The sequence below is a fragment of the Bacillus sp. AF23 genome (assembly GCF_020861455.1).
In the GTDB taxonomy this organism is placed as follows: Bacteria; Bacillota; Bacilli; order Bacillales; family Bacillaceae; genus Bacillus; species Bacillus halotolerans.
On record NZ_JAJHVY010000010.1, the window covers coordinates 1 to 57,671 of the forward strand.

Genomic DNA, 57,671 nt, shown 5'->3' on the forward strand with positions numbered 1-57,671 from the left:
ATTGGCTGTATAAAAGGTGTTTTGATCCCTGTCTCAAAAACGGGGGTCAGTCCCACTGATGACTGTTTTTTTGTTATTCTTCCCGCAGCTCTTTTCCCATGCCTTTTAAAAACTGAAGGCCGAAGCCGACTGCTCTGTTAATATCAGGGTCGTTCATCGCTTTTAAGAGATCGAGAATGCCGACTTTCTTGTCTTCTTTTAAAAAGCTTTGCGCCTGTTCGGTTCCCGCCATTACGCTTTCTAAAAGCTTGCCTGTAAACGCAGGATCAGCCTTTGTCAAAGCGCCTCCAGCCGCCATCATCGTGTTGATGAGGTTTGTGACAGGCTCGCGAGATACCTGGCCAAGCGCAATTTTGGCGATGTCTTCTTTCGCTCTCAGCATGCTTGCTGCTGCATCAAAGATGCCAAGCTCATTAAGTTCACTCATTAACGTCATCGTTTTCGCGACGGCATCCTCATTTTCCGTCAGCAGCTCCTTCAGCTCCTCGATTTTCTCAAGCTTGATTTGCTCCGCTGTTTTTGTTTCTTTTTTGATCGTTGTAATCGGAGTGGCCATTTTCATTTCCCCCTTTCATTTAATCAGTCAAATGGACATAACCCGGACGGTTCCATTTTCTTTCTGCCTCGACGCCGTTTTGCGGATTCCGTTTCTTATTACGCGGATTTGTTTTAGGAAGCGGTGCGCTTTCGCAGCCTCCAAGCACCTCCATGCGAACCTTCGTCTGTTTGTAAGCAGGCGTGTTCGTGCGTTTATCAGCCGCAGGCCCTGTCAGGAAGTTAATCGCTGAATCCTTGTCTGTCGAGTTCATCGGCAGGTAGAGTTCATTTTTTCGCACACGGTCAGTAATGAGCGCATTTAATTTAACAGCTCCGAACGGAGAAACGAGGCGAACCAGTGAACCGTCACAAATGCCGCGCTCCTGTGCAAGCTCCGGCGATACTTCGACGAATACATTCGGCACTTTGGATTGAATGCCTTTCGATTTATTTGTCATATTTCCTTCATGGAAATGCTCAAGCATCCGGCCGTTATTGATGTGAAGATCATATTCTTCAGGGAAAGCGGCAGGTTCAGTCCAATCAGACAGTGCAAAACGGGCTTTCTTGTCTGGGAAATTAAATCCGTCTTCATACAGAAGCGGCGTGCTTTCACCTGTGAAGCTGCCCCATAGGAAGGTGTTCCAGCCTTCAAGCACCTCATAGCTGGCTTTTCCAAACAGAGGAGAAAGACTCGCCATTTCAGAGAAAATGTCGCTTGGATGGCTGTAGTTCCAGCCGGCTCCTAAGCGGTTTGCCACCTCTTGAATAATCCACCAGTCCGGTTTCGCGTCTCCAAGTGTCGGAAGCGCTTGATACAATCGCTGCACACGGCGCTCTGTATTGGTAAACGTTCCATCTTTCTCAAGAGATGGAGTGGCAGGCAAGACGACATCGGCATATTGAGCCGTTCTCGACAGGAAAATGTCCTGAACCACGAAGAAATCAAGGCTTGATAAAATATCATGCACATGGTTCGCATTCGAATCAACCAGTGCCATATCTTCACCAACAAGGTACATGGCCTTCATCTTGCCTTCTTCAATGGAATGAAGCATTTGTATATTGTCTAAACCTGGTTTTCCTTCAATCTCCACACCATAAGCCTTTTCAAATTTGGCGCGTGCTTCGTCATCTGTAATATGCTGATATCCCGGAAGCCAGCCTGGCAATGTCCCCATGTCGCAAGCGCCTTGAACGTTATTGTGGCCGCGCAGTGGATAAGCGCCGGCACCCGGACGGCGGTAGTTGCCTGTTGCCAGAAGCAGGTTCGAAATCGCTGCTGACGTATCAGAGCCGCCCGTGTTTTGAGTAACACCCATTCCCCAAAGAACACAAGTGCCGTCAGCGTCACGAATCATTTCGGCAATTCGAATGATGTTTTCTTTTGAGAGGCCTGTGATGCGTTCTGCATAATCAAGCGTATAGGTTTTAAGTGTTTCTTTATAGTCTTCAAAGTAGTTCACGTTCTCATCAATAAACGCTTGATCATGCCAGCCTTGGTCGATCATATATTTTGTAACGGCCATCAGCCAAACCTGGTCTGTGCCTTGTTTAGGGCTAATGAACAGATCTGACCGCTCAGCCATCTCATTTTTCCGCAGGTCGGCAACGATCAATTTTTGTCCATGGAGCTTGTGTGCACGTTTGACCCGTGTTGCAAGCACTGGATGTCCTTCAGCCGGATTGGCGCCGACGATGATGACGAGTCCGGCCTTGGCAATATCTTTAATCGTGCCGGCGTCACCGCCCATGCCGACCGTACGGAACAACCCGTCTGTAGCAGGAGACTGACAGTAGCGAGAGCAGTTATCGACGTTATTTGTTTCAAATACCTGACGCGCTAATTTTTGGATGACATAGTTTTCTTCATTCGTAATTTTAGAAGAAGAAATGAATCCGACAGAGCCTTTGCCGTATGTCTCTTTAATTTCACCTAATCTGCTTGCGACTAGATCGAGGGCTTCTTCCCAAGATGATTCAACAAAAGCCCCGTTTTTACGGATTAAAGGCTTTGTGATCCGCTCTTCAGAATTAACGAAATCCCAGCCGAATTTCCCTTTGACGCATGTAGAAATCGCGTTAACCGGAGCATCGGAAACAGGCTGGATCTTTAAGATATCCCGGCCTTTTGTCCATACTTCAAAGGAACAGCCGACGCCGCAGAACGTACATACCGTTTTGGTTTTTTTCGTTCTCGTTTCACGCATTGCCGCTTCGACTTCAGAAATGGCAAAAATGCTGCCGTACCCAGGTTCAACGTTTTTCACGAGGTCAATCATAGGCTCCATGACATCCTCTTTGATGCCTGTCATAAAGCCAGCCTGCCCGAGCATTGATTTTTCCATCAGTGCATTACACGGACAAACCGTGACACATTGGCCGCAGCTGACACAAGAAGATTCGTTGATTGAAACTCCTTCATCCCAAATAACCCGCGGACGTTCGCGTTCCCAGTCGATAGAGAGTGTTTCATTGACTTGAAGGTTCTGACACACCTCAACACACTGGCCGCAGGCGATGCATTGGTTTGGATCATATCGGTAAAACGGGTGAGACATATCAACCGCACAAGACGGATCTTCTTTTGGCGTATAAGGGTATTTTTGATGCTCGATTCCCATCATTTCTGCTGTATTATGCAGTGTACAGTTCCCATTGTTATTATCGCAAACCGTGCAATACAGCAAATGATTTTCAAGAAGGCGGTCCATTGCTTCGGTTTGTGCCTCTTTCACCCGATTTCCCGAAAGATCAATTGACATTCCGTTTTCAGCGACCGTAGAGCATGAACGAACCAGCTTGCCGTCTGCCTCTACAATGCATGTATCGCATGTTTGAATCGGATCAACCTCTGGGACGTGGCAGATTTGCGGATACTCAATCCCATTTTCATTTAAAATATCTAAAATTGTGGCCCCTGCTCGTGCTTGAATTTCTGTTCCGTCAACGCGGACACTGATCGACTTATCGTCCATCATATTCATATTCCCCTCCATCTTTCTTTCAAGAAGTCAAAAAAGCCATGTATAGATACACCTGTCTTTCATTCACAGAAGGTGTAAACACACATGGCGGAATAGTTCACTAGCAAGTCTTACTAACAGACCAATCCTTGATTTTTATAAACCGATAGACTCATAACAAGATCCTATTACAAATCCATCAACACTGCTTTTATTATAAAGTGATATTTATTATAATACAATATGACAGGGAAATTTTAACCAAGTGAAATGTCCTGAGGGGAACCGGGAACGGCCTTTTTTTTAAGGCAAAATCGGAAGGGGTAATCAGCATGTCAAAGAAAATTCATGAGTTTAATGATATTATTCGAAAACTTCGCAAGGAATTGTTCGGCAAAGGACCTGAACGGATTCACACGGTATTTGTAGATAATATGGCTGTGTCGACGCTCTACGGCAACCTGAGCGCGAGCGAGCAGTTTATCGCCCGCACGCCTGAGGGAAGAGAAATGGTGCATGCGGCCCGGACAAGCCTGATTCAAGACCTTTACTCTAAAAAAACGCCGGAAGGAATGGAGGAGCTGATCGGGGCTAAGCTTGTTCATTTGTTTTCTGATATCAAAATTGAAGAAAATATCGCCGTATCTGTTTTTGTCTTTGACCGAAAAATTGACGACCAAAAAGAAGTCCTTTTTAACTAGCATATTTGCCATTGACACAAAATTGCCACATTTGATATGATGTTTTTACTACAGTTATAGAAGGACAAAAGCAATGGAATGTATGCACGAACTGTATATATTCTCTATCAATATCTTAATTCTGCTTGATGTTGTTGTATGGGTATGCACACAAGTTAGGCAGCATTCAAACACCTGATTGATACAGGTTATTTGAGTGCTGCCTTTTTTGATGCTTTTCTTTTATAACTGTAAAAATGGAGAAACAATGGAGGCGTATGTAGTATGGGTTTTCGGAAACCGGATGAAATAGCAGAAGCAGCAATTGAAGCAGGGATGAAAAAGGTAAAGCTTCCGCTGCTGTCTCTCTTGGTGCTGGGTTTTTTAGGCGGTGCTTTTATCGCACTCGGTTATTTGCTTGATATCAGAGTGATCGGCGATCTTCCGAAAGAATGGGGAAGCCTGTCCAGTTTTATCGGGGCTGCGGTATTTCCTGTAGGACTGATACTTGTGGTTCTTGCAGGGGCTGAACTGATTACAGGAAATATGATGTCAATGGCAATGGCGTTATTTTCGAGAAAAATATCACTAAAGGAATTGGCGGTTAATTGGGTGATCGTTACCATTATGAATCTGATCGGCGCTTTGTTTGTTGCTTACTTTTTCGGACATCTTGTCGGCTTAACCGAAACGGGGCCATATTTGGAAAAGACGATCGCCGTCGCGCAAGGCAAGCTTGATATGAGCTTTGGCAAGGTGCTCGTTTCCGGCATCGGCTGTAACTGGCTGGTGTGTCTTGCAGTTTGGCTTTCCTTCGGTGCTCAAGATGGCGCAGGGAAAATTGTTGGCATATGGTTCCCTGTCATGGCCTTTGTGGCAATCGGATTTCAGCACGTTGTCGCCAACATGTTTGTGATTCCGGCTGCCATTTTTGCAGGCTCGTTTACGTGGGGGCAGTTTATCGGAAACCTCATTCCGGCTTTTATCGGCAATGTTATTGGAGGAGCAGTGTTTGTCGGATTCATCTATTTTATCGCATATCATAAGAAAGACCGCTCCAGAAAAGAAATGAAACAGGTATCATAAACAAGGGACAAAGACAGTCGATGAATCACACAATTTACGTCCATTTTTAGAAAAAGATGTTTACAAAATGGAATTTGGTGGATATACTTACAAAGTAAGAAAAAAAGCAAAGGAGGCTGAATCAAAATGACAATGCGACAACGACGCAGACCAGTTAGTGGCTCAAGCAATGTACAAGGAATTTATAATGGTTTATTCAGCCTGTGGAAGAGTCCGTGTCCTTCCTTAACCGATGCTTATCGCACGCATTAAATTCGGAATCGTCGGACATACGCAACTCCCCGCAGGCAGTAGAGACATGGGTGTCTTCTTTTGTCTGCGGTTTTTATGTGCCCGCGGCAGGGAGATGCCGCGGGTTATTTCGCTTGGAGCGGACTTTGAAAGGGGGTGAGCGATATGACGATTAACCTATTCTTTTTGACATTAACGATTAACAAGCGGTTTAAAAGCCCGGAAGAGTTCGAACAAGAACAGCAGATCGAGCAGATTTATGATGAAATGAAAGAATCTCAGCTGAAACATCTTTATTTGACAAACTGGCGCTAAAAAAAGGAAACAAAATACAGAAGGGAGAGATGACAAATGTTTAAAATGGAACTATTGATGCATTATACGATGGAGAAGGACCAAGTGTAGCGAATGAAGCTGTCAAGGAAATGCCGCCCTGCATATCATAAAAAAAGCAGCACTTTATGTAAGGGCAGGTGATGGCATGATGAACTTTCAACAAAAAAGGCTGCCGTCGATAGGTCATGGTTATGCATCCATGCCGCATTCCTTCAAACACGGCTATGGTAATCCATTCCGTCAGCAGAGGCTGGCGGCGATGCAGCAGCAAAGGCTGTATATGTTCCCATATCATTGGCATTAAAAAGCGGGCGGAAAACATTTTGTTTTCTGCCTTTTTTTGCGGGAAAAAATGAAAATGTTCAGTTCTGTTGAAACATTTCTAAACACATTGCCGTCTAGTTGATATCTTCATTCTGTATAAGAAATGAAGCGATGTTTATTTTTTCAATATAATAAATAAGCACAGGAAACCAAAAGCAGGTGTTTAAAATGCTAGAAAACAAACTTTATAAACGAGCGAACCTATTGAAATTATTTTCTGGGAAATATAAGCAAACTAAAATCATTGAGCATATGATGATTGATTCTATAGACATACAAGAAAATGACAGAATTTTAGAAATTGGAACCGGAAACGGCTCTGTCTTTAAGACAATAACGGGAAAACTTGAAAAGGGAAGCATAAAAAGCATCGACTCTTCTAAGCGAAAAGTAAGACAGGTATCTCGTGCAATCCAAAAGCAAAAGAAAACAGATCAAGGGGGCATTTTCCATGGTCATCCGGAAAGGATCCCCTTTGAAGACCGTACCTTCAATAAAGTATTTTCTTTACATACGGTTCAGGCTTGTACTGATGTCAGGCTCGCATTAAGAGAGATTTATCGAGTGCTTCAAATTGACGGCCGATTTTACATCAGTATTGATAATAATGCAGAAAGAAACGAGAAAAAATATATTCAATTGCTGCAAGATCAGCATTTTAGAGACATTTCTGTCATCAGACGCGATTCGTGCCTTTGTATTGTCGCTGTTAAATAAAAAATTTCTCGGGAAATATATCCAGACTTCTGACATTCAGGGATTTGGGTATATTTTCTTAATTTTATATTTTTTGCATAGCATTTATATTAAAAAAAGTTTTTTTCATATAAACTATAAACATAAGAATGGGTAAGAGGTGATTCGAGACAGAGTGGATATCATTTATGAACAAACGGAATGAATGTTCATTCCTAAATGAATCGGAGGTTTTAAGTTTACATGGCATCCGCACTTATCAGTAAATACGATTTGATCATGAAGGCATCGCTCTCGCTTTTTACGGAAAGAGGATTTGATGCCACCACCATCCCAATGATAGCAAAAAGAGCGGAAGTGGGTACAGGCACGATTTATCGCTACTTTGACAGCAAAGAAACACTCGTCAATGTTTTGTTTCAAGAAAGTATTCAGCGCTTTTCAGAAAAGGTAAAGCGAAATTATTCTGAAATGCCTGTCAGAGAGGGCTTTCGCCACATATTTTGCTGTCTCGTTCAATTTACCAAGGAGAGCGACTACGCGCTTTTTTTCCTTGAAACGAAAAAGGATGCTCACTATTTAAATGAAACAAGCAAAAAAATGATAGAAAACCTGACTCAAATGCTTGACGATTTTTTTAACAAGGGAAAAACAGAAGGAGTGATCCGCTCCTTGCCCTCCAATGTATTAATTGCGATTGTATTAGGCGCATTTCTCAAGTTGTATCAGCTTGTGCAACAAGGTGATATAGAGATGAATGCTGATTTGATTTCTGAATTGGAGCAATGCTGCTGGGACGCGATTAAACTTCATTCATTGACTTCAGAAGAATAAAGAAAGGAAGATGTTTATGAAACAGGCAAGTGCAATACCTCAGCCGAAAACATACGGACCTTTAAAAAACCTCCCGCATTTGGAAAAGGAACAGCTTTCCCAATCCTTATGGCGGATTGCTGATGAGTTAGGGCCGATTTTCCGTTTCGATTTTCCTGGTGTATCCGGCGTTTTCGTATCAGGCCATGAACTCGTTGCTGAAGTGTGTGACGAGAGCCGATTTGACAAAAACCTTGGAAAAGGCTTGCTGAAAGTGCGTGAGTTCGGAGGAGACGGGTTGTTTACTAGCTGGACGCACGAGCCGAATTGGCAGAAAGCCCATCGTATTCTGCTGCCGAGCTTCAGTCAAAAAGCAATGAAAGGCTATCATTCTATGATGCTGGATATCGCGACACAGCTGATTCAAAAATGGAGCCGGCTGAATCCGAATGAAGAAATTGACGTGGCGGACGATATGACCCGCCTGACGCTTGATACCATCGGGTTATGCGGATTTAACTACCGGTTTAACAGCTTTTACCGTGATACGCAGCATCCGTTTATCACCAGCATGCTCCGGGCTTTAAAAGAGGGAATGAACCAAACAAAAAGACTGGGCCTGCAGGATAAGATGATGGTCAAAACGAGACAGCAGTTCCAAAAGGATATCGAAGTGATGAATTCGCTGGTTGACAGAATTATAGCAGAGCGAAAAGCAAACCCGGACCAAAACATTAAGGATCTGTTATCCCTCATGCTTTATGCGAAAGATCCTGTAACGGGTGAGACACTGGATGATGAAAACATCAGATATCAAATCATCACGTTTTTAATCGCAGGCCATGAAACAACGAGCGGCTTGCTTTCCTTTGCGATTTACTGTCTGCTTAAACATCCGGAAAAACTTAAAAAAGCTCAAGAGGAAGCCGATCGCGTGTTAACGGAAGACACGCCTGAATATAAACACATTCAGCAGCTGAAATATGTTCGGATGGTTCTCAATGAAACGCTTAGGCTGTATCCGACAGCGCCCGCTTTTTCTCTTTATGCCAAGGAGGATACAGTTTTAGGCGGCGAATACCCTATCAGTAAAGGACAGCCCGTCTCCGTCTTGATTCCAAAACTTCACAGAGATCAAAACGCTTGGGGTGAAGATGCAGAAGATTTTCGTCCGGAACGGTTTGAGAACCCTGAAAATATTCCTCACCATGCGTATAAACCGTTTGGAAACGGCCAGCGCGCGTGTATCGGGATGCAGTTTGCGCTTCAAGAAGCGACAATGGTTCTCGGACTTGTATTAAAGCACTTTGAATTGATGAATCACACTGGTTACGAGCTCAAAATCAAAGAGGCATTAACAATTAAACCGGATGATTTTAAAATTACAGTGAAACCAAGGAAAATGGTCCAAATGAATGTTCAGAAAAAAGAACAGACTGGCACCGCGCACGAAACGAAAGAAAACGAGACAAAACCTAAACAAGGCACACCTTTACTCGTTCTTTACGGTTCAAATCTCGGCACCGCAGAAGGCATGGCAGGTGAATTGGCAGCTTACGGGCGCCGGCTCGGCTTTACAGCGGAAACTGCACCACTTGATGATTACATTGGAAAACTCCCCTCCCAAGGCGCTGTTGTCATTGTGACTGCCTCATATAACGGAGCGCCGCCTGATAATGCTGCTGGCTTTGTTGAGTGGCTGGGAGAGTTGGAGGAAGGTCAATTAAAGGATGTTTCCTATGCGGTATTCGGCTGCGGAAACCGGAGCTGGGCCAGCACGTATCAGCGAATTCCTCGGCTTATCGATGACATGATGGCATCAAAAGGAGCATCACGATTGACATCCATTGGGGAAGGCGATGCGGCCGATGACTTTGAAAGCCATCGCGAGTCTTGGGAGAACCGCTTTTGGAAGGAAACAATGGAAGCCTTTCACGTGAATGAAATAACCGAGAAAGAAACGAAGCCGTCACTATCCATTACATTCCTCAGTGAAGCAACAGAGACACCGCTTGCTAAAGCGTATGGCGCGTTTGAAGGTATCGTTCTTGAAAACCATGAGCTTCAGACAGCAAGCAGTTTGCGTTCGACGCGTCATATAGAATTGGAGCTCCCTGACTCAAAAACGTATAAAGAAGGCGACCACATCGGAGTATTGCCGAAAAACAGCCAAGAGCTGGTTCAACGGGTTCTCAACCGATTCGATTTACAGCCGCAGGCTGTGATGAAAATGAACGGGAGCCCGCATATGGCTCACCTTCCGCTGGATCGGCCGATCAGAGTGACGGAGTTATTATCATCCTACGTAGAGCTGCAGGATTCTGCTTCAAGGCTTCAGCTTCGTGAGCTGGCTTCATATACAGTATGCCCGCCTCATAAAAAAGAGCTGGAATTGCTTGTATCGAGTGATGAAATGTACAAGGAACAGGTTCTGACAAAACGTGTGACAATGCTGGATCTGTTAGAGGACTATCCGGCCTGCGAAATGCCGTTTGAACGGTTTTTAGAGCTTTTGCCATCACTAAAGCCAAGATATTATTCAATTTCAAGCTCACCGAAGGTCAAAGCAAATAGGGTCAGTATGACGGTGGGAGTTGTAAAGGCCTCAGCTTGGAGCGGACGCGGGGAATACAAGGGCGTTGCATCCAATTACTTAGCCGGACTCCGTCAAGGTGATACGGTTGCCTGTTTCATTCGGACGCCGCAATCTGGGTTCCAGCTGCCTGATGATCCCCAAACCCCGCTGATTATGGTGGGACCGGGTACAGGAATTGCGCCATTCAGAGGTTTCATCCAGGCCAGATCCGTTCTGAAGAAGGAAGGAAGTGCGCTTGGCGAAGCTCATTTATACTTCGGATGCCGGCGTCCTGATCATGACGATCTTTATAAAGAAGAGCTTGACCAGGCGGAAAAAGCCGGTTTGGTAACAGTCCATCGATGCTATTCACGAATGGAAGACGAACCAAAAGTATATGTTCAGCACTTGCTAAATCAAGATGCACAGAAATTAATTTCACTGATCGAAAAAGGTGCGCACGTTTATATATGCGGCGATGGTGCGCAAATGGCTCCTGAAGTAGAGAACACACTGCGTGCGGCTTATGAAGCTGACAAAGGAGCAAGTCAGGAAGCGTCAGCAGAATGGCTGAAGAAGCTGCAAGATCAAAAACGTTATGTAAAAGATGTATGGGCTGGAATGTAAGCAAAAATAAATCCCGCCAGAGATGGCGGGATTGCTTTAGCATGTGAAAAAAACCGGCACGATATTGAAATCTACTGAAAAGGATGTTATAGGGAGTATCGCGCCGGCCTTGTTATTATTATCGTCCGAAAGATATAAAACTTTAGTTTTTTTCTGGTTTTTGATAAATAAATAGTTATAAAGTTATATATTTGTATCTTGGAGTTTAATTTTCCAGAAACTTAATCAAGCGTTTTTTCCTTTTTATTCTTGCATCTCATCCTGCTGTTTGAGTTAGACTGTCCGATTTGAGACTATGCATTCATCTGTTCGCTTCCTCACACTTCAAGCTAGTCAGAGGATGTTCCATGATGATATAGACGCTCAAGATGTTTTCTGTAATGAAAATCATGAACCAAACGAATCGTCGGTCTGATTAAAAGCAGGAAGCTGCCAACCGCAAACAGCCATATCCCTGCAGACATTAATTCATCGTAAAAGAAGAAAAAGCTGCCGATTAAAAATAAAGCGCCAATGATAAAATCGTTTACTGTATAGAGAACTTTATATCGTTTTTTGAAAAAAAGCTCGTATCGATTTATTTGCTTTTTCATCTCTTTTTCTGCATTAGCTTCCACGATGATCCCTCCATTCTATATTTGCTTACCCTCACGTAAACGATAGGTAAACATAAGGGTTTCACAGCTAGAAATAAAAATGATGAGGACCATATACAGGTCAGCCATTTCTCAAGTTAGGAAGGGCGGGGGATTGTGAGTTTTCTTACGCCTATTCATTAATAAAAATTGAAAAACATTGTAATATAAATAGATCATAAACGAAAGGGGTGGCAATATGAATAAAGAATCGAAGGTTATTATCGTATTAGGTGAATTTGAGAACGAAGCGGAAGGAATAATTTTAGAATGCAGAATATAAATTTCCAATAGATTAGGTTTTATGCCTGGTCCATGTCATCTATGTGACCAGGCAATCCTTTTTTAAAAGCGGTTTTCAGCCTGCAGATGGAATTGATCCATCGCAAAAAAGAGGTCTAAGCAGGACCTCTTTTTTTGCTAATCTATTTTATTGCCCGAACGATAAGAGCGGTTAAAGCTTCAGCCCCTTGGGGAACCAAGTGTACGCCGTCAGGGGTGAAATACTCCGGATGCTGGAGAGCTTCTGTATGCCAGTCAACCAACGTAATATTGTTATGCGTGTTAGCCTGCTGCCGCAAAGCTTCATTCACCTTGCTTTCCCATTGCCGGGGAACCCGCGTATTGACAAGATAGATATGAGCTTTTGAGAAAGATGTAAGCAATTGATCGATTTGGCTGTTTGTAAAGTAGCCATTGGTTCCCAGTTCAATGATGACAGATTTATTCGGCTGATTAAAAGACTTGTATTCCTGTGTCAGTTCTAAAGCTTGAGACATTTGTCTTCCCACCTTCCCATCAATTATAACATGTGAAAGAGACTGACGGAGGCTGGAGGCGATATCAAGCATGACGGAATCCCCTATTGCTAATACTTCTTTATCAGCAGCTGCCGGTTCTTTCTGAGATTTTACGTCCTTTTTTTTCTTAGTCTCCTGTCCGTTTGCCTTCGATTCCTCTTGATCTTTAGTTGAGGCTGTTGTTTTTTGTTTGGATTTGTTTTCTCCGTCTTTATCGGATGCTGCCATCTTTCTATGCTCTGACGTCTGGTTTGTGTCAGCGCTTGTTTCTTGTGTACTATACGTCCATTGCGGATGTTTTTTCTCTCCGGCTATCCCTGACAGTCCCCCTGCAAAAATAAGCATAGCGAGAATGACGAAGCCAACTGACAATTTGCTGATGACAGATGTCGTTTTCCATTCCCGAATTCTATGAATAAAAGCCCGGCGGAAAAATGACTTAACCCCTTCTGTCCGTATCGGCTTCTCAATAAAATGATAGGATAGCTCGGCGAGTATAAATGTAGCGATGATCTTTAGCGCAATATGCCAAAAAACAGGGTTTCCGATTTCTTGAACCGGCGTGCTTAACACAATAATAGGGTAGTGCCAAAGATAAATACCGTAAGACCTCGTTCCAAGCCAACGAAGAGGCCTCCATGACAGCAGAATGCCCAAAAAGCTGCTCGGATGGGATACACATGCAATAAGGACCGCGGCTGTAATGCTTATTAAAAACATTCCGCCTCTGTAAAGAAAAGGTTCGTATTCATCTGTAAAATAGACACACAAAACTAAAATACAAAACGCCGAAAGTTCTGTGACATGCAAAAGGCGCTTCAGTTTGTATGGCAGCCTGTTGGAAGACAGCCTTTTCATCGGCCATATCAGAGCCAGAGCACATCCTATCAGAAGTTCAAACGAACGAGTATCTGTGCCGTAGTACACGCGACTCGGATCTCCGCCGGGTTCATACAGTACGCTCATCATCACGGCTGAACAGAGCGCAAGCAACGACACCGCTGCCGCCAGTTTCGCACGGTTTTTAAATATGTACATTCCAGCAACCAAAAACATCGGCCATACAATATAAAATTGCTCTTCAATTGCCAATGACCAAAGATTTTTAAGCGGTGACGGGGATCCAAAGCTATCAAAATACGAGAGTTTATGAAAAATAAACCACCAATTACTCATGTAAAAGAGAGAAGAGATGGCATCTCCGCGCACAGTGTGCAAAAGTTCCCGGTTGCACACGACGACCCAAATAACAGCGGATATGATCATAAGGTAAGCCGCTGGCAGAAGCCGCCGAATTCGGCGCACCCAAAAGTCCCGAAAATCAAGGCTGATATCATTTCCATGTGCCGGCAATATAATAGATGTAATTAAGTAGCCTGATAATACAAAAAAGATATCAACTCCGATGAAGCCTCCGTTAGCCCAATTGAAGTTTAGGTGATAAGCGATAACTGCCAGTACGGCAAAAGCCCGAAGGCCATCGAGTCCAGTGATGTAGCGGTGATGCTGTGTCTTGTGATACATGGTATTCCTCCAATCATGTGCAGATATTCTCGTTGTTTTGGCTGCAAGGTTACGCCTTCTTGATATTTGTCAGGTCCTTTGCGAAAGGGTAAACACCCATGACAGATGATGACATGGATGTTTTTCTGTTATCGAACATAACGTTCTCCCATGAGCAGGTTTGAGATGACGCTGGTCGGAATTTTAAACTCTGTAACGCCCATATAGCCGGGGGCAACTTCATATTCATCAAATGAAATCACAAGTTTATGGTCTTCTGTAATATAAAACGTTTGATCAGGCTGAATGTGTTTGAATGGTTCTGCATCCTCGTCAGTGACCCAATAGATTTTATTTGGATCTTCCTTCATTTGCTGTTTCATTTGTTCTTTGATGTTTTGGCTGATGACTTTGATATAGCGGTCATCTTTAAATAAGCTTTTTAATGTAAGTAAGATATCATTCTTTTTGTCAATTGTGATATAACGGCTTTGTGTGTAAGATGATGCTTGTGTTTTTTCAATATTACGCCGAATAGAAATTAAATCTGGCGTGTCTGTTACTGTCTCGTAATCACTGTAGATGCTGAGATGTCCTTTTTTGTTTTTGGATGTGGACTGTATAAATTCTTTATACATCTGCTTGCTTTCTTTCAAATATTTCTGGTTGATGCTGTTTTCAAGCTCTTTATTAGAAAGTCCCGACAGAGCAGGCGTTTTGACATCGATGCTTGATTCATCTTTCTCTTCTTTGATCTCAATAAAAGTGATGGCTTTGACGATCTTGCCGATGACAGGGATTTTTGACATCGCTTGAGCTGCATCTGGGTTGATGTTAACAAGTGCAGTGAATAAAATAGCTGCCGCGACAGCTGCTGATGTCGGCCACATGACGATTCTTTTCTTTTTTGGTTTTTGCTGAAGGGCTTTTTCGACAATGATATCCAGTTCTTTAGGAATCTGGACATTTTTATATTCTTCTCTTAATTGCTGTAATCTCTTATCCATTAAGAAAGATCCTCCTTCGTCAACTGAATGCGCATCAGCTTCAATGCTCTGTAAAGGCGCGTTTTGACGGTATTCATGTTTTCCCCTGTAATTTCCGCAATTTCTTCTAGTTTGAGGTCTTCAAAAAAACGCAAAATAATAATTGTTTTATAGTGGGACGGCAATTCGTCGAGCGCTTCATGAAGATCAGTGTCCTTATAGTGATCTTCCTTTCCGGAGCTTAAAAACTCAATCGTTTCGTCATCCATCACCTTTACCTTTTTTTGTTTTCGTAAAAAATCGATAGCTGTACGTACTAAGATTTTATAAAACCAGCTTTTTATCGTCTCAGGGTTTCTGACCGTTTCAACTGAGCTGAGCGCTTTTTTTATAGATTCCTGAATAATATCTAATGCGTCATCTTGATTTTTCACATAACTGAAGGCTAACCTGTAGAAATCTTGCTTATGGTCAGTTATACACGTGACAAGCAACGCTTTTATTGTTTGTTTTTTCTTCATTGCAATAAAGGGCTCCTTTTTTAATATACGTATATCGTAGGATGTTACCTAGGATAGACGGGGCAGTTTGAAAAATAGTTTTCGCAGATATCATTTTTTTAAAAAAAGTGATCAGGAGCGGGAGAGGAGGATCAATTGCTTAAAAATAAACGGAAAAGACCCTATTAATGGGGGAGTTGCATAAAAAAACATGACTTGTTGATACAAGCCATGTTTTTTGGTTACATGGTATACAGGAAATATCATGTGTTCTATTCCAAGTAATGTTTTTTAAAATCTGAGTGGATTGAAAATTTGCGTCGTAACTGGATGAGGTTTTTTCCAAAACTATCTTCTAAAAGCCCTCTATGCTTCTTCATAATCTCCATGAGATACAGATCATGAATGATCACTTCTGTAATAGGCATGACTAAACCTACATGCATCGTCCATGCAGCACGGCTATCGTTGCCAAGAGAGACAATACCTGCTACTACTTCTGAATCATCTCCGCTATATACAAGCCACCGTCCGTCATACTCTTCTGTAATTTCACTGCTCATATCATGAAGGTACACATTAGCAAAATCAGATGCGATATCTCCGTAGGCAATAATGGTGACTATGACACCTTTATTTGCCGCCTGTCTCAGCTCTGATTCCACCTCTTTGAAATCCTCTTTCCAGATCTCCAAGAGGATTCTTTTTTTTGCTGACAATATACAAGCCTTCACCTTTTCAAGAATTTCACTGCGGCCGGTAATATTCCAGATATTTTCCCGGTCATTTGCGGTCTGTTCGAATTTTTCAAAGTATTTTTCAGCCTGGTCAAAATTCTCTTCCGCTTTGAGCCGTCGGTTTTTAATCAGTTCTTTAGCGGGTACAGGGACATACTGAGGCGTGTTTCCGTGGCTTACAAAAACATCTCCTCTTAAGACAAGGCTTTCCAAGACTTCATATATTTTTGAACGAGGCACGCCGGAATTTTTGGCTACCGCATAGCCGGTTAAAGGCGATTCTTGCAATAATGCCAGATAAGCTTTTGATTCATATTCGGTAAAATTGAGGTTTTTTAAAATGTCTAACATATTTTCCTTCATACATCCTCCAATATAAAGAGCAGTCGCTGCCTTTGTAATCGCTATTTTAACAAACCAGATTGATTTTTTCCAAACGTATTGATACACTTTTTGTAGGGAGTTACTTTAGTAGTCACTATATGTTAAGGGGATTCATTTAAAGGGGGAAAGAACATGCACAGCTTACTCGCATACATACCGATCGCTGCCATGATGGTTATCATTCCAGGAGCAGATACGATGCTTGTTATGAAAAATACCCTTAGGTATGGCGCAAAGGCTGGCCGATATAATATTCTCGGATTGGCAACGGGACTTTCTTTTTGGACGGTTATTGCCATTCTAGGTTTATCAATGGTCATTGCCAAGTCGGTGATTCTTTTTACAACAATCAAATATTTGGGAGCAGCATACTTAATTTATTTAGGGATAAAAAGTTTTTTTGCAAAAAATATGTTTTCTTTAGACGACATGCAAGCTCAGGCAAAAACCGCAGCAATTTCTCCGAAACGACACTATAAATCTTCCTTTATGCAAGGTTCACTCAGTAACATTCTCAATCCCAAAACGGTTTTGGTCTATGTCACGATCATGCCCCAATTCATCAATCTGAAGGGAAATGTAAACCAGCAGCTTATTATTTTAGCTTCAATTCTCACCCTGTTAGCGGTGTTATGGTTTCTCTTTCTCGTTTATATCATTGATTACGCAAAAAAATGGATGAAAAACCCAAAGTTCCAGAAAGCTTTTCAAAAAATAACGGGAATCATGTTAGTGGGCTTTGGTATTAAAACTGGTTTAAATTGATGTCACGGCCACTTATCAAAAGACTCCGTTCAAAATATGAACGGAGTCTTTTGATAAGTATGGAGATTAAATCACGGAGGCATGTATGTTTTGATCTTCAGCATACGTTTATTTGGAGACATTTGTACGGGAAAAGATCATGACAATCAATGAGCGGGATCGTAAAACATGGAATATCCAGTGTCTTGCAGCACACTAAAAAGACAAGGGATAAACAGCTCCCTTGTCTTTTTTATGATTTCACTTAGTATGACGAACTTTATAAGCAATCATCAATAAGAGAAACCAAACAGGAGTGACAAATAGGGAAACACGCGTATCTTTCGCGAGTGCCAGCACAACCAGTATGAACACTAGGAAAGCCAGTGTTACGTAATTGGATAATGGAAAAAGCGGCATTTTAAATGTATTCACCTTTGCTGCCTCCGGTCTTGTTTTCCGATATTTCAAATGGCAAATCACAATAATGCCCCAAATAAAGATGAAGCATATAGTAGAAACACTTGTGATAAGCGTAAAGACTTGCTCTGGCATTACATAGTTCAGAATAACACCAATAAGAATGGCAATGGCTGAAAAGAACAATGCATTGCTTGGTACATTTGAGGCAGTCAGCTTTTGCAATGGGTCAGGTGCATGATGATCCTTGGCAAGCGAGTATACCATCCGGCTTGTACTAAATAAAGCACTATTGCCAGCTGAAGCAGCAGATGTCAGTACAACAAAATTAATGATGCTGGCGGCTGCTGTGATACCGACCGCTGAGAATACTTGAACAAACGGGCTTTCAGCAGGATTGATGATATTCCATGGATAAATACTCATAATCACAAGAAGAGCGCCAATATAAAAAAGCAAAATTCGAATAGGGATATTGTTAATTGCTTTAGGGATTACTTTTTCTGGGTTTTCTGCTTCGCCTGCAGTAAGCCCCACAAGTTCAATGCCCGTAAATGCAAACACGACCATCTGGAATGAGAGGATAAATCCATGTAAACCATTTGGAAACATGCCGCCGTGACTCCAAAGATTCGTGAAGGAGGCTATGTTTGACTGTGTGGAAAATCCTTTTATGATCAAGACAATACCGATAACAATCAGTGCCAGTATTGCGATGATTTTGATTAATGCGAACCAGAACTCCAATTCACCAAAAAGTTTTACAGTCGCTAGATTCATGATGAGCAACATCATAAGCGCAATGAACCCTGGCATCCATTGGGGTACACCAGGAAACCAATATTGTGTATAAAGGCCTACAGCTGTTAAATCAGCCATAGCAAGTGAGATCCAGCAAAACCAGTACGTCCAGCCGGTAATAAATGCTGCCATATTTCCTAAATAATCACTTACAAAATCAACAAAAGAGTGATATCCCGCGTTTGATAAGAGCAGCTCTCCCAGTGAACGCATAATGAAAAAGAGAAATACGCCCGTGATCATGTAAGCAAATAAAATAGAGGGTCCTGAAAAATGTATTGATTTCCCTGATCCTAGGAATAAACCAGTTCCGATTGCCCCCCCAATCGCTATGAGTTGTATGTGCCTGTTTTTAAGGCCTCTGGACAATTTCCGTTTGTGCAGAGAATTGTCCATAGTGGAATCGTCCGTCACTTTATGTTTTCCTCCAATAAAAAATATAGTTATCTTGGTTGTTTAGGAATCATAGCTTCCTAAATTTTTTATCTATCATTATAACAGGAAACTGATATTATATTAAATTTTATTGATTTTTTTAATTAAATGTAACTAATGTATCTATTTTTATAAGGTGTCATATCCATCAGGATGTGTAAAGGATTTCTTTTCTGCCGCTCTAATAATATATCCCACTATTTTTTATTAAAATAATAATGTTATAAAAAGAATAGAGAGTTTACATTCAGTCATGTTTATAATGACAAGAGATTAAGTTTTGGGTTGTTTGTCCTGATCTTTAAGATGTATTTTCCGAAGTATCAGAACTTTGTCACCAATATGTTCACGGAGAGTGGTAAACTGTTTACGAATTATTACTTTTGAAGGGGGACAACCTGAGTGAATCATAGATCAAAAACACCAAAAAAGGGCGTCTGTTTAGACAAATAACGAAATTATTTTTTAATCGGTGCAAGCTTTTGTGTTGAGATACGTGCTATTGTTCCTGCATATAAAAACTTTTCACAGAATATTGAAAAAGAAAATCCAAGTGCGGACGCAAGGCCATAGAATGAGATGAGATCCTCAGTACAAGGCATAAAAACTGATGTCCGTTTTACCAATTTTGACGAATAAGGACAAAGGATGATATAGATGAAAAGAATTGATAAAATATACCATCAGCTCATGCATAATTTTCATGACTCCAGCTTAGATCATCTTTTAAAGGTACAGGGAAATTCAGCAAAGGAAATTGCTCAGCAATTGAAGATAGAGCGGTCCAATGTCAGTTTTGAATTAAACAATCTCGTGCGGTCCAAAAAGGTGGTAAAAATTAAAACGTTTCCCGTGCGCTACATTCCAGTGGAAGTAGTGGAAAGAGCATTCAACAAAAAATGGAATACAGAGATAATGGAAGTTAAAGAACTGAAGGAGCTTTCTGAAAATCAAAAAAAGAACGATCAAAATATTTCTACGAATCCTCTTGAACTTATGATTGGAGCAAAAGGCAGTTTGAAGAAAGCAATTTCTCAAGCAAAAGCAGCTGTTTTTTATCCTCCGCACGGTCTGCACATGCTTCTCTTAGGACCAACAGGCTCCGGTAAATCCCTTTTTGCGAACCGGATTTACCAGTTTGCGATTTACTCTGACATTTTGAAGCCTGGTTCTCCGTTCATCACATTTAACTGTGCAGATTACTATAACAATCCTCAATTATTACTCTCTCAATTATTTGGTCATAAGAAAGGAGCATTTACCGGCGCCAGCGAAGATAAAGCCGGTTTAGTTGAGCAGGCCGACGGGGGCATTCTGTTTATGGATGAAATCCACCGTCTTCCGCCTGAGGGACAAGAAATGCTGTTTTATTTTATCGACAGCGGATCTTATAACCGTCTTGGAGAAACTGAACATAAAAGAACATCGAAAGTATTATTTATTTGCGCAACTACCGAAAACCCTAATTCTGCTCTATTAAAAACATTTTTGCGAAGAATTCCAATGACGATTCATATTCCATCGCTGGAAGAACGATCTCTTAAAGAGAGAGTTGATCTCACAACGTTTTTATTAGGGAAAGAAGCAGAGCGTATTAAGAAGAATCTAAGTGTGCATATCGATGTATATAATGCATTGATTCATTCTGCGAAGTTTGGGAATGTGGGACAGCTGAAATCAAATGTGCAGTTAGTTTGTGCACATGGATTTTTACATAATCTTGACAGAGATGAAGTTGTTGAACTGACCGTTCGGGATCTCCCAGATGAAATCAAGCAAGATTGGATGTCAAGCAGCAAAAACATGAAAAGAAGCAAAACGATTTCTGAATATGTCAATATCACAACCATCATATCCCCGATAGTAGAAGATGAAACAACAAAAATTGATGATGATCTATCATTTAATTTGTATCATTTGATAGAAGAAAAGGTCGAAGTGCTAAACAAAGAAGGCTTGTCCAAAAAGGAAATAAATCAATATATTTTAACGGATATTCATTTGCATGTCAGAAGCTTTTTTAATCAAAGCGCGTTCCGAAATGACAACCTGCTGACATTTGTTGAGGACGGCGTGATTCAAATGACGAAGCAATTAAAAGAAGTTGCTGAACAAGAATTGAATTGCACATTTGACCGTAAATTTATCTATTTTTTAAGTATGCATATTGATTCATTTTTAAAACGCGGTAAGCAAATTGATGTTTTAAATGCGCAGGAAACGGATGAAATCCGTGATACCCATGTGAAAGAGTATCAGGTGGCGCTCATATTTAAAGACAAAATTCAGGAACACTTCAGAGTAACGGTCCCGGAAATAGAAGTCATCTACTTAACGATGTTGATTCATTCCATCAAAACGTTAAAAGAAAACAAAAGAGTTGGGATTGTGGTTGCCGCACATGGAAATAGCATGGCGAGTTCCATGGTTGAAGTAGCGACGGAGCTTTTAGGAAGCACCCCAATTGCGGCCGTCGATATGCCCCTTTCTGTTTCACCTGCGGAAATTATGGAGCGCTTAGCGGGAAAAATACAGCAAGTAGATGAAGGTGAAGGTGTTTTAATGCTTGTTGACATGGGATCACTTGCAATGCTGGAAAGCAAGCTTGAAGAAAAAACAGGCATCAAAATCAAAACAATCAGCAATGTCACGACCTCAATGGTGCTGGACGCCGTCAGAAAGGTGAACTATCTGAATTTACATTTACATGCCATATATGATTCGGTCACAAAGGATTTTATTGAGTTATGGGATCGGCAGCCTGCCGCCTCACCAGGCAAAAAGAGGGCGTTGGTTTCGATTTGCACAACAGGCAGCGGAACGGCAAAAAAGCTGGAAGACATCTTAACAACGATCGTAAACAAGGCCTCTGATGTGCCCATCCACATATTGACCGTATCATCGATTAAATTGGCAAACAGCATCAAAGACATCGAAAAAGAGTATGAGATTCTTGCGACAGTAGGAACAAAAGATCCTAAAATCAATGCTCCGCATGTATCTTTGGAGGTATTAATTGAAGGTGAAGGAGAGAAGATGATCCAACAGGCGATCACAAAAGGCAGCATTCCGATGAGTAATGGATTATCGGGCGCAAACATCATTGTACGGGAGCTTTGCGAGGATAGTTTGAAAAAGTATCTGGTTTTTTTGAACCCCCATCACATTATAGAAATCTTATTAGAGTGGCTTCAGACCATTCAAGATGAGTTAGGCATCATTTTCAATAACACAGTGATGATCAAAGTGATTATGCATACGGCTTTTGCCTTTGAAAGGGTGATTAAACAGAATCCGATTGCTTTTTCCGAAGAAGACGAAATAACCGATCAGCTGAAAGAGATTTTTGAGGTGACAGAGCGAACATTAATCCCTTATGAACAAAAATTGGGACTGAACATAAGCGATGATGAAAAATTATTTATAGCCGCCATTTTTGCTGAAGAAGTACATGGCCACATGTGTTAAAAGCGGTTTTTTTACGTAAACCTGTATTAAATGGAACGCCATTTTAATACAGGTTTATTTTTATATTCACATGTGTTTCAATCAGCTTTCTTCATGTGCTGCAAAATAAATGAAAACGCTTAACACAGATTCTTTGGCACGATACTTGCATTATAAATGGATGTACGAAAAAGGAAAGGAGCAAACGTGTTATGATTTCAGTCATTATTAGCGGACATGGGGACTTTCCCATAGCATTAAAAGAATCTTCAGGCATGATATTCGGTGAAGAAAATCATCTGATAGCGGTGCCGTTTTTTAAAGGAGAGGGCATCCAAACGCTGCAAGAAAAATATCATCAGACGCTTCAGGATATTCCGAAAGAAAATGAGGTGCTTTTTTTAGTTGATATTTTTGGAGGCACACCATATAACGCAGCGGCTTCCTTCATCGCTAAGGATCAAAGAATGGATATGGCTGCCGGCATAAACCTGCCGATATTACTGGAGGTATTAAGCCTGAGAGAACACATGAAACTCAAAGAAATGCTGAATCACTTAAAAAAAATGAGCCAGCAAAGCTTTCAAGTTTGCAGCGAACATTTAGAAAAAGCAAAAACACTTTGTGAAGAAAAAAGAGAGGATGAACTATGATGAACATTACATTGGCAAGAATTGATGACCGCTTTATTCACGGCCAAATCCTGACAAGATGGATTAAAGTCCATGCAGCAGACCGCATCATCGTTGTGTCAGATGACGTTGCGCAGGATGAAATGAGAAAAACCCTGATCCTTTCTGTTGCTCCTTCCAATGTAAAGGCGAGTGCCGTATCCATTTCTAAAATGGCAAAGGCGTTTCATAGTCCGCGCTACGAAGGGGTAACGGCGATGCTGCTGTTTGAAAACCCATCCGATATTGTATCTCTTATAGAAGCAGGCGTCCCTATCAAAACCGTAAATGTCGGAGGGATGCGTTTTGAGAATAATCGCCGGCAAATCACCAAATCAGTCAGTGTAACTGAAGAGGATATAGAGGCGTTTGAGACATTAAATGAATTAGGCGTCACGCTGGAATTGAGGCAGCTGCCTTCTGATGCCAGTGAAGACTTTATGGAGATTTTGAGAAATGTGACAAAATCATCAAGGGGATGAGATGATGACTTCAATACAAATTATTTTGTTGTTAATCATTGCAGCCATTACAGGTATTGCAAGTGTATTGGATGAAGGGCAAACACACCGTCCGCTGATTGCCTGCACTTTGGTTGGCCTTGTGCTTGGCGATCTAAAAACAGGAATCATTTTAGGAGGAACGCTGGAGCTGATGGCGCTGGGCTGGATGAATGTCGGCCTCGCCATGGCGCCTGATACAGCCATTGCCTCTGTGATTTCAACCATTTTAGTGATTACCGCTGATCAAGGCATTGGTGAAGGCATTGCCGTCGCTGTTGCTTTGGCAGCTGCAGGTCAAGCGCTTACTATTTTTGTCCGAACGATTACTGTCTTTTTCATTCACCGTGCTGATAAATATGCCAGGGAGGGGAATATCAAAGGAATTGAAATTATGCATATTACCGCCATGGTGTTTCAAGCGCTGCGTGTCATGATACCGACTTTGATTGTGGCCTTAATCAGTGTGAGCGCTGTTCAGGCGTTCTTGGGAAATATTCCGGAAGTCATTACCAAAGGTTTGCAAATAGGAGGAGGCATCATTGTTGTTGTGGGGTATGCAATGGTGATCAATATGATGAATATCCCTTATCTTAAGCCATTTTTCTATATTGGTTTTTTGTTGGCAGCGTTTACCGATTTCAATTTAGTAGGATTTGGCGCTCTTGGTCTCTGTCTGGCGCTTTTATACCAGCAGGTTATGCAAAAAAATAGCGCCCACGGGGCAGTCGCCGCAGCCGCGGACGGCAGCAATGCAGCTGTCTATGATGATGATGACGATCTTGATGCATAAGAACGAGGGGGGATGAAAATTGGAGAAAGAAAAAAGATTAACAAAGAAAGTCATTTTCAGTATGTTTATCCGTTCGAATTTCTTGCTCGGCTCATTTAACTTTGAACGTGTGCAGGCAATGGGATATTGTTATGTGATGATACCGGCGATAAAAAAATTGTACGGTCCGGGAGCGAAAAGAAACGCAGCTTTGCAGCGCCACTTGGAATGGTTTAATACACATCCGTGGCTGTCCGCACCCATATTTGGGGTGACAGCTGCCATGGAAGAAGAAATGGCGAACAATAAAGGAATAGACGGGAAAGCAATAAGCGGGATGAAAATCGGTTTAATGGGTCCGATAGCGGGTGTGGGCGATCCTATTTTCTGGGGAACCGTACGCCCCGTATTGGCTGCTTTAGGGGCTTCTCTTGCTTTAGGCGGAAACATTGCCGGTCCTCTGCTGTTCTTTTTCCTGCTGAATGCCATCAGATTAACCACAAAATATTACGGTTTAAAGTATGGCTATGTAAAAGGGATGGAGATTTTGCAGGATCTAGCAGGGAATCGTATTCAAAAACTGACAGAAGGCGCTTCCATCCTCGGGTTATTTGTGATGGGGGCTTTGGTCTCCAAGTGGACCACCATCAACATCCCGATCGTTGTTTCAAGAATTAAAGATGATAACGGAAAAGTTGACGTTCAAACTGTGCAAAATATTTTAGACAGCATTATGCCGGGGGTGCTGCCTTTAGGATTGACTTTATTAGTGGCATGGATGCTGAGAAAAGGAGTAAATCCGCTCCTTATTATCGTTGGCATATTTGTGATCGGTATTCTTGGCTATTGGGCTGGATTTCTGGCATGAGCGCTTAACGGGTAAAAAGGGGAGAAACCTGCAGAAGTCTTTCTCATAACCTCTTCATCATTCGATACAGCTTTTATCACGGATCACTCGTGCAGATGTCTCTCTTGAATGTTTTTAAATGTTAGAGAGGAGAGAATCAGAATGAAAAAGAAGCTTATTCAAGTCGTGATCCTATTCACCATGCTGTTTACTATGGCGCTGCCAGTAAGTGCAGCCGATTCAAGCTACTATGATGAGGATTACCGTCCCCAATATCATTTCACACCAGAGGCAAACTGGATGAATGATCCAAACGGAATGGTTTATTATGCAGGGGAGTATCATTTGTTTTATCAGCATCATCCATACGGTCTGCAATGGGGGCCGATGCATTGGGGCCATGCAGTAAGCAAGGATTTAGTTCACTGGAAGCACCTTCCCATAGCGCTGTCACCTGATGAAAAAGGCACAATTTTTTCCGGGAGCGCAGTGGTCGATTGGAATAATACAAGCGGTTTTCAAACCGGCAAGGAGAAGCCGCTTGTCTCTATATATACGCAGGATCATGAAGACGGCCAAGTGCAAAGCGTCGCCTATAGTAATGATAAAGGCAGAACATGGACGAAATACTCAGGTAATCCGGTCATTCCAAACCCGGAAAAAAAAGATTTCCGCGATCCGAAAGTGTTTTGGTATGAAAAAGATAAAAAGTGGGTGATGGTCGTGGCAGCTGGTGACCGAATTCTCATTTATACATCGAAAAATTTGAAGCAGTGGACATATGCAAGTGAGTTTGGACAAGGACAAGGAAGTCATGGAGGCGTATGGGAATGTCCGGATTTATTTGAGCTTCCTGTAGACGGCAATCCGAAACAAAAGAAATGGGTGATGCAAGTCAGTGTCGGAAACGGTGCGGTTTCAGGAGGATCAGGCATGCAATATTTTGTAGGAAGTTTTGATGGAACAACTTTCAAGAACGAAAACCCGTCAGACAAAGTATTATGGACCGACTACGGTAAAGACTTTTATGCGGCTGTTTCTTGGTCCGATGTCCCTTCTTCAGATGGACGGCGGCTTTGGCTAGGGTGGATGAGCAATTGGCAATATGCCAACGATGTTCCTACATCTCCATGGAGAAGTGCAATGACTATTCCAAGAGAAGTAAAATTGAAAGCGTTTTCTGAAGGGGTCAGAGTGATTCAAACACCAGTAACAGAGCTGCAATCGATCAGGGGAGCCGCGCAGAAGTGGAAAAATAAGATGATATCGCCAGTGAGCAGTAATGTATTGGCGGGTATATATGGAGATGCTTATGAAATGAATGCAGAGTTTCAAGTGAATCCAGGTTCGGCTTCTGAATTCGGTTTTAAGGTTCGAACAGGGAGAAATCAATATACAAAAGTCGGTTATCATCAAAAGAGCGGCAAACTGTTCGTTGACCGAAGCCAATCCGGAAATGTCAACTTTAATCCAACCTTTAACACTGGGAAGCAAGCAGCTCCGCTGAAGCCGGTAAATGGAAAGATAAAAATGCGTATTTTTGTTGACCGCTCTTCAGTCGAAGTATTTGGTAATGACGGGCAGCAGGTGTTGACTGACATCATTCTCCCGGATAGATCAAGCAAAGGTCTTGAATTATATGCTGTTAATGGCCGTGCTAAGGTAAACTCCCTAACGATTCATCCTTTAAAAAAAGCATGGGGAGCGTCACCGTTTATATCCAATTTGACTGGATGGACAACTGTAAACGGTACGTGGGCCGACACAATTGATGGAAAACAAGGACGATCAGACGGCGATTCCTTCATGATGTCTTCAGCATCAGGAGCTGACTTCACTTATGAATCCGATATAATCATTAAGGATGGGAACGGAAAAGGGGCAGGGGCTCTTGTGTTTCGTTCTGATAAAGACGCACAAAACGGTTATGTAGCCAATGTGGATGCGAAACATGATCTTGTGAAATTTTTCAAATTTGAGGACGGGATTGCCTCTGTTATTGCCGAACACCAAACACCAATAGATATAAATAAAAAATATCATTTGAAAACTGTGGCTCATGGCGCTCACTTTAAAATATATTTGGATGACCGTCTAGTCATAGATGCTGAAGATTCTGCATTCTCAGAAGGTCAATTTGGCTTGAACGTTTGGGATGCTACAGCAGCCTTTCAGAATGTCAACGCAAAGACTGATTAGAAAAGGCAAAAGAGGCATTTTAAATGAAGGGGGAATAGAGATTCTTACGCTTTCTCTATAAAAAAGGGCACAGACTCAAACAGTCTGTGCCTTTTTCTTATTTCAACAGGTTCAATGATTCGCGGTTAAATGCTTCCAAATCATCAGGTGTTCTGCTTGTTACAATGTTATGGCTGACGACTACTTCTTCATCTTTGTAATTTGCACCAGCGTTGATCAAGTCTTTGCGAATGCTGCGGTAGCCAGTGATGTCTTTGCCTTTCAGAAGATCCGTATCAATGAGTACCTGTGGGCCATGGCAAATAGCGAAAACAGGTTTCTCATTTTCTACAAATGCTTTCGCGAATTCACCCGGCCGGTCATCTCCGCGAAGCAAATCTGGGGAAAATCCTCCAGGAATTAATAAAGCATCGAATTCACTTGCATCTACGTCGGCGATCGATTTGTCGATCTTCACTTTCTCGCCATGTTTACCGGTAACTTCCTTGCCTGCTTCCAAATCAATGGCAATGACGCTATGGCCAGCTTCTTCGTATGCCTTTACCGGACTTGTATATTCGATATCTTCGAATTGGTCTGTAACGAGAACAGCGATTTTTTTGCTCATATTTATACCTCCTATGAATTCTATATACCATAGAATAACAGGCACGTTCATCGTCCTTCAAAATATTTGCTTGAGATGTTTTTCGCAAGAGTCCTGGGAAGAGTTGTTTATACGTTTTATGATTTTCATAGGGTAAAAGCGCAGCCAAAACAAGGCTATCCCACCTTTTACAACTATTCCGACTTATAATGTAGAGATATCAATAACGAATCGGTAGCGTACATCACTGCGAAGAACACGCTCATATGCTTCATCCACTTGATCGGCACGAATCACCTCAATTTTAGGTGCAATGCCATGCTGAGCAGCGAAATCAAGCATCTCCTGTGTTTCTGGAATTCCGCCGACAAGAGAACCCGCTAGGTTGCGGCGGCCCATGATTAAGGAGAATATACTATATTTGTCCGGCTCGGCCGGTGCCCCTACATTCACAAGTGTTCCGTCTATCCGAAGCATTGATAAATAGGCATCTACATCAAGATTCGCGGATACTGTATTTAAGATTACGTCAAAACGCCCGGCCAATTCAATAAATGCAGCTTGATTACTGGTTGCATAGTAATGGTCAGCCCCTAGTTCAAGGGCTTCCTCTTTCTTATTCATAGAGCGGCTCAGGACGGTTACCTCTGCACCCAAAGCATGCGCAAATTGAATCGCCAAATGACCAAGCCCGCCGACTCCTACAATTGCAACCTTTTTGCCTGGGCCGACGTTCCAGTGTTTTAGAGGGGAATAGGTTGTAATCCCTGCACACAGTAGAGGGCTGGCAACATCCATCTCCAAACTGTCCGGTATCCGAACAACGAACCTGTCAGTGACAACGATTTTTTGGCTGTACCCGCCATTAAATTGACGCCTGCAGAAGTTAGGTTTCTAGAAGGACCATATGTACCTCACCGAATAGTTGGTCATCATTAATTGTGCCCGAAAACGATATTGCTGGAAATCAACAAGATACTATGTTTCGGATTGAGAGAAAGAATAGAGGGCTTATGAATAAAAACTGGCCTATTCCAATTCTTTAAGGAATTTTCAGGCCTAAGGAGCAGGGAGAATGATAGAAAAACAGTATACAATTATCGCGAGTACAGGCTTCGCCCGTGCAGCGGCCTTGTTAGTACGTGCGGCTTGTCAATTCAGCTCCAGTATATATCTTGAATATCTAGGGGAATCTGTCGACCTGAAAAATACACCCAAGTCCCTCATTGATGTGATGTCACTAGGAATTAAACCTAATACCCACATGAAGATAAGAGCTAATGGCGTTGACGAGTATCAGGCTTTACAAGCGATAGAAGATCATTTGCAAAAAAACAAGTTCATAAAGAAATGAGGAGAAAAATCTTCCCTTTTTTATTGTCATTTTAAGGGACTCGATCCAAGGTCTCCCGTTTTTATACGAGCGTTTTGTTAACTGGTTATCTTCAAAGAAACCAACTCATTTCTCTTCATTTTAAAGCCGAAAATCTGAAAGAGTAGGGTAATAAAAAAGGCATCCATAAGGATGCCTAAAATGAATCTTTATTGAATCATTACCTATTGCATCTTTTTACTGGTTTACAGCATGGATTTCTTAAGTCACTTCCACAATCATATTCCTCAACGATATTTTCATTCTCTGTAGATTGTGTCACTGGATAGTAATTTTCTACTCTTGTAACATTTCTATTAACATTAACAATGTGAGTCGGCTGAACACGTCTAACAGTACGTTCATTGGTTGTCGTATTTACAACATTTCTTGTGGGAGAAACAATTGTTTCTACATTGTTGCCTCCATTGCCTCCATTGAAGCCATTGAAGCTATTGCTACCGTTGTTCCCACGACGAGAGCCGAACATGAATTCGTCTACACTTCTAAACCCACCGTTGCTGCAGCTCATCAAAATCACCCTCTCAAAAAATCTTGTCTTACTATATAAGTTATGATGAAGAAAAAAGGTTGTCCTAGACAAGAAACTCATATTATAAAAAATCCGCTATTATTTTAGGATGTCGATATACATGACAAGAAAGGGGGCAAAGTTTTCTGTCATATTTAAAAAACTAGAACGAGTAAGTCATGACATTGATGACGAGTTCAGAAAGTGGTTTCAGATAACAATGTGACTGAAGCTATAAAAATGGAGATCCTACGGCTGCTGGCTGATAGAAGAGGCATATCCTTAAAGTTACGAAATGCGGATGAAAAACAAGTGCAGGTGGTTCTTTATTTTTCAGTCTAATGATGTAGCTTAAATAAACTAAATGTTGTAAGAATTTGTTTCTCATTTTAGATATATTAAGAGAGGGGGTGAAAATAGTGAAAATAAAAAATCTTGAAATATTTGTTTCTCATTTTGATCAAACTGTAAGCTTTTATAAAGATATCCTTCAATTTAAAACGCTGGCTTTAACTGATACATTAGCCATATTTCAAGTGGGAGAAAGCATCTTAACCTTGCACCAAGACGAAGCGAATCGCTATTACTATCATTTTGCGTTTAATATCCATTCGAATATTTTCGCACAAGCTAAAGAATGGCTGAAAAAGAAGGTTGATTTACTTGATGAAGATGGTGACGATGAAGCGTATTTTGCAAATGCAAAGGCAAGATCGATATATTTTGAAGACCCTGCAGGTAATATTATTGAGTTTATTTCTCGATTAGAAACCTCTCCGGAAACGAGGTCAAAAGTATTCACGCCCGACAATGTAATAGGTATAAGCGAGATTGGTTTATCTACAAATCATGTTAAAGAATGTTTTGATTACCTTTTAAAGCTGGGAATTCGGCAAAGAAATGATGAACCTTTCTCAAAAAATCATTTACTGTTCATGGGGGAGTATAAAGTAGGAGTCTATATTTTATTAGGTCCTGTCGGGAGAAGATGGATATTCTCGAATAAATACAGTATAGATGCACCACTCATGATAGAAACTGACCGAGGGATCATCAAAAATTTTGATTAGAAATCGCTTTTAATTGGTGTGTGACATATCTTTCATGCATTATTTCGGAGTGCATTGCAATTCCTATATTCCCAAATTTTATCCTCTTTTATGTCGGAAAATTCAGTAATAAAGGCACTTCTCATCTACCTGTTTGATGGTAATATGATATCAATATATGTAAACGAAAGGGGAGAAGGTGGTCTGCCGAATCATTCCTGAACTGAATGTAAGAAAGCCAGACGCAGGACATTTATGATGAGGAGGAGTATAAGTTGAGAAAGCTAAAAATAGCAAGTTTGTTAACCGTGATGGTAGCGTCATTCTTCATTTTTTCTAGTCATGCACAAGCAGTTCAGTATTACACTGTCTCAACAAGCAGCGGTGCGCCTGTCAATATGCGCAGCGGCCCAGGTACAAGTTGGGGGATCGTAACGACTATTCCGAGCGGAACCCGCATCCCGATCTATTGCTACAAAACCGGTACAACTGTAACTGGAAAGTATGGAACGAGTAATATTTGGAATTACACAGAGCGGACGCTTGCCAGCGGGGAGATCGTTCCTGGATTTGTCTCTGATACATATATGTATACAGGCTCAGACGGTCCGGTTGTTCCTAAATGCAGCTGGTAGCATATGTTCTATCATTTTTAAAATGAAGGAATTGAAGAAAGAGGGATGACATTGACTAAACTGAAAATGCTGAGTATGTTAACCGTTATGGTTGCATCATTATTTATTTTTTCCAGTCAGGCACTTGCCGTTCAGTACTTTACTGTTTCAACAAGCAGCGGTGCGCCTGTCAATATGCGCAGCGGTCCAGGTACAAACTATCCTATTATGCTTTCCATTCCTAACGGCTCGCGTGTTCCTTACTATTGTTACGCTTATGGAACGACTGTTACCGGGAAGTATGGAACGAGTAATATTTGGGATCAAATCCAGTGGAAAGATTCCCGGGGGATCGTGAATATTGGATATGTTTCTGACACATATGTGTATACAGGTTCTGACGGTCCGGTCGGTTACCGATGCAACTAGCTGTATACTCCGTACAATAGAGTCTCTTCTTTAGGGCCTATCTGAATGAACCATACCAACTTTGTTGGTGTGGTTTTTCCTGTTTATAGATAACTCAATCGCTAGGATAGCCCACTCATGAATGATAACTTTAATTACATAAATGAAAGACCGAGGAAATTGTGTTTGTATTTGTATGAACAGTCAAGAGGACAGAAAGTAAGATGATAAAATCATGAAAACATCTCATTTTACCTTTGATCTTTGCATAAGATAAATGTATAATACAAATCGTAATAATTTCGATTTGAGGAGGAGGAGTGTCGTAATGGGAATTTTATTTGCAAAGAGGTTAGGGATATTAGCGATTGGTTCATTACTAGTATTGGCAGGATGTCAGAATTCAGGTTCATCCGAAGGCGAGTCTAAAACAACATCATCCTCATCAGCTGCAGAAGACTCTTCTAAAACGCAAGAGCAATCATCCGAAAGTCACACACACGGACATGTTCACGATCATAGTCATGCACATGATGAAGAAACAGAAAAAATTTATGAAGGGTATTTTAAAGACAGTCAAGTAAAGGATCGTTCACTTTCTGACTGGGAAGGAGACTGGCAATCTGTATATTCATACCTGCAAGATAGTACTCTTGACGAAGTATTTTCTTATAAAGCAGAACATGAAGGTGACATGACAGCTGAAGAATATAAAGAATATTATAAAAAAGGGTATAAAACAGATGTTGAACGTATCTTAATTCAACCAGATACTGTAACGTTCTTCAAAAATGGAAAAGAATATTCTGGTCAGTATATTTATGACGGGTACGAAATTTTGACATATGATGCGGGCAATAGAGGAGTAAGATACATATTCAAACTTGCTAAAGAAGCTGAAGGACTTCCTCAGTTTATTCAGTTTAGTGATCATAGTATCTCATCCGACTAAATCCAGCCATTACCATCTGTATTGGGGTGACGACCGTGAAGCTTTACTTGATGAAGTCAAAAACTGGCCTACCTATTACCCGTCAGAAATGGACGGACACGATATTGCTCATGAGATGATGGCGCATTAAATACGGCCCTTGGCCTTGAGCGTTTCCTCATCAATTGGAAATAACGGACATGATATTGAATATATTATTATTGATAAGGACTTCTACAGATAGATGCATGTATAGCTGCTGACTCCTCGTCAGCAGCTTTTTGCCCTCTTTACATTTCTTCCGTTTTACCCTATCCCTGCCTTATAATACGAAATGAAACGCTTTATTTTTTTGCCTATGCCTGAGTACGTTCAAAAGATAGGGGTGTATCCCAAATGAAATGGATTGTTAAACGGAGTTTTCTTGCTGGAGGGGTTTAATATCAATAAAAAATTATTAAAAAGGTTAATGATTGTTCCAATTTTATTCATCTGTTATGTTTTATTTTTAAATCCTGAAATTATACTTGAAGAGCAATGTCCTAACAAGCCTTATAGTTTAACAATCGTAAAGCACGGGACAGGTATATTTGATAAGAAAATTGTTTTAATATATTACAAAATCAACGGAAAAACAGTAGCTGTTGGGGATTTGGTGTTTTTTGAGAATTTTAACAGAGATATAGATGTTACTTGGGATACAAATACTGATGATGGAACTTGGTGGATAGATAAAAGCGTGCATTTAACCATGACCTATGCTAAAAATGTTAAGGGGGATTTAGACAAGAAAGATATTGATTTTGACTATGGTACTGTTCAATAATAACAATTAGTTTATCTGAAATATGACTATACACTAACAGAACCGCCAGTTGGTTCGGTCGAATTATACTCTGCTCTAAATTGCTTTAGGAGCAGTTTTTCCTTTCCTTACAAACACCATGATTCCAGGGATCATCATAAGTATAGCTGGTATTAAGTAAAACCAATCAATACATATAAGTCCTCCAATCCCTGAGATAAAAAGTAAAACACTGCTCAACTTTGGTTTGAATAAGACAACAATTGAAGCGGTAAACCCAATGCATGAAAAGATCAAAGATATCCATGCCCCAACAAGGAGGTCGCTTGTCATATCAAAGTATCTGATCAAGTGAAAAAATAAATCAAGGTAAGCGATACCTAAAGCTAGGATAGATGCTACAGCACCCAATCTGCTCCCTATTAAACTTAAAACAAACTCAATGGTTCTCTTCACAATAAACGCTCCTTATGTAATTTTCATTTTTATAAATGATAATGTAAAAGAGACCTACATGAAAATATAAATGAGAAAAACAACAAAAACCTATGCCCTGTAAGGGTTTCTAAGTTGTTCAAAAATCACTTTATAAATGAGAATCTAAATCTTATTAGTAAACAGAATTAAATAAACAGAAATCAATAATAATAAACTAGCTGCGTTTATTTATCTAATTTCCGTCTTTTCTGCAAGGAACGTTTCAGGATCGTTCAGTCCTTTTTTTGCTTCATACTTGAACACTTTTTCAAGTTTTCGGAGAACATTTTAATCATCTGACTCCAACTCAGCTGGGAGGAATTATTAGGAATTCGGTGATGTAAACGGAAAATGCTGAATTCAGTTTTCATAACAAAATCGTGTATTATTCAACAATTTCGTTCGACAAATTTTGCGAATTGTAGACAACTTCCTGATTATTTGGATAATTATCTGGATAGGAGGAGAAAAGTTGTCATATGTCACTATACTTATAATTGTTGCATTATTCGGAGCATTAGTAACAGCAGTAGTCGGTATCATATCTTCAAAAGTGGAGGTGAACTCTCCAAAAACTCAAAGAGAACCAAAAGGAGAAGAACAGAAAAGTTTTTATATGCTGAAATAAAGTGCAGAAAGAGCATCTCCTGCGGGGTGCTTTTTAATACAGAGGAGTTGAAAAAAACGGAGTCAAATGAATTTACTTCTAAGATTTTCACTTGAAGTTGCGGCATTGATTTTCATAGGTGTGTTTGCTTGGACTCACTTCAATGGTTTTTTAAAATATGTTTTAACTTTAGTTTTACCAATTGCAGTTATGATTATCTGGTCCGTGTTTGCAGTGCCCAATGATCCTAGCCGAAGCGGTCAAACTGTAATAGCCGTGAACGGGGTTATAAGATTATTTATTGAATTATTGATCTTTGCAATGGCTGTTGCAGCGCTTTATTTTAGTAATTTAAAAACAGTTTGTATCATCTTTTTTTGTCTTATATTGCTACACTATATAACTTCAGCTGGGCGTATAAAATGGCTTCTAAATCAATAAATTATATTAAGCTAAAACTGCGGACAATTTAAAAAAAGCTCATAGAGCTTCAGAAAGATGAAGATTGGTATTTTATATTTCCTTTGTTCAGAAACTTTGTCAGCATATGGTTAGTTAATCACATAACAAAACGCCATATAGGTTTCTTATGGCGTTTTGCCGAACAGGGAGGTGCGCTGCGGAGGAGTTAGTCTATTAACTTAATATCTAAAGAAAGTTGCTCCCACAATGATTAACAAGATGAATAGCACCACAATTAACGCGAAGGAACTACCGTAACCATTAGACATATGTCCACCTCCTTTAGTGAGGATAGTATAAGATATGCTAAACGATAGTTTTCGACATAGATTTACGTCTAAATAAGAAAAAATGAATTTTTTGTCTAAAAAACAAATTTAAACGCCATAAAAGTTTCTTATGGCGTCAAACAGAACAGGGTGGTACTCCTGCATATCGGTTAAATAGGAACGCCTTCTGGATAGCCTCCGAAGAAAGCTGCTCCAACAATGATTAGTAAGATGAATAGCACCACGATTAATGCGAAGGAGCTACCACAACCATTTGAGTATCCCATATGTCCACCTCCAGTAAAAAAGGATAGTACATGATATGCGGGTCGAGTTCCTTTGAAAGGGATGCTAGTTGAAATGAAATTTAAAATGATTTTTTAGTCTAAGTTGAAATAGAGGCGATTGGGACGGCAAGTATGTCCACATCGCATCTTGTCAGTGGCACGGGGGAGAAAGGTTAAAACCGCTATTGAAGCAGAATGGAAGGCGCCGGTCGGGAAATCATGCTCATCTCATGCAAAACATGCCGCCAAAAAAATACATTATGCCCACGCAGCAAAAAAAACGTCTCATACGCTGTTGTCTGGCATTTCCAAAGTGAAGAGCCTAACGATGAGAGGAAAAAGCTTACACAAATTCAAAAAGTACTGGCTACAACCAAGATAAAGGAGCGAACAATACCAATATAGACGGCATTTATGGGACGAAAACGAAATCGGAAATTGAGTCTCTCTTGAAATAATCAGGAGAAAATACGTCAACACACAATTATATCCCTGCTCATTTTTATATGTACCTCTGCTTGGATATTATGTTCTGAGTAGGAGGTGCTTATTTTTGTTTGTATTTCCCGACTGTTACACTCCTTAAAGAAAACTTTTAATCATGAGAACTACATTATTGAACTTCTAGTATCTCTAATTATTAAAAATTTTATCTTAATTCTTATATAGTATGTGTTTCTTTCTGAATTTGTTGTTGTGTATACATAATTAACAATTTAATATAGAAATAAACCTTCTCAATTATCCCCATGTTGTCTTGGCAACGATTCATACACCATACAAGTGAGCGAAGCATTATAGCCCTACACTTAAGCAAATACGATAAACTCGAATGAGAAAAACACAACAAAAACTGGGACTGACCCCTGTTTTTGAGACAGGGATCAAAACCCCTTTTAAACAGCATTATTACCTTCCTCTGATAATGAAATATAGATTGTATAAACATGGACAATTTGCATTAATTGGTTAAAACGAGCATTGTTAGGAGTATATTTATGTCTGTGAAAATAATTATTGACACTAATATATTTTTAGGATTTTTTGGATCCAAACAAACATCTTTAAAAAGGTTACCAGCAACTCTCTGCGGCATCTCGCCGTGTTCAATTGTTTAGTCCTTTTTTTTCATAACCTTTACAAATCTGAAAAAGTCATCATCATCCGGCAGGGGCTTGTCATCTTCGCGTCCATTGCGATGCATATGCGGATCAGAGTGATGTTCATTGTAGAACTCTACGATATGGAATCCACACTTATTCACATAGAAGTTGATATTTCGCTTTTCGAAATAAGGTGTCACGGTTTCCCAAAGCACAGTATCCGGATACTGTGCTTCAATGGCTTTCCAAGCAGAAAGACCAATCCCTTGGCTGTGATATTCTGGAGATACATAGAATAAATCTAGCGAATTATGATGTGTTTGGCTGTTGATACGTACTACTGCACCACCGATCTTCTTACCATCCTGAAAAATATGGTATACCACTGCTCCGGGAGCATTGAAAGACTCCTGAACATCATTGTCCGATGGAATCGGTCCATCTTCACAATCACCGAACGTTTCAATCACGGCAATCGCAAAGGCTTCTTGTAATTTTTTTTGGAATTCTGGCAGATCAGACTCCTTTGCTAGTTCCAGAATAACTTTTGGTTCCTTTTTTGTTTTCATGATTGCTCACTCCTTCATTTGCTATAATATCGAGTCCAGTCGTTCAGTAGAAACATTCCAGCTGTTCTACGAGCCCTTTTCACAAAAAGTGATTCCGTCGCTTTTTCTTCCGCAGTAAATTTGGCGTTAAAATACTTGCTGCAAAAGCTCTTTCCTGTCTTTTTGCACAATTTTTTTCTTTGTTTCCTTGGAAAACAAGCTGCAAGTAACCCTTATTTACTATCGTTCACTAGCGTATTAAGTGTCTTACGCGGGATTAGTTATTCTTCTCAAATTTTTTCTATTACAAATCACATAAAATAGTTGAATGTGTTGCCATTGACTATAGGCATGCGCAATAGATTCATTTTAGATTCGATCACGATTCACGAGCTATACACATTGAGTAAACTCTGGTGAATTTTCTGTCAGAGTTAGCCCAAAGAAGCACTAAATAATATAAAAATAACCAGTCCATACTAATCAAATCTGTCCGTTTAATACCTACTTCCGTCAACAACTAACTTGAAGTCCGTGCAATCTGGGAAAAGGGGTTATTTCTGAATTGATTTTGCCGCATGTGGAGTTGCTTTGGAGCGCTCGTTTACTTTGCCGTACGTCAGCTTGCGCCATATCAATTCCATCGGACCGTACTTAAACCGTCTCAACCACAATGTACTAAAGATCATTAGCACGAAATACACGGCCAGGCTGAACATGAACGTGCCGGCAGATTGAATATGACCCGCAAGCCCGAATCCGTACCTGAGGAACAGAACTGTTCCAATGATAGAGTGAAGCAGATAACAGGTCAATGACATCCGTCCGACTTTAGTGAATATCATCATAGGGCCTCGCAGCTGAGGAACGTACAGAAACAGCATTGCAAAAGTACTCATATAAAACATACTTCCGGTTAAGCCGCCATTTTGACCCAAGACAGAGGAAATGTTCGAAAAATTAAACATGTCTAGCAATATACTGCTTTGTGTTATTAGAAAAGCGATTGTGCTAATGATCCAGATACGCTTCCATATAGGCTTTTTCGCTTCCATATCTTTGAAAAATTCCATCTTAACAAAGTACACGCCCAGCAGAAACATGAGAAACATGGAATAGATCATATGGAAAGAGCTAGCAGCCATCGTGACCATATCTGTCCACCGAGCGCTGATGGATTCTATGTAGGTAAGGCTGCTGTGGCTAAACAAAGTAAACTCTGAAAAATTCGGGTTTTTTTGCCCTGCAGTATTGATGACATTGTACAACATTGTGAAAACAGGAGTCAGGAATTGAAACACGATAAGTGCGATAATCCATCTAAGCACCGTTTTGGCCGTGCGTTTATAGAAGGCGAGTAACAGGAAGCCGCTTATGGCGTAAAAGGACAATATGTCACCGACCCAAACAAATGTGATGTGCAAAATGCCAAATCCCAACAGGATAGATAACCTGCGGGCAAACAGCTTGTTGGGACTATCTACCTTCTGCGCGGCTCGATCCATAAAGATCATAAACCCGACTCCGAACAGGAAGGAGAATAACGTAACGAATTTCCCTTCAGCAAACCAGGAAACCAGATTGTGCAGTACGTCATCGGAGGTCATTTCGAATCCCTTTACTGAATCTACGATCAGAAAATAATTGACAATAATAATGCCCAGCAAGGCGAATCCGCGTACGATGTCCAGAAAATGAACCCGTTCCCGCAGACTCACCGGTTGCCCGTATCCTTCTTTTTGTACAGTCATATCAATGCTCCTTTTCCATTTATCATTGCAATGTGTGGTTCGGATCTGAAAAACCTGAGCCTTACAATGGATAAATATAAAGCCCGAATCTTAACAATTTATGAAGAGTCATCATTTTTTTAGGAAATGTGACAAGTTTGTGGCGGGCATCAGCTTTCATAAATTGTTAAGATTTACGTAGTATCTTATAACGTACTTAACTATGAACGATATATAGTAAAGACACACGAGAAATAACATCAAGAATCATGAGGTGAGAGAGACATGACCCATCGAATATTAGTCGTAGAGGATGATCAGGATATTGGTGATCTTTTGGAGGAATCCCTTATGCGTGCAGGCTACGAGGTGCTAAGAGCCAAGGATGGCAAGCGAGCATTGCAACTTGTGAATGACTCGCTTGATTTGGTTATTTTGGATATTATGATGCCAGGCATTTCGGGAATTGAAACATGTCAGCACATCAGGAAATCCTCTAACGTCCCGATTCTGTTTCTGACGGCCAGATCGAGTACACTCGATAAAACTGAGGGATTACTCGCCGGCGGCGATGATTATATGACTAAACCATTCTCGGAAGAGGAACTTCATGCTAGAGTGATTGCTCAATTACGCAGATATACTATCTATCAGGAAAAGAAGGAACAGGAAGAAAGATTTCTTATCGGGGGCAAACTAAGAGTGAGCGAAGAATTTAATGAGGTCTGGAAAGAGGAGCAGCAAATCAAGCTGTCAGATCTGGAATATCGTATCCTGAAACTTCTGATGAGCAAACGCAACAAAATATTTTCTGCCCAAAATATATATGAGAGTGTGTGGGGACAACCTTACTTTTACTGTTCCAACAATACGGTGATGGTGCATATTCGGAAGCTGCGTTCCAAAATTGAGGATGATCCGGCACGTCCGGTTTATATAAGAACTGAATGGGGAAGAGGATATCGATTTGGCGCATCGTAAATTTACGCTAACCAAAAAACTGGCTTTGCTGATCATGGTTGCTTCGATTGTGAGTGGTGTGATCTTTCTGACGTTGCAAAAGATCACAGATGATCTGATCGAGGGTTATCTGAGTTCGGATGAATATTATCACGAGGAGTCAGCAAGATACATTCAAAAATTCAGCAAGTACGTTTCAGAAAATGAGTTGTCTACATCAGATAGAAAAGCGTTTGGCGAGTGGGTCAAAAAAGAAAATTACATTAACCTCACCATATTCAAGGATCAGGAGCTGCAATATGATTCCATTTATTCCGAATCGGATTATGGAAAGGAAAAGCTGACTCAGTACGCTCAAAATCATTCACATCCTGTCAAGTTTAGAGATGGTGAAGGGCGAGTCATTATCGACGGTTTCTACTCTTCCCGATATTATAATCTGGCCTTTACATTGGATTTGCTCGGGGCAACCCTCATCTTTTTAATCATTGTTCTCTTTGGCATTCGCCAAAGTCTTCGCTACCTTAAAACGATTCACCAAGAGATTCATATTCTTGAAGGGGGCGAACTGGACTACGAGATGACGATAAAAGGGCATGATGAATTAGCGATGATTGCAAAGAGCATTGAGGATCTGCGGAAAGCTTTCTTGGACAAACTTAAAGCGATCGAGGAATTGCAAGCTGAGAGCCGCAGCCTGGTTACCGAAATGTCGCACGATATGCGTACACCGCTGACGTCGCTGATCATGAATCTGGAGTTTGCCAAAAAAGAGGGAGGCGAAGCGGGTACCAGCAAAGATCGGTATGTAGCCAATGCTTATGATAAAGCACTGCAATTAAAAAGCTTGTCTGACAATCTGTTTGCGTATTTCCTGCTGGAAAGGGAATATGAGGCCGATCTGGAGAACGTTGCAGTGAAAGAAGTGATCTACGATCTAATATCAGATCAGATTGCTATCCTTCATCAGGAGCATTTCCGGGTCCATATTTCAGGCGAGCTGCCGGAAACCTATATTAACGTGAATTTGGAGGAGCTTGGTCGTGTATTTGATAATGTGATGTCAAACTTATTTAAATACGCAGATCCGGAAGAAGAAATCAGCATCACGTTTGTATCGGATCAAGATATATTTGAGATCCATGTTAGCAATACGATTAAACTTGCGGATATAACACCGGAAAGCAACGGACTCGGTGAAAGAAGCATTGCGCGAATGATGTCCCGCATGCAGGGACAGTTTCACAGTATACAAAAGAATTCTAAGTACTACATTGTGCTGCGATTTTGGAACACCAAGATGTAGGCTGAGAATAAAAACCACGAATATATTGAAATAGGAGACAACATGATGAGATTTTCCAACAAATTCAAAAAGGTGCCTTACCTGTTACAAGCGCTGCTCAATGTCTGTCTGTTCTTCCTGGCGATAGCCTTAAGCGCACTTCTGATCAGCGAGACATGGTACATTGTGCAATTCGTATACAAGTCACTGTTCAACAAAGTGGACAGCTATTATGAGATGCTTGGAGAACTGCTTATATTCTTCATGTACTTTGAGTTCATTGCTTTGATTATCAAATACTTCAAATCAGACTTTCATTTCCCGCTTCGCTACTTCATTTATATTGGCATCACGGCTGTCATTCGTTTAATTATCATCGACCATGATCAGGCGATCTCAACGTTCTGGTGGGCGATGGCTATTCTTGCAATGATTTGTGGATTCTTTATTGCCAATAGACGAAAGTCTGTTGTAGAACATTAATAAATTAATTCACTTTATGCCGATACGCCGCCGAAATGTCCTAATTGGTGAATGGGAACTGGAACAGAATAAAAAAATTGATAATCGGTATTTATAAGTCTAGCTGTCTAATGTCAGCTCAGAAATCTGTAGTGGATCAAAGTGGATTGTGGTTGTAAGTGGATATCTGAATGTATTTTTTGGCTACTTTAACAGACATGTCCCGATGCCAAAGCATTAACTGTCTTGAAATGAAAATCGCTTCTTTATTTTACAAGGAAGAGGTTAACATTCATAATAAATAAGGTGAAAAAGTTAGGATGTACGTTTATTGTTTTTTTATCTCTATTTTTTACCATAATTGATGTAAACGTATAGAAATGATAACAAATGAATATAAAGTATAAGCTTTCTAATAAGATAGATTTACTATATTGAGGGCCCAGTGATATAGAAAACAGACCGATGGTTCAAACCATCGGTTTTTTATTTGGACAAACAGTTATTACATAGCATTCCCCAAGGGGTGATGCATTTTATGAAGGTGATAATCATCGAGGGACCGCAAGCTGACAAATGCATGAACGATTCCTCTCATTATTTAATAAAACTTGATAGGAAGAAGATCCAGAGTGATGGCAATGTATATAAGGGTATCGACCGAGAAACAAGCGATCAAGGGATCGAGCAACTACGCCCAGATCGAGGCCTGTATAAAGAAAGCAGGGACGATGCGATTAAAGAATTCATAATCAAGTTATCTGTATGATCCAGATTGTCTTTCTCATATAGCTTATTAGTATGCAAAAAATGCTTTTCATAACTCTTTCATCTATTCTTTCTCTATTTCTTTTAAAAGAAACTTTAGTGAAAATATAGAAAAGCCGGAATGTTCGATCCGGCCTTTGCTAAATTATTTCCCCTTCGCTTTCTTCCGCTTTTCCTTCTCCGCCCGATAAAACTCATGAAACATCTTCATCAGCGCCCGTTTCTCAATCCGCGATACATAGCTGCGCGAAATACCGAGTTCTTTGGCAATCTCACGCTGCGTTTTTTCCTTCTTTAAATCAAGCCCAAACCGCCCGACAATCACTTCCTTCTCACGGTCATCTAAAATGTCAATGTATTGCTTCACTTTTTCAAGCTCCATATTGAGCTGGATCGTATCAATCACGTCTTCATTTTCTGATTTCAGGACATCGATCAGGCTTATTTCATTCCCTTCCTTATCCTGCCCGATCGGATCATGAAGGGAGACGTCTTTTTTTGTTTTTTTTAATGCACGCAAATGCATGAGGATTTCATTTTCAATACACCGCGCAGCATACGTCGCCAGTTTTGTCCCTTTTCCGGCGGAATAGCTTTCAATTCCTTTGATTAGCCCGATTGTTCCGATGGAGATTAAGTCCTCTGCGTCTTCACCTGTATTTTCAAACTTTTTTACAATATGGGCGACCAAGCGAAGATTATGCTCAATCAGCATGTTTCTGGCATGTTCATCCCCTTTAGCCATGAGCTCTAAGTATTTTTTTTCCTCGCTGCTTGAGAGCGGTTGTGGAAAGGCATTGTTTTTCACGTAAGATACTAAAAAGACAAGCTCTTTAACTACAAAACCGAGCGCTGCGAAAACACCTGTCACCATCGTCACCTCCACATGATTATGTAGGCAAAAGCCTATATGTCAATGTATGTGATCGGAAGGCTGTCTGTGTCTGTACCGGGAAATTTCTCAATGGAGAGCTTAGGTTTTGTTTTTTAAAATAATCTTTACGCTGCCCCCATACATTTAAATGAACGAAACTGTATGGGGGGATGAGGATGAAAAGATGGATGGCAATGCTTCTTCTGGCGGCAGCGGTTTTTCTTTGTTTGTTGGGAAAGGATATGACGGCTCCGCAACAGGTCAAGGGGGCTGCTTTATATGACAAAATTTTATACTTTCCGTTGTCTCGTTATCCGGAAACCGGGGATCATATAAAAGATGCGATTGCCGAAGGACATTCTGATATATGTACAATTGATCGTGAGGGGGCGGACAAAAGGCGGGAGGAGTCATTAAAAGGAATTCCGACGAAGCCTGGCTACGATCGGGATGAATGGCCGATGGCAGTTTGTGAAGAAGGAGGCGCCGGAGCCGATGTTCGATATGTAACGCCTTCTGATAATCGCGGCGCCGGTTCATGGGTAGGAAATCAAATGAGCAGTTATCCGGATGGCACCAAAGTGTTGTTTATTGTTCAGTAATAAAAGAAGAGGCTCAATTCTGAGCCTCTTTTGCTATGATCCTATTTTGCCGCTAGGCTGATTCTCCTGAGGAGGATACGATTCTGCTTTTCGCCAATACTGGCGTGTTCCTTCTTCACGTACAACAATTCCGATCTTTGCGAGTTCAAGACGGAAATCTTCAATGTCGTCTGTTTCCTCTTCTTTCAGTGCTTTCTGACGAGCCTTCAATATAGCATGAGCGCTTGGAGAGAGATCGGGTGATTCAGGTACCCATCGCCGAAATTTATCTTTAAACGGGTCACCTTCAGCCGACCACACGTAATGATGCTCTTTAAAGGCCTGCTCAATGTTTTTAGGTTTTTCATCTATTTCTTCACGGGCCAGTTCATATCCGTCTGTTCCTAAGAGGACAAGCCGTTTGTGATCAATAAATACCAGAGCAATGTCTTCGGAGTGGATCGTTTGAACTTGCTTGCCTTTCATTAATGCTACGGAGTCGTTTGTAATCTGTACAGTTACTAGCAATTTCATGATTGAATGAGCGAACCATATACCGGCAATCAGGCCAAGCAGCGCGGTGATAAACTTAACCGGTGATCCGTAAAAAGAGGTAACAAGCCGAAGAGGGCCTTCTAATGGAATCCACGGCAGGGATAATGCCCATTTCGCAAGCTGATGAAAAAAATAACCAATGAGAAGACCGATGATTGCAAGTGTACCGTATAATAAACATTTCGCGGTTTTCGTCATTCCAATGATCGTTTGTGTTTGATCCTGCAAGTTGTCACCTTCTTAGCTAGAAATAAGTTGAATTCCCTTCCCATATTTTAACTTAAATAGAGAGGAAATCAAGCATGTTTCCGCGATTTTTGCTGTCATACATGGAGCAGCCAAAAAATTATAAAGCCTTCTTTATGATAAAGATCATACAGAAACGATATGACACGGAGCAGTAAGTTACTGGGGATAAAAGGAATTACCCTTGCTGATCGCGGCCCGCTTTTGTTTTTTATTTGAGAAAACAGAACGTATCACATAGCAGTTCACAGGGAACATAAAGAGTAATGGCTTTAGAGTTTAGACAACCAGGAGGAACTCACATGAAAATAGGATTGATCGGCTTAGGGAAAATGGGCATAAACATAGGAAAACAATTGATCGACCGCAATCATCAAGCAATCGGTTATGACGTGAATCAAGCGGCTGTTGATGAACTGATATCATATGGAGCTGAGGGGACAACAAATATAAAAGAATTGATTTCTTTATTAGATACGCCGCGAATTCTGTGGGTGATGGTGCCGCATGGCGTTGTAGATGCTGTACTGAGTGATGTGGCACCGTTATTACACGAAGGGGATATTATCATTGAGGCTGGAAATTCTCATTATAAAGAGTCGATACGGCGCTACAATCAAATGAAAGAAGCCGGTCTTCATTATCTCGACGCCGGAACTTCGGGCGGTATGGAGGGAGCGCGTCACGGGGCTTGTTATATGGTTGGAGGAGACCCGGAGGCATGGCGTATCGCGGAGCCTCTGTTTCGGGATACTGCTGTTGAAAATGGATATTTATATGCCGGAGAAGCGGGCAGCGGGCACTTTTTGAAAATGATTCATAATGGCATTGAGTACGGAATGATGGCTGCCATTGGTGAAGGATTTGAAGTGCTGGAAAACAGTCCGTTTGAATTTGACTATGAGAAAGTTGCAAGGGTATGGAATCATGGCTCTGTCATAAGGTCGTGGCTTATGGGGCTGACTGAGCGCGCTTTTTCTAAAGACGCGAGGCTGGATCAGATCAAAGGCGTCATGCATTCCTCCGGGGAAGGGAAATGGACAGTGGAAACGGCACTAGATCTGCAGACAGCAGCTCCGGTGATCGCGATGTCGCTCTTGATGAGATACCGTTCGTTAACAGACGATACGTTTACAGGAAAGGTTGTTGCTGCGCTCCGTAATGAATTTGGAGGACATGCAACAGAAAAAAAGTAAGGGGGCGAAGCGGGCCGCCCTTATTTTTTTGACGCTTTTACCAGATGAGGAAACTTTATATATATGATTAGCATCAAGATCAGAACGTAGGCCCCGTAAATACTGAAAGACAGCAATTTGTTGCTGGAGAAATTGGCGCCGGCAATGGTAACAACTAAAATGTTCGGGATTTTTCCTATTAAAGAGGCGAAGAAAAAAACATGCCACCGAACACTGCTTAGTCCGCATACAACGTTCATGACTAGAGAAGGGATAACAGGGATAAGCCTTCCCAATAGAACAGCGGTAAACGCATTTTTATCGAATGAAGCCTCGTATCCTTGTATAGCAGGATAAGCTTTTATTTTTTTTCTGGCCCAATCTCGAAAGCTGTACCTCGCGAGAAAAAACAGCAATATTGTACCGAGCATTGAACCGGCCAGTGTAATCCAAACACCATTTGCAATTCCGAACACAGCGCCATTTAAAGCTGCAATGATTGCAAACGGCACAATCGGGAAAAAGACGTCGGCGGCTATCAGCAGCATACTACATAAAACGGAGATCAATCCGCCTGCTTTTATAGCATCAAGCCAAGCTTCTTTCTGATAAAACCCGACTGCAATAACGGCGATGATCAAGATTATACCTAAAGTCTTTTTTAACATTTCAATTATCCACTCCCAACACTTGCGGCGATGTCATGAGGCAGAATCTCCGGCATCTACGTTAGTATAACTTGTACCGTTTCGGTGGTTCAACTGTAATACGAGTGGGGGAAATACAATTCTTTTTTATCTAGCAAAATAGGCTGTCCATTTCTCTTGTTGCTGCATTCTTTAATAGTAGGGAGGGATAGAAATGGTAGCGATAAAAAAGGATTTTATACCAGAATCAAACGATAACCGTCCCGGCTATGCGATGACACCTGCCTATATTACGGTGCACAATACAGCAAATACCGCCAAAGGTGCCGATGCGAAAATGCACGCTGATTATGTGAAAAACCCAAGTACATCTGTCAGCTGGCATTTTACAGTAGACGATTCAGACATCTATCAGCATCTTCCTCTTACTGAAAACGGGTGGCATGCTGGCGACGGCATCAATGGGACAGGGAATCGCAAATCAATCGGGATTGAAATCTGTGAAAATGCAGACGGCGATTTTGACAAAGCAGTAGCTAATGCGCAGTGGCTGATCAAAAAATTAATGAAAGATCATAATATTTCGCTGGATCGTGTTGTTCCCCACAAAAAATGGTCTGGAAAAGAATGTCCCCGCAAACTCTTACATCAATGGAGTGCTTTCAAAAACCGAATTTCTTCCTCTGATACGCCATCTAAAGAATCACCCAAATCTTATCCTCTGCCTTCAGGAGTAATAAAACTCACTGCGCCTTATAGAAAAGGCACTAAAGTTCTTCAGCTGCAAAAGGCTTTAGCCGCCCTTCATTTTTACCCCGATAAAGGCGCGAAGAATAACGGTATTTACGGCATTTATGGACCGAAAACAGCAAATGCCGTGAAACGTTTTCAGCTGATGAATGGATTAAAAGCTGATGGTATTTACGGACCAAAAACAAAGGCCAAGCTTAAAGCGAAATTAAAATAAATGCAGAGATAATCAGTAGCCTGTTTCCTCTGGCGGAAGCAGGTTATTGCATTCAACTCTCTGAAGTGTTTTTTCGCAGAAAAAGACGGGAACTGAAATAGATATCTCACCCCTTACTGGAAACAGAATGATTTTAGTTGAGAGGGACACGTTAACAATAGAGAGAACGCTATAACGAAAAAACTCTGCGTTGAATGAAACAGAACAGAGGTATAACATAAAGATGAAGCTTTTGGGGGTGTAAAGATGAAGTATATGTTCATCCTTTTCCTTCTGCTGTTCGTTACAGCAGGATGTGAAGGAAAAGGATACGAAGACGTGGTAGCATTTGGTGACAGCAATACACGCGGCTCTAATTGGGATTATCGTGACTATCCAAAAGCGCAGCAGTGGGTCAATGTATTAAAAACGGCTGAACGCGGGAATCTTGATATTCTCAACGCAGGAATTGGAGGACAAACGACTGAAGATGCCCGTTTACGGTTTCAAACAGATGTACTCGATCAAAAACCTAAGCATCTTTTTATTATGTTTGGCACTAATGACGCAGGGATTCTGGCTGAAGGAAAGCCAAGAGTGTCAAAGCTGCGTTTCAGAGAGAATCTGGTTTACTTTATAAAAGAAAGCAGAAAACACGGCATCAAGCCTGTTTTAATGACGTGTATCCCTATTATTGAAGGAAACGGGAAGCATCACCTCTTTTACTATTCCAGGTATAAAGCGGCTGCTTTTGAATCAAAAGGCGGGGCGAGAAAGTGGCATAACTCATACAATGATATTACAAGAGATGTCGCGAAACATATGAATGTGCCTCTCGTAGACAACTGGAAGCACTTTATAGAAGCAGACGGCGGAAAAGCTACTGATGAAGCACTTATCCAATCCGGCTTGATAGATCCTTCTGGCAATCATATGACACCTAAAGGGGCAAGGGTAGTTTATGAAGGAATACAAGATGGGCAGGTCCTGAAGCGCTGATCCGGACAAAGGCCTAAGCCGTTTTATTTCTACTACATAGGCTGTTATAGAAACATTTTTAAGGAGGCGCGCTTCACATGTGCAGCGGTTATTTATACACGTATCCTTTCGGCGGCTGGCCATATGGCGCAAGCAGAGCATACGGATACGCTTTTATCGTTGTTTTGATTGTTGTTCTCCTGATTGTGGGTGGAGTGTATTGGTTCACATGAAATCCAGCCCTGAAAACACCTCTTTTTAGGGGTGTTTTTTGCTGAAAACAGTAGTAAAGCGCGTAACTGAAGTGATATAATATCAGTCATCTGAGTAAAAAAAGGAAATACGCCCGGAAAAAATAGACAAATTCCTATTAAGAAGATACGGAAATAATATGTCCGAGCGATCTTCTTTTTATTTCGTTTTCGATTAACTCGATAAAGTCGCGGTTTAAATTCATTTCGGTGGCTTTGAAATAAGATTCTATTAATAATTCATCAGACAATTTTCTCATGCTAGGAACCCAATTAATGGGAGAGACACCTCCTTCATAGTTGGAATCATTCATGACTTTGTGACATACATTTATAGGTTGCGTTCATCTGAAGCTGAAGATTATCTTTAATCTACCATGAATTGCATATAAGAACAATCGTTCTGTTATCCACACCAAAAAGTGGATAACTTGTGAGTATCGTGTTTATAATTTGTCAAAAGAGTGATGTAATAAGAGTGGATAGTGTGTGTAAATTTATCCACACCTGGTGAAGAAACCCAATTTTTGTCGAAATTTTTTTGCTCAGTTTTTCTTTAAGCGCAAGTTCGATTTTTTTCGACATGAATTTTAAGAGAAAGAAAAGGGAAGGGTGCGGGTTTTGTTAAAAAAGTTTTTTTTACCTGACGAGTTTGTTAAAAATATTTTTCATATTACACCTGAAAAATTAAAGGAACGAAATGTAAAAGGAATTATCACTGACCTGGATAATACACTTGTTGAATGGGACAGACCAAACGCGACGCCGCGATTGATCGAGTGGTTTGAAGAAATGAAAGAGCACGGCATTAAAGTGACGATTGTCTCTAATAATAATGAGCGAAGAGTAAAACTTTTCTCGGAACCGCTCGGCATACCATTCATCTATAAAGCAAGAAAACCGATGGGCAAAGCCTTTAATAGAGCAGTGCGCAATATGGAGCTGAAAAAAGAGGACTGTGTTGTCATCGGAGACCAGCTGCTGACTGATGTACTCGGCGGGAACCGTAACGGCTACCATACGATCCTGGTCGTGCCTGTCGCTTCCTCGGATGGCTTTATTACGCGCTTTAACCGCCAGGTCGAACGCAGAATACTGAGTGCTCTCAAACGAAAAGGGCACATTCAGTGGGAGGAGTAAGAATGGAAAAGGTTGTTTGTATCGGCTGCGGAGTCACAATCCAAACCGAAGACAAAAATGGTCTGGGATACGCGCCGCCGGCTTCGCTTTCTAAAGAAAGTGTAATTTGCCAGCGCTGCTTCAGACTGAAAAACTACAATGAAATACAAGACGTTTCCTTAACGGATGATGACTTTTTAAACATCCTCCATGGAATTGGAGAAACGGATTCTCTCGTTGTTAAAATTGTTGATATTTTTGATTTTAACGGCAGCTGGATTAATGGATTGCAGCGCTTAGTCGGAGGCAATCCTATATTGTTAGTCGGAAACAAGGCAGATATTCTGCCTAAATCGCTCAAAAGAGAACGGCTGATCCAGTGGATGAAGCGCGAGGCGAAAGAGCTTGGCTTAAAACCGATTGACGTATTTTTGGTCAGTGCGGGACGCGGCCAGGGGATCAGAGATGTCATTGATGCGATTGAGCATTACCGTAACGGCAAGGATGTTTACGTTGTCGGCTGTACCAATGTTGGGAAATCAACGTTCATTAACCGGATTATTAAAGAAGTGTCAGGTGAAGACAACATTATCACGACATCCCAATTCCCGGGCACAACTCTTGATGCTATTGAAATTCCGTTAGATGACGGCTCTGCGCTTTATGATACACCGGGAATCATCAATCACCATCAAATGGCGCACTATGTAAACAAAAAGGATTTAAAAGTACTCTCGCCCAAAAAGGAACTGAAGCCGCGCACATTCCAGCTAAACGATCAGCAAACGCTGTATTTCGGCGGACTGGCAAGGTTTGATTATGTTTCAGGTGAAAGAGCTGCCTTTGTCTGCTATATGCCGAATGAATTAATGATTCACAGAACGAAACTGGAAAATGCAGACGCGCTTTATGAAAAGCACGCAGGAGAATTGCTTACACCGCCGGGAAAAGATGATATGGATGAGTTTCCAGAGCTGGTTGCCCATACGTTTACGATGAAAGAGCAAAAGACAGATATCGTTTTCTCTGGGTTAGGCTGGGTAACGGTGCATGACGCGAATAAAAAAATAACGGCTTATGCGCCAAAAGGCGTTCACGTATTTGTTCGGCGCTCATTAATTTAACAAAAAGGGGAGAGGAGTATGAAGAAGCTGTACGGGGTTATCGGAAATCCGATTGCGCATTCCATGTCGCCGGATATTCATAACGCGGCTTTGGAGGATCTTGGTTTGGACGGACACTACCATGCATTTAAGGTGGAAGAGAATAGTCTGGAAGATGCGGTAAAAGGGATAAGAGCTCTTGGTGTACAGGGCATCAATGTGACTGTTCCGCACAAGGTTTCCATCATGGATCATCTCGATCATATTGATGAGAGCGCAAAAGTGCTTGGTGCCGTTAACACTGTCAGAAGAGAAGGAGACAAGCTTGTCGGATATAATACAGATGGAGAAGGCTTTGTGAAATCTTTAATGAGAATTTTGGACAAACCAATCTCCGAACTGTCTTTCTTAATGATCGGCGCGGGCGGGGCAGCCAGAGCGATTTTTACAACGATCGTCCGCGACAATCCGGAAAAGTTTGATATTTGCAACCGAACGATAGAAAAAGCCAAACAGCTCGCAGAATCTGCTCCCTCGTTCCGCAATGCAGAAGTGTTAAGCATAAAAGAAGCAGAAGAACGGCTTGAGCAGTATGATGTAATGATCCATACAACATCTGTAGGCATGTATCCAAACGTGGAAGATATTCCGCTTTCATTGCAGCGTGCTGCAAGCAGTGCGGTTGTTTGCGATATCGTGTATAATCCGATTCAGACTTCACTATTAAAAGAAGCGAAGCAAAAAGGTTTGAAAACACTGGATGGAGTCGGCATGTTTGTTGAGCAGGCGGCATTGTCTTTCCGCTTGTGGACGGGACATGAGCCTGATGTTGAAAAAATGAGATCTATTGTAGTAGAGAAATTAGGAGGAAAATAATGTTAACAGGAAAACAAAAACGTTTCTTGCGTTCAAAAGCGCACCATTTAAGCCCGATTTTTCAAGTAGGAAAGGGCGGAGTCAATGACAACATGATTAAACAAATTTCTGAAGCGCTTGAAGCGAGAGAGCTGATTAAAATCAGCGTTCTTCAAAACTGCGAAGACGATAAAAATGATGTTGCGGAAGCTCTTGTAAAAGGAAGCCGCGCACAGTTGGTTCAGACGATCGGCAATACGATTGTTTTATATAAGGAATCAAAGGAAAATAAACAAATCGAGCTTCCTTAAGGTGGTTGAAATGAAGAAAATCGGAATTTTCGGAGGCACGTTTGATCCTCCGCATAACGGTCACCTTTTAATGGCGAATGAGGTGCTGTATCAGGCGGAGCTCGACGAAATTTGGTTTATGCCCAATCAAATTCCTCCGCATAAACAGGATGAAGACTATACAGACAGCACTCATCGGGTGGAAATGCTGAAGCTTGCTATTCAGTCTAATCCATCCTTTAAGCTGCAGCTGGCTGAAATGGAAAGAGAAGGGCCGTCATATACCTTTGATACCGTTTCTTTACTAAAGCAGCGATATCCGAATGATCAGCTTTTCTTTATTATCGGTGCTGACATGATTGAATACCTGCCGAAATGGTATAAGCTGGACGAGCTGCTGAACCTTATTCAATTTATCGGAGTAAAGCGCCCCGGTTTTCATGTTGAAACCCCTTATCCGCTTCTCTTTGCAGACGTTCCGGAGTTTGAGGTATCATCGACTATGATAAGGGAACGGTTTAAAAGCAAGAAGCCCACTGACTACTTAATCCCTGATAAAGTGAAGAAGTATGTAGAGGAGAATGGTTTATATGAATCGTGAGGAGGCACTTGCCTGCGTCAAGCAGCAATTGACCGAGCATCGATATATCCATACAATTGGCGTAATGAACACGGCGATTGAACTTGCGGAGCGCTTTGGCGCCGACTCCAAAAAAGCGGAAACGGCGGCTATCTTTCATGATTACGCCAAATTCCGCCCGAAAGAAGAAATGAAACAAATTATAGCCAGAGAAAAAATGCCCGCGCATCTGTTGGATCACAACCCGGAGCTGTGGCATGCTCCGGTCGGCGCTTACCTAGTCCAGAGAGAAGCGGGAATTCATGACGAAGATATTCTTGACGCGATCAGATATCATACCTCTGGGCGTCCGGGCATGACGCTTTTGGAGAAAGTCATTTACGTTGCTGATTATATTGAACCAGGCCGTAAATTTCCCGGTGTCGATGAGGTGCGTGAACTTGCAGAAACGGATTTGAATCAAGCATTGATTCAGTCGATCAAAAATACAATGATTTTTCTAATGAAAAAAAATCAACAGGTTTTCCCAGATACATGTTTAACTTATAACTGGCTTGTGTCTGGCAAATGAACAGGAGGAATATGTGAATGAATCAAACGTCCATTTTAAAGATTGCAGCTGCGGCTTGCGACGATAAGCGGGCAGAGGATATATTAGCACTGGATATGGAAGGAATTTCTCTGGTTGCGGATTATTTTCTGATCTGCCACGGTAATTCAGAAAAACAAGTGCAGGCCATTGCGCGTGAAATCAAGGACCAGGCTGAAGAAAACGGCATTGAAGTCAAAAAGATGGAAGGCTTCGATGAAGCAAGATGGGTATTAGTTGACCTTGGGGATGTCATTGCCCATGTGTTTCATAAGGACGAAAGAAGCTATTACAACCTGGAAAAACTGTGGGGAGACGCTCCGCTCGCAGACCTGGAACTTGGATTGAATCAATGATTTACCAAGGCTTTGCAAGCGTGTATGACGAGTTAATGTCTCACGCACCTTACGACAAATGGACAAAATGGATTGAAGCATCTCTACCGGAAAAAGGCCGTATTCTCGATTTGGCATGCGGCACCGGAGAGATTTCAATCCGGCTTGCCGAAAAAGGCTTTGAAGTCACCGGGATTGATCTCAGTGAAGAAATGCTCTCTTACGCCCAGCAAAAAGTACCAGCTAAACAGCCGATTCTTTTCCTTCAGCAGGACATGAGAGAGATTACCGGATTTGAAGGCCAGTTTGACGCGGTTGTGATCTGCTGTGACTCCTTGAATTATTTAAAAACGAAAAATGACGTAATGAATACCTTTAAAAGTGTATTTCAGGTGCTGAAGCCCGACGGCATATTGCTGTTTGATGTTCATTCACCGTATAAAATAACCGAGGTTTTTCCTGGGTGCACGTTTGCTGATCAGGACGAAGATATCAGCTATATTTGGCAAAGCTTTGCCGGAAGTGAAGAGCTTTCCGCCATTCATGATATGTCATTTTTTGTTTGGAACGGAGAGACGTACGACCGCTTCGACGAAACACATGAGCAAAGAACGTTCCGAGTGGATGAATACGAAGAAATGCTGGCTAGCTGCGGCTTTCAGCTTCATAAGGTCACCGCTGATTTTACCGATTCAGCGCCGTCACCACAATCTGAACGCCTGTTCTTTAAAGCGCAGAAATCAAAAACCATCGTTTACTAAGACGATGGTTTTTAAAATGCCTTTTTACCCTTTTGCATACAACAAACGGCTATGCCATACTTGTTTACACATGAAACTGCTTCTTCACCGCGGAAATATCCTCTTCGTACTTCAAATGCGTATTTTGAAACACCCGATGAAACATATCCTGTACACCGCTTTCGAGTGCTTTAATGCCTTCTCCTGTCACGCCGCCTTTTACGCAAACCTTTTCCTGTAATGCAGGAAGGGTATACAATTCGGTTTCTAACAGTTTTCCCAGCCCGACAAGCATTTCTTTACACATGAGAACAGCGTCCTCTTTAGACACTGACGTTTCCGTAACGGCTGCATCTATAAACCGTTGAATCAGATAGCTCATAAAAGCGGGTCCGCAGCTTACGATATCTGACGCTACTCTTGTGATGTCACTTTCAATTTGCAGCGGATTAGAAATGTGCTTCATCAGCTCGATGATTTTTGTTTTTGCTGCCTCTCCGCAGCTTTTACCGTAGGTGACAAGAGAAACGCCAGCAAGCGCCCGGTTTGTAATACTCGGGATAACTCGTGCCACCTGACATGGCACATACTGTTCCAGCTGATCAGTCTGAAGCGGGCTTGTAATTGAAATGAGAATGTGATCCTTAGTTAAATAAGGGACTGCCCTTGACAATAATGGATATATATCAAGCGGCTTTACACAGATGAAAATGATCTCATTTTCTGCAACAAGCTTTTCAAGGCTCTCTGTTACGTTTAAGCTGTTGTAACGGTTTTTTATCTTCAGCGCTTTTTCAATTGTGCGGTTTGTGATTGTGATGTTTGAGGGATCGGCTGCTCGTGATTCAATGAATGATTCTATAAGGATCGTACCCATATTTCCAGTGCCGATAAAGCCAATCTTCAATGATTTCCCCTCCTTTGAGCTATTATCCTCTAAACCATATGTGATAAAGAAACAAAATATGACGAAAGCGGGGCGTATGCAAGTTGAATTGGTTGAATCAACATAAAACGATAATCATGTCAGCGGGCTCTGCTGCTGTTCTCATTGCAGTTCTTTGCCTCTTTTTTTTCAGCGGACATAACAAAGAGCCTGTAAAACAAGTTGTATCTAGTGAAAAGGAAAATACCGAGGTCAAGCAGGAAGCAACAAAAGACAAAGCGGAAGAAAATATTGTAATTGATATAAAAGGCGCTGTTAAGCATCCCGGCGTTTATGAAATGCATACGGGAGACAGAGTATCGCAGGCTATTGAGAAAGCAGGCGGCATTGGTGAAAAAGCAGATGAAACGCAAGTGAATTTGGCGGAACTTTTACAGGACGGTACAGTGGTGTATATACCGAGTGAGGGAGAAGAGGCGGCGCAGCAAGCGGCCGGCGGCGCTGTACAAAGCAGTAAGGGGAAGGAGACATTGGTCAATATCAATACAGCAACATTAGAGGATTTACAAAACATTTCGGGAGTAGGGCCTTCAAAAGCTGAAGCGATTATTGCATATCGGGAAGAGAACGGGCGTTTCCAAACAATTGAAGATATCACAAAGGTTTCGGGAATTGGCGAAAAATCTTTTGAAAAAATAAAGTCTTCCATTACAGTAAAGTGAATTGACGGTCATGCATGATGATAGGTAAACTAAAGAACAGGCAACACACATTTGGAGGGAACAACGTGGAACGAATTTCATGGAATCAATATTTTATGGCTCAAAGCCATTTACTGGCACTGCGCAGCACCTGCCCGAGATTGTCTGTCGGCGCTACCATTGTCAGAGATAAACGCATGATTGCAGGAGGCTATAACGGATCAATCGCAGGCGGCGTACATTGCGCGGACGAAGGATGCTTAATGATAGACGATCATTGCGCGAGAACGATTCACGCGGAAATGAATGCGATACTTCAATGCGCTAAATTTGGAGTGCCGACAGATGGAGCGGAGATATATGTCACGCACTATCCGTGTATTCAATGCTGTAAGTCTATCATTCAAGCCGGTATCAAAACAGTATATTACGCTGAGGATTATAAAACACATCCGTATGCCCAGGAGCTATTTGAGCAATCAGGCGTTACGGTTGAACAGGTTGAACTCGATGAAATGATCGTTGATCTGAAAAACAGAGAAAAGCTTTCATTTGTAGCGGGGCTTTTAGAAAAATTAGCGGATGCCGGTCTTGCAGAGGAAGATTTGAAGAAAATACATGAACAGGCTAATCAACTTTTTACGAGTTATGTGTGATTGATGCGGAATTCGCGTCTATTATTGCCTTTGGCGGCAGCTTCAGCAACGGCTGGAATTGCTGCCGCCTCTTATTTCTCCGCTGTCTTTCTCTTCTTCCTCTTTCTTCTTATTGTGTCAATCAAAACAAGGCACGCTCCACTCATTTTTGTTTGTTTATTCTCTTTTGTACTCAATTTTGCCCTGTTTAAGATCACAGATTCTCAAAATACTTCTTCGTATCAGCAGGGAAGCTATGACTTCAAGGCGGTCATTCATAGTATTCCTAAAATTGACGGGGATCGGATGTCTATGCTGATCAAGACGCCCGATGGCGAAAAATGGGCTGCCTCTTATCGGATTCAGTCTTTAGCTGAAAAAGAAAAACTGTCACATCTAGAGCCGGGTATGGCATGCGAATTGACTGGTGCTTTGGAGAAGCCAAAACAAGCAACAGTGCCGGGAACATTTGATTATCAACAGTATCTTTACCGGCAGCATATTCATTGGAGCTATTCTGTCACATCTATTGGAAATTGCAGCGAGCCTTCAGATGTCCGGTATAAGCTTCTCAGTTTGAGAAAATACATCGTATCATTCACGAACACACAGCTTCCGCCAGATTCAGCAGGAATCGTACAGGCGCTTACAGTAGGTGAAAGATCTTACTTGGATGACGATGTGCTTAATGCTTACCAAAGTCTAGGTGTTGTCCATCTGTTAGCCATCTCAGGACTCCATATCGGGATTTTGACAGCAGGCCTATTTTACGCAATGATCCGTCTGGGCATAACAAGAGGAAATGCGTCAATCCTATTGCTATTGTTTCTGCCGATCTATGTTATTTTGACAGGCGCAGCGCCCTCTGTTCTCCGAGCCGCTCTGATGTCGGGCATCTACTTAGCGGGAAGCCTTTTTCAGCAGCGGGTGAATTCTGCCGGGGTAATCTGTCTTTCGTATATTGTCCTCTTGCTTTTTAATCCCTACTACCTTTTTGAAGCTGGATTTCAGCTTTCATTTGCGGTCAGTTTTTCTTTAATTCTCTCATCATCTATTTTTCAGCATATCAAAACGAGTC

At 41.4% G+C, this 57,671-nt stretch carries 60 protein-coding genes and 3 pseudogenes (1 of these 63 running past the window's edge); 42 read left to right on the forward strand and 21 right to left on the reverse strand.

From position 1 onward, the window contains the following. Positions 1-73: 73 nt before the first annotated feature. A complete protein-coding gene (locus LNN34_RS02095; RefSeq protein WP_202657439.1) occupies positions 74-556 on the reverse strand; it encodes a DUF1641 domain-containing protein in 483 nt (160 codons plus the stop codon). A gap of 19 nt (positions 557-575) precedes the next feature. After that, entirely contained in the window at positions 576-3,518 is a 2,943-nt protein-coding gene (fdhF, locus tag LNN34_RS02100; RefSeq protein ID WP_082687884.1) for a formate dehydrogenase subunit alpha, read from the reverse strand. 317 nt (positions 3,519-3,835) lie between these two features. Here fdhF and LNN34_RS02105 point away from each other — a divergent pair, with 317 nt between their 5' ends. From LNN34_RS02105 to cypB, 7 genes are all read left to right on the forward strand, one after another. Then, the gene (locus LNN34_RS02105) at positions 3,836-4,204 is read left to right on the forward strand and encodes a DUF2294 domain-containing protein (RefSeq protein WP_024122287.1); all 369 of its coding nucleotides are present in this window, start codon (positions 3,836-3,838) and stop codon (positions 4,202-4,204) included. A 264-nt stretch (positions 4,205-4,468) separates the two neighbouring features. Next, positions 4,469-5,269: a formate/nitrite transporter family protein gene (locus LNN34_RS02110; protein WP_044154345.1), complete on the forward strand. Its 801-nt coding sequence runs from the start codon at positions 4,469-4,471 to the stop codon at positions 5,267-5,269. Between the two features lie 396 nt (positions 5,270-5,665). Further along, positions 5,666-5,815: a YrzI family small protein gene (locus tag LNN34_RS02115; RefSeq protein ID WP_024122284.1), complete on the forward strand. Its 150-nt coding sequence runs from the start codon at positions 5,666-5,668 to the stop codon at positions 5,813-5,815. Between the two features lie 166 nt (positions 5,816-5,981). Further along, the gene (locus LNN34_RS02120) at positions 5,982-6,140 is read left to right on the forward strand and encodes a hypothetical protein (protein ID WP_125825436.1); all 159 of its coding nucleotides are present in this window, start codon (positions 5,982-5,984) and stop codon (positions 6,138-6,140) included. A gap of 188 nt (positions 6,141-6,328) precedes the next feature. After that, positions 6,329-6,877 carry a class I SAM-dependent methyltransferase gene (locus LNN34_RS02125; RefSeq protein ID WP_202657437.1) on the forward strand — a complete coding sequence of 183 codons (549 nt, stop codon included), beginning with the start codon at positions 6,329-6,331 and terminating at the stop codon, positions 6,875-6,877. Between the two features lie 222 nt (positions 6,878-7,099). Beyond that, positions 7,100-7,690, forward strand: a complete 591-nt coding sequence (locus tag LNN34_RS02130) for a TetR/AcrR family transcriptional regulator (RefSeq protein WP_024122281.1) — start codon at positions 7,100-7,102, stop codon at positions 7,688-7,690. A 16-nt stretch (positions 7,691-7,706) separates the two neighbouring features. After that, positions 7,707-10,871 (forward strand): bifunctional cytochrome P450/NADPH--P450 reductase CypB, encoded by a 3,165-nt coding sequence (gene cypB / locus LNN34_RS02135; protein ID WP_229042629.1) that lies wholly within the window; start codon positions 7,707-7,709, stop codon positions 10,869-10,871. Positions 10,872-11,200: 329 nt separating this feature from the next. Here the strand turns inward: cypB and LNN34_RS02140 are convergent, their stop codons facing one another. The 5 genes from LNN34_RS02140 to LNN34_RS02160 form a co-directional block, all read right to left on the reverse strand. Further along, positions 11,201-11,464, reverse strand: coding sequence for a YrhK family protein (locus LNN34_RS02140; protein ID WP_207203690.1), 264 nt, complete (start codon positions 11,462-11,464; stop codon positions 11,201-11,203). 467 nt (positions 11,465-11,931) lie between these two features. Further along, positions 11,932-13,830, reverse strand: a complete 1,899-nt coding sequence (locus LNN34_RS02145) for an acyltransferase family protein (protein WP_229042630.1) — start codon at positions 13,828-13,830, stop codon at positions 11,932-11,934. A 128-nt stretch (positions 13,831-13,958) separates the two neighbouring features. Further along, positions 13,959-14,816, reverse strand: coding sequence for an anti-sigma-V factor RsiV (gene rsiV / locus LNN34_RS02150; protein WP_193659520.1), 858 nt, complete (start codon positions 14,814-14,816; stop codon positions 13,959-13,961). Further along, entirely contained in the window at positions 14,816-15,316 is a 501-nt protein-coding gene (sigV, locus tag LNN34_RS02155) for an RNA polymerase sigma factor SigV (protein WP_044154367.1), read from the reverse strand. Before sigV ends, rsiV begins: the two co-directional genes overlap by 1 nt. A 251-nt stretch (positions 15,317-15,567) precedes the next feature. Next, positions 15,568-16,395: a TrmB family transcriptional regulator gene (locus tag LNN34_RS02160; RefSeq protein ID WP_059293538.1), complete on the reverse strand. Its 828-nt coding sequence runs from the start codon at positions 16,393-16,395 to the stop codon at positions 15,568-15,570. A gap of 153 nt (positions 16,396-16,548) precedes the next feature. Between LNN34_RS02160 and LNN34_RS02165 the strand changes: the two genes are divergently transcribed. Further along, positions 16,549-17,181: a LysE family transporter gene (locus LNN34_RS02165; protein WP_044154377.1), complete on the forward strand. Its 633-nt coding sequence runs from the start codon at positions 16,549-16,551 to the stop codon at positions 17,179-17,181. A gap of 240 nt (positions 17,182-17,421) precedes the next feature. Here the strand turns inward: LNN34_RS02165 and LNN34_RS02170 are convergent, their stop codons facing one another. Continuing rightward, positions 17,422-18,795 (reverse strand): amino acid permease, encoded by a 1,374-nt coding sequence (locus tag LNN34_RS02170; RefSeq protein ID WP_229042631.1) that lies wholly within the window; start codon positions 18,793-18,795, stop codon positions 17,422-17,424. A gap of 678 nt (positions 18,796-19,473) precedes the next feature. On the opposite strand from LNN34_RS02170, the gene LNN34_RS02175 reads away from it, so the two are divergent. From LNN34_RS02175 to LNN34_RS02200, 6 genes are all read left to right on the forward strand, one after another. Further along, positions 19,474-22,284, forward strand: a complete 2,811-nt coding sequence (locus LNN34_RS02175; RefSeq protein WP_229042632.1) for a sigma 54-interacting transcriptional regulator — start codon at positions 19,474-19,476, stop codon at positions 22,282-22,284. Positions 22,285-22,475: 191 nt separating this feature from the next. Further along, positions 22,476-22,916, forward strand: a complete 441-nt coding sequence (gene levD / locus LNN34_RS02180; protein WP_044154390.1) for a PTS fructose transporter subunit IIA — start codon at positions 22,476-22,478, stop codon at positions 22,914-22,916. Next, positions 22,916-23,416, forward strand: coding sequence for a mannose/fructose/sorbose PTS transporter subunit IIB (locus LNN34_RS02185; protein ID WP_059293540.1), 501 nt, complete (start codon positions 22,916-22,918; stop codon positions 23,414-23,416). The genes levD and LNN34_RS02185 overlap by 1 nt, the downstream gene beginning before the upstream one ends. Positions 23,417-23,420: 4 nt before the next feature. Further along, positions 23,421-24,227, forward strand: a complete 807-nt coding sequence (gene levF / locus LNN34_RS02190; RefSeq protein WP_044154405.1) for a PTS fructose transporter subunit IIC — start codon at positions 23,421-23,423, stop codon at positions 24,225-24,227. A 19-nt stretch (positions 24,228-24,246) separates the two neighbouring features. Then, positions 24,247-25,074, forward strand: coding sequence for a PTS fructose transporter subunit IID (levG, locus tag LNN34_RS02195; protein ID WP_059293541.1), 828 nt, complete (start codon positions 24,247-24,249; stop codon positions 25,072-25,074). A gap of 141 nt (positions 25,075-25,215) precedes the next feature. Next, positions 25,216-27,252: a GH32 C-terminal domain-containing protein gene (locus tag LNN34_RS02200; RefSeq protein ID WP_229042633.1), complete on the forward strand. Its 2,037-nt coding sequence runs from the start codon at positions 25,216-25,218 to the stop codon at positions 27,250-27,252. Positions 27,253-27,349: 97 nt separating this feature from the next. Here LNN34_RS02200 and yraA read toward each other — a convergent pair whose 3' ends face one another. Both yraA and LNN34_RS02210 read right to left on the reverse strand, forming a co-directional pair. Beyond that, positions 27,350-27,859 carry a cysteine protease YraA gene (gene yraA, locus LNN34_RS02205; RefSeq protein ID WP_106293559.1) on the reverse strand — a complete coding sequence of 170 codons (510 nt, stop codon included), beginning with the start codon at positions 27,857-27,859 and terminating at the stop codon, positions 27,350-27,352. A 183-nt stretch (positions 27,860-28,042) separates the two neighbouring features. Beyond that, positions 28,043-28,702, reverse strand: a pseudogene (locus tag LNN34_RS02210) (NAD(P)-dependent alcohol dehydrogenase); the annotation flags it as partial. A 211-nt stretch (positions 28,703-28,913) separates the two neighbouring features. On the opposite strand from LNN34_RS02210, the gene LNN34_RS02215 reads away from it, so the two are divergent. Beyond that, positions 28,914-29,192: an HPr family phosphocarrier protein gene (locus LNN34_RS02215; protein ID WP_059335486.1), complete on the forward strand. Its 279-nt coding sequence runs from the start codon at positions 28,914-28,916 to the stop codon at positions 29,190-29,192. Positions 29,193-29,391: 199 nt separating this feature from the next. On the opposite strand, the gene LNN34_RS02220 is transcribed toward LNN34_RS02215, so the two are convergent. Beyond that, complete coding sequence (locus LNN34_RS02220; RefSeq protein WP_324251390.1) at positions 29,392-29,823, reverse strand: CotD family spore coat protein; 432 nt, start codon at positions 29,821-29,823, stop codon at positions 29,392-29,394. Between the two features lie 338 nt (positions 29,824-30,161). Between LNN34_RS02220 and LNN34_RS02225 the strand changes: the two genes are divergently transcribed. The 5 genes and pseudogenes from LNN34_RS02225 (at position 30,162) to LNN34_RS02245 (ending at position 33,570) form a co-directional block, all read left to right on the forward strand. Then, positions 30,162-30,812, forward strand: coding sequence for a VOC family protein (locus LNN34_RS02225; RefSeq protein WP_229042634.1), 651 nt, complete (start codon positions 30,162-30,164; stop codon positions 30,810-30,812). Between the two features lie 254 nt (positions 30,813-31,066). Then, positions 31,067-31,426 carry an SH3 domain-containing protein gene (locus LNN34_RS02230; protein ID WP_044154422.1) on the forward strand — a complete coding sequence of 120 codons (360 nt, stop codon included), beginning with the start codon at positions 31,067-31,069 and terminating at the stop codon, positions 31,424-31,426. A 51-nt stretch (positions 31,427-31,477) separates the two neighbouring features. Continuing rightward, positions 31,478-31,834, forward strand: coding sequence for an SH3 domain-containing protein (locus LNN34_RS02235; RefSeq protein WP_229042635.1), 357 nt, complete (start codon positions 31,478-31,480; stop codon positions 31,832-31,834). Positions 31,835-32,141: 307 nt separating this feature from the next. After that, positions 32,142-32,895: pseudogene (locus LNN34_RS02240) on the forward strand (ZinT family metal-binding protein). A gap of 273 nt (positions 32,896-33,168) precedes the next feature. After that, positions 33,169-33,570 carry a hypothetical protein gene (locus LNN34_RS02245; RefSeq protein WP_227492911.1) on the forward strand — a complete coding sequence of 134 codons (402 nt, stop codon included), beginning with the start codon at positions 33,169-33,171 and terminating at the stop codon, positions 33,568-33,570. 75 nt (positions 33,571-33,645) lie between these two features. On the opposite strand, the gene LNN34_RS02250 is transcribed toward LNN34_RS02245, so the two are convergent. Then, complete coding sequence (locus tag LNN34_RS02250) at positions 33,646-34,005, reverse strand: hypothetical protein (protein ID WP_229042636.1); 360 nt, start codon at positions 34,003-34,005, stop codon at positions 33,646-33,648. Between the two features lie 493 nt (positions 34,006-34,498). Between LNN34_RS02250 and LNN34_RS02255 the strand changes: the two genes are divergently transcribed. Both LNN34_RS02255 and LNN34_RS02260 read left to right on the forward strand, forming a co-directional pair. Beyond that, positions 34,499-34,654, forward strand: coding sequence for a hypothetical protein (locus tag LNN34_RS02255; protein ID WP_229042637.1), 156 nt, complete (start codon positions 34,499-34,501; stop codon positions 34,652-34,654). A gap of 66 nt (positions 34,655-34,720) precedes the next feature. Further along, complete coding sequence (locus LNN34_RS02260; protein WP_059293554.1) at positions 34,721-35,074, forward strand: YrdB family protein; 354 nt, start codon at positions 34,721-34,723, stop codon at positions 35,072-35,074. Between the two features lie 200 nt (positions 35,075-35,274). On the opposite strand, the gene LNN34_RS02265 is transcribed toward LNN34_RS02260, so the two are convergent. From LNN34_RS02265 to LNN34_RS02285, 4 genes are all read right to left on the reverse strand, one after another. After that, positions 35,275-35,364 (reverse strand): YjcZ family sporulation protein, encoded by a 90-nt coding sequence (locus tag LNN34_RS02265; RefSeq protein ID WP_229042638.1) that lies wholly within the window; start codon positions 35,362-35,364, stop codon positions 35,275-35,277. Between the two features lie 170 nt (positions 35,365-35,534). Continuing rightward, positions 35,535-35,651, reverse strand: coding sequence for a YjcZ family sporulation protein (locus LNN34_RS02270; RefSeq protein WP_010335054.1), 117 nt, complete (start codon positions 35,649-35,651; stop codon positions 35,535-35,537). Positions 35,652-36,765: 1,114 nt separating this feature from the next. Next, positions 36,766-37,323: a GNAT family N-acetyltransferase gene (locus LNN34_RS02280; protein ID WP_229042639.1), complete on the reverse strand. Its 558-nt coding sequence runs from the start codon at positions 37,321-37,323 to the stop codon at positions 36,766-36,768. 533 nt (positions 37,324-37,856) lie between these two features. Beyond that, positions 37,857-39,053, reverse strand: coding sequence for a DUF418 domain-containing protein (locus tag LNN34_RS02285; RefSeq protein ID WP_044154448.1), 1,197 nt, complete (start codon positions 39,051-39,053; stop codon positions 37,857-37,859). Between the two features lie 264 nt (positions 39,054-39,317). On the opposite strand from LNN34_RS02285, the gene yrkP reads away from it, so the two are divergent. The 4 genes and pseudogenes from yrkP to LNN34_RS02305 all read left to right on the forward strand — a co-directional run. Then, positions 39,318-40,013 carry a two-component response regulator YrkP gene (gene yrkP, locus LNN34_RS02290; RefSeq protein WP_202647505.1) on the forward strand — a complete coding sequence of 232 codons (696 nt, stop codon included), beginning with the start codon at positions 39,318-39,320 and terminating at the stop codon, positions 40,011-40,013. Next, complete coding sequence (yrkQ, locus tag LNN34_RS02295) at positions 40,000-41,298, forward strand: HAMP domain-containing sensor histidine kinase (RefSeq protein WP_229042640.1); 1,299 nt, start codon at positions 40,000-40,002, stop codon at positions 41,296-41,298. The genes yrkP and yrkQ overlap by 14 nt, the downstream gene beginning before the upstream one ends. A 45-nt stretch (positions 41,299-41,343) precedes the next feature. Further along, positions 41,344-41,760 (forward strand): phosphate-starvation-inducible protein PsiE, encoded by a 417-nt coding sequence (psiE, locus tag LNN34_RS02300; protein WP_106044082.1) that lies wholly within the window; start codon positions 41,344-41,346, stop codon positions 41,758-41,760. Between the two features lie 611 nt (positions 41,761-42,371). Continuing rightward, positions 42,372-42,470: pseudogene (locus tag LNN34_RS02305) on the forward strand (recombinase); the annotation flags it as partial. A gap of 182 nt (positions 42,471-42,652) precedes the next feature. Here LNN34_RS02305 and sigK read toward each other — a convergent pair. Beyond that, the gene (gene sigK / locus LNN34_RS02310; protein WP_013308023.1) at positions 42,653-43,381 is read right to left on the reverse strand and encodes an RNA polymerase sporulation sigma factor SigK; all 729 of its coding nucleotides are present in this window, start codon (positions 43,379-43,381) and stop codon (positions 42,653-42,655) included. A gap of 176 nt (positions 43,382-43,557) precedes the next feature. Between sigK and LNN34_RS02315 the strand changes: the two genes are divergently transcribed. Next, the gene (locus tag LNN34_RS02315) at positions 43,558-43,983 is read left to right on the forward strand and encodes a NucA/NucB deoxyribonuclease domain-containing protein (RefSeq protein ID WP_059335453.1); all 426 of its coding nucleotides are present in this window, start codon (positions 43,558-43,560) and stop codon (positions 43,981-43,983) included. A 33-nt stretch (positions 43,984-44,016) separates the two neighbouring features. On the opposite strand, the gene LNN34_RS02320 is transcribed toward LNN34_RS02315, so the two are convergent. Beyond that, positions 44,017-44,745 (reverse strand): DUF308 domain-containing protein, encoded by a 729-nt coding sequence (locus LNN34_RS02320; RefSeq protein WP_229042641.1) that lies wholly within the window; start codon positions 44,743-44,745, stop codon positions 44,017-44,019. Between the two features lie 320 nt (positions 44,746-45,065). Between LNN34_RS02320 and gnd the strand changes: the two genes are divergently transcribed. Further along, positions 45,066-45,959: a phosphogluconate dehydrogenase (NAD(+)-dependent, decarboxylating) gene (gene gnd, locus LNN34_RS02325; protein WP_229042642.1), complete on the forward strand. Its 894-nt coding sequence runs from the start codon at positions 45,066-45,068 to the stop codon at positions 45,957-45,959. A 20-nt stretch (positions 45,960-45,979) separates the two neighbouring features. Here gnd and LNN34_RS02330 read toward each other — a convergent pair whose 3' ends face one another. Beyond that, entirely contained in the window at positions 45,980-46,606 is a 627-nt protein-coding gene (locus LNN34_RS02330; RefSeq protein WP_024122122.1) for a TVP38/TMEM64 family protein, read from the reverse strand. Positions 46,607-46,799: 193 nt separating this feature from the next. Between LNN34_RS02330 and LNN34_RS02335 the strand changes: the two genes are divergently transcribed. From LNN34_RS02335 to LNN34_RS21910, 3 genes are all read left to right on the forward strand, one after another. Beyond that, on the forward strand, positions 46,800-47,552 hold the full coding sequence (locus tag LNN34_RS02335; RefSeq protein ID WP_229042643.1) for an N-acetylmuramoyl-L-alanine amidase: 753 nt from the start codon (positions 46,800-46,802) through the stop codon (positions 47,550-47,552). A 246-nt stretch (positions 47,553-47,798) separates the two neighbouring features. Continuing rightward, positions 47,799-48,530, forward strand: a complete 732-nt coding sequence (locus LNN34_RS02340; RefSeq protein WP_044154481.1) for an SGNH/GDSL hydrolase family protein — start codon at positions 47,799-47,801, stop codon at positions 48,528-48,530. Between the two features lie 77 nt (positions 48,531-48,607). Then, positions 48,608-48,742 (forward strand): hypothetical protein, encoded by a 135-nt coding sequence (locus LNN34_RS21910; RefSeq protein ID WP_267476603.1) that lies wholly within the window; start codon positions 48,608-48,610, stop codon positions 48,740-48,742. 137 nt (positions 48,743-48,879) lie between these two features. Here the strand turns inward: LNN34_RS21910 and LNN34_RS02345 are convergent, their stop codons facing one another. Continuing rightward, positions 48,880-49,020 carry a sporulation histidine kinase inhibitor Sda gene (locus LNN34_RS02345; protein ID WP_003226124.1) on the reverse strand — a complete coding sequence of 47 codons (141 nt, stop codon included), beginning with the start codon at positions 49,018-49,020 and terminating at the stop codon, positions 48,880-48,882. 361 nt (positions 49,021-49,381) lie between these two features. On the opposite strand from LNN34_RS02345, the gene LNN34_RS02350 reads away from it, so the two are divergent. From LNN34_RS02350 to LNN34_RS02385, 8 genes are read left to right on the forward strand one after another with little or no spacing between them, the layout of a single operon-like run. Further along, a complete protein-coding gene (locus LNN34_RS02350) occupies positions 49,382-49,900 on the forward strand; it encodes a YqeG family HAD IIIA-type phosphatase (RefSeq protein WP_003226126.1) in 519 nt (172 codons plus the stop codon). 2 nt (positions 49,901-49,902) lie between these two features. Continuing rightward, positions 49,903-51,003 carry a ribosome biogenesis GTPase YqeH gene (gene yqeH, locus LNN34_RS02355; RefSeq protein ID WP_059293568.1) on the forward strand — a complete coding sequence of 367 codons (1,101 nt, stop codon included), beginning with the start codon at positions 49,903-49,905 and terminating at the stop codon, positions 51,001-51,003. Between the two features lie 18 nt (positions 51,004-51,021). After that, positions 51,022-51,858 (forward strand): shikimate dehydrogenase, encoded by an 837-nt coding sequence (aroE, locus tag LNN34_RS02360; RefSeq protein ID WP_229042644.1) that lies wholly within the window; start codon positions 51,022-51,024, stop codon positions 51,856-51,858. Next, positions 51,858-52,148 carry a ribosome assembly RNA-binding protein YhbY gene (gene yhbY / locus LNN34_RS02365; protein ID WP_024122118.1) on the forward strand — a complete coding sequence of 97 codons (291 nt, stop codon included), beginning with the start codon at positions 51,858-51,860 and terminating at the stop codon, positions 52,146-52,148. The genes aroE and yhbY overlap by 1 nt, the downstream gene beginning before the upstream one ends. A gap of 10 nt (positions 52,149-52,158) precedes the next feature. Beyond that, positions 52,159-52,728, forward strand: coding sequence for a nicotinate-nucleotide adenylyltransferase (locus LNN34_RS02370; RefSeq protein ID WP_010335014.1), 570 nt, complete (start codon positions 52,159-52,161; stop codon positions 52,726-52,728). Further along, positions 52,718-53,278, forward strand: a complete 561-nt coding sequence (gene yqeK / locus LNN34_RS02375) for a bis(5'-nucleosyl)-tetraphosphatase (symmetrical) YqeK (protein WP_024122116.1) — start codon at positions 52,718-52,720, stop codon at positions 53,276-53,278. The genes LNN34_RS02370 and yqeK overlap by 11 nt, the downstream gene beginning before the upstream one ends. 17 nt (positions 53,279-53,295) lie before the next feature. Next, entirely contained in the window at positions 53,296-53,652 is a 357-nt protein-coding gene (gene rsfS, locus LNN34_RS02380) for a ribosome silencing factor (RefSeq protein ID WP_229042645.1), read from the forward strand. After that, positions 53,649-54,392 (forward strand): class I SAM-dependent DNA methyltransferase, encoded by a 744-nt coding sequence (locus LNN34_RS02385; RefSeq protein WP_044154485.1) that lies wholly within the window; start codon positions 53,649-53,651, stop codon positions 54,390-54,392. Before rsfS ends, LNN34_RS02385 begins: the two co-directional genes overlap by 4 nt. 64 nt (positions 54,393-54,456) lie before the next feature. Here LNN34_RS02385 and comER read toward each other — a convergent pair whose 3' ends face one another. Next, a complete protein-coding gene (gene comER / locus LNN34_RS02390; RefSeq protein ID WP_059335445.1) occupies positions 54,457-55,278 on the reverse strand; it encodes a late competence protein ComER in 822 nt (273 codons plus the stop codon). 83 nt (positions 55,279-55,361) lie between these two features. Between comER and LNN34_RS02395 the strand changes: the two genes are divergently transcribed. The 3 genes from LNN34_RS02395 to LNN34_RS02405 form a co-directional block, all read left to right on the forward strand. After that, positions 55,362-55,979, forward strand: a complete 618-nt coding sequence (locus tag LNN34_RS02395; protein WP_229042646.1) for a helix-hairpin-helix domain-containing protein — start codon at positions 55,362-55,364, stop codon at positions 55,977-55,979. A 65-nt stretch (positions 55,980-56,044) separates the two neighbouring features. Further along, complete coding sequence (locus LNN34_RS02400; RefSeq protein WP_044154488.1) at positions 56,045-56,614, forward strand: ComE operon protein 2; 570 nt, start codon at positions 56,045-56,047, stop codon at positions 56,612-56,614. 3 nt (positions 56,615-56,617) lie between these two features. After that, on the forward strand, positions 56,618-57,671 hold the 5' portion of the coding sequence (locus tag LNN34_RS02405; protein WP_229042671.1) for a DNA internalization-related competence protein ComEC/Rec2. It continues 1,277 nt past the right edge of the window; 1,054 of the gene's 2,331 nt are visible here — the first part of the coding sequence; the start codon lies at positions 56,618-56,620; its stop codon lies off the right edge, out of view.

Excerpts from the sequence above, each read along its gene's own strand:
- LNN34_RS02095 (WP_202657439.1), bottom strand. The coding sequence starts at position 556 with ATGGCCACTCCGATTACAACGATCAAAAAAGAAACAAAAACAGCGGAG.
- fdhF (WP_082687884.1), bottom strand. The coding sequence starts at position 3,518 with ATGATGGACGATAAGTCGATCAGTGTCCGCGTTGACGGAACAGAAATT.
- LNN34_RS02105 (WP_024122287.1), top strand. The coding sequence starts at position 3,836 with ATGTCAAAGAAAATTCATGAGTTTAATGATATTATTCGAAAACTTCGC.
- LNN34_RS02110 (WP_044154345.1), top strand. The coding sequence starts at position 4,469 with ATGGGTTTTCGGAAACCGGATGAAATAGCAGAAGCAGCAATTGAAGCA.
- LNN34_RS02115 (WP_024122284.1), top strand. The coding sequence starts at position 5,666 with ATGACGATTAACCTATTCTTTTTGACATTAACGATTAACAAGCGGTTT.
- LNN34_RS02120 (WP_125825436.1), top strand. The coding sequence starts at position 5,982 with ATGATGAACTTTCAACAAAAAAGGCTGCCGTCGATAGGTCATGGTTAT.
- LNN34_RS02125 (WP_202657437.1), top strand. The coding sequence starts at position 6,329 with ATGCTAGAAAACAAACTTTATAAACGAGCGAACCTATTGAAATTATTT.
- LNN34_RS02130 (WP_024122281.1), top strand. The coding sequence starts at position 7,100 with ATGGCATCCGCACTTATCAGTAAATACGATTTGATCATGAAGGCATCG.
- cypB (WP_229042629.1), top strand. The coding sequence starts at position 7,707 with ATGAAACAGGCAAGTGCAATACCTCAGCCGAAAACATACGGACCTTTA.
- LNN34_RS02140 (WP_207203690.1), bottom strand. The coding sequence starts at position 11,464 with ATGAAAAAGCAAATAAATCGATACGAGCTTTTTTTCAAAAAACGATAT.
- LNN34_RS02145 (WP_229042630.1), bottom strand. The coding sequence starts at position 13,830 with ATGTATCACAAGACACAGCATCACCGCTACATCACTGGACTCGATGGC.
- rsiV (WP_193659520.1), bottom strand. The coding sequence starts at position 14,816 with ATGGATAAGAGATTACAGCAATTAAGAGAAGAATATAAAAATGTCCAG.
- sigV (WP_044154367.1), bottom strand. The coding sequence starts at position 15,316 with ATGAAGAAAAAACAAACAATAAAAGCGTTGCTTGTCACGTGTATAACT.
- LNN34_RS02160 (WP_059293538.1), bottom strand. The coding sequence starts at position 16,395 with ATGAAGGAAAATATGTTAGACATTTTAAAAAACCTCAATTTTACCGAA.
- LNN34_RS02165 (WP_044154377.1), top strand. The coding sequence starts at position 16,549 with ATGCACAGCTTACTCGCATACATACCGATCGCTGCCATGATGGTTATC.
- LNN34_RS02175 (WP_229042632.1), top strand. The coding sequence starts at position 19,474 with ATGAAAAGAATTGATAAAATATACCATCAGCTCATGCATAATTTTCAT.
- levD (WP_044154390.1), top strand. The coding sequence starts at position 22,476 with ATGATTTCAGTCATTATTAGCGGACATGGGGACTTTCCCATAGCATTA.
- LNN34_RS02185 (WP_059293540.1), top strand. The coding sequence starts at position 22,916 with ATGAACATTACATTGGCAAGAATTGATGACCGCTTTATTCACGGCCAA.
- levF (WP_044154405.1), top strand. The coding sequence starts at position 23,421 with ATGACTTCAATACAAATTATTTTGTTGTTAATCATTGCAGCCATTACA.
- LNN34_RS02200 (WP_229042633.1), top strand. The coding sequence starts at position 25,216 with ATGAAAAAGAAGCTTATTCAAGTCGTGATCCTATTCACCATGCTGTTT.
- yraA (WP_106293559.1), bottom strand. The coding sequence starts at position 27,859 with ATGAGCAAAAAAATCGCTGTTCTCGTTACAGACCAATTCGAAGATATC.
- LNN34_RS02215 (WP_059335486.1), top strand. The coding sequence starts at position 28,914 with ATGATAGAAAAACAGTATACAATTATCGCGAGTACAGGCTTCGCCCGT.
- LNN34_RS02220 (WP_324251390.1), bottom strand. The coding sequence starts at position 29,823 with ATGAGTTTCTTGTCTAGGACAACCTTTTTTCTTCATCATAACTTATAT.
- LNN34_RS02260 (WP_059293554.1), top strand. The coding sequence starts at position 34,721 with ATGAATTTACTTCTAAGATTTTCACTTGAAGTTGCGGCATTGATTTTC.
- LNN34_RS02265 (WP_229042638.1), bottom strand. The coding sequence starts at position 35,364 with ATGTCTAATGGTTACGGTAGTTCCTTCGCGTTAATTGTGGTGCTATTC.
- LNN34_RS02270 (WP_010335054.1), bottom strand. The coding sequence starts at position 35,651 with ATGGGATACTCAAATGGTTGTGGTAGCTCCTTCGCATTAATCGTGGTG.
- LNN34_RS02280 (WP_229042639.1), bottom strand. The coding sequence starts at position 37,323 with ATGAAAACAAAAAAGGAACCAAAAGTTATTCTGGAACTAGCAAAGGAG.
- LNN34_RS02285 (WP_044154448.1), bottom strand. The coding sequence starts at position 39,053 with ATGACTGTACAAAAAGAAGGATACGGGCAACCGGTGAGTCTGCGGGAA.
- yrkP (WP_202647505.1), top strand. The coding sequence starts at position 39,318 with ATGACCCATCGAATATTAGTCGTAGAGGATGATCAGGATATTGGTGAT.
- psiE (WP_106044082.1), top strand. The coding sequence starts at position 41,344 with ATGAGATTTTCCAACAAATTCAAAAAGGTGCCTTACCTGTTACAAGCG.
- sigK (WP_013308023.1), bottom strand. The coding sequence starts at position 43,381 with ATGGTGACAGGTGTTTTCGCAGCGCTCGGTTTTGTAGTTAAAGAGCTT.
- LNN34_RS02315 (WP_059335453.1), top strand. The coding sequence starts at position 43,558 with ATGAAAAGATGGATGGCAATGCTTCTTCTGGCGGCAGCGGTTTTTCTT.
- gnd (WP_229042642.1), top strand. The coding sequence starts at position 45,066 with ATGAAAATAGGATTGATCGGCTTAGGGAAAATGGGCATAAACATAGGA.
- LNN34_RS02330 (WP_024122122.1), bottom strand. The coding sequence starts at position 46,606 with ATGTTAAAAAAGACTTTAGGTATAATCTTGATCATCGCCGTTATTGCA.
- LNN34_RS02335 (WP_229042643.1), top strand. The coding sequence starts at position 46,800 with ATGGTAGCGATAAAAAAGGATTTTATACCAGAATCAAACGATAACCGT.
- LNN34_RS02340 (WP_044154481.1), top strand. The coding sequence starts at position 47,799 with ATGAAGTATATGTTCATCCTTTTCCTTCTGCTGTTCGTTACAGCAGGA.
- LNN34_RS21910 (WP_267476603.1), top strand. The coding sequence starts at position 48,608 with ATGTGCAGCGGTTATTTATACACGTATCCTTTCGGCGGCTGGCCATAT.
- LNN34_RS02345 (WP_003226124.1), bottom strand. The coding sequence starts at position 49,020 with ATGAGAAAATTGTCTGATGAATTATTAATAGAATCTTATTTCAAAGCC.
- yqeH (WP_059293568.1), top strand. The coding sequence starts at position 49,903 with ATGGAAAAGGTTGTTTGTATCGGCTGCGGAGTCACAATCCAAACCGAA.
- aroE (WP_229042644.1), top strand. The coding sequence starts at position 51,022 with ATGAAGAAGCTGTACGGGGTTATCGGAAATCCGATTGCGCATTCCATG.
- yhbY (WP_024122118.1), top strand. The coding sequence starts at position 51,858 with ATGTTAACAGGAAAACAAAAACGTTTCTTGCGTTCAAAAGCGCACCAT.
- LNN34_RS02370 (WP_010335014.1), top strand. The coding sequence starts at position 52,159 with ATGAAGAAAATCGGAATTTTCGGAGGCACGTTTGATCCTCCGCATAAC.
- yqeK (WP_024122116.1), top strand. The coding sequence starts at position 52,718 with ATGAATCGTGAGGAGGCACTTGCCTGCGTCAAGCAGCAATTGACCGAG.
- rsfS (WP_229042645.1), top strand. The coding sequence starts at position 53,296 with ATGAATCAAACGTCCATTTTAAAGATTGCAGCTGCGGCTTGCGACGAT.
- LNN34_RS02385 (WP_044154485.1), top strand. The coding sequence starts at position 53,649 with ATGATTTACCAAGGCTTTGCAAGCGTGTATGACGAGTTAATGTCTCAC.